Genomic DNA, 56,857 nt, shown 5'->3' with positions numbered 1-56,857 from the left:
GCACGATCGCTGCGGGGGCGAGCAGCGCGAGCGTCAACCTCGGCACCTGGACCGCGGCGAACGGCAGCTACGACGTGAAGGTCGTGGCGGCGCCGGACTCGACCGAGGTCTCCGCCAAGCAGGCGAACAACACAGGGACGCGGCCGCTGTTCGTGGGCCGCGGCGCGAACATGCCGTTCGACACGTACGAGGCCGAGGACGGCGTCACGGGCGGGGGCGCGACCGTGCTCGCCCCGAACCGCGTCGTCGGCGACCTCGCGGGCGAGGCGTCCGGCCGCAAGGCCGTCACGCTGAACACCACGGGCGCGTACGTCGAGTGGACCACCAAGGCCCCGACGAACACGCTCGTGACCCGCTTCTCCATCCCCGACTCCCCGGGCGGCGGCGGGACGAACGCCACGCTCGCGATCTACGTCGACGGCCAGTTCCTCAAGAACATCGACCTCACCTCGCGCTACGCGTGGCTCTACGGCAACGAGACCAACCCCGGCAACCAGCCCGGGGCGGGCGGCCCGCGCCACGTCTACGACGAGGCGAGCACCCTGCTGGGCACCACGGTCCCCGCGGGCTCGAAGATCCGCCTCCAGAAGACCGCGAGCAGCACGAGCCAGTACGCGATCGACTTCGTCGACCTCGAGCTGGCGACGCCCAGGGCCAACCCGAACCCCGCGCAGTACACCCAGCCCGCCGGGTTCACCCACCAGGACGTCCAGGCCGCGCTCGACCGGGTCCGCATGGACTCGACCGGCACGCTCGAGGGCGTCTACCTCCCCGCCGGCGACTACCAGACCTCGAACAAGTTCCAGGTCTACGGCAAGGCCGTCGACGTCGTCGGCGCAGGCCCGTGGTTCACGCGGTTCTTCGCGCCGCCGAGCCAGGAGAACACCGACGTCGGCTTCCGGGGCGAGGCGAGCGCGAACGGCTCGTCGTTCCGCGACTTCGCGTACTTCGGCAACTACACGTCGCGCATCGACGGGCCCGGCAAGGTCTTCGACTTCACCAACGTCAAGGACATGACGATCGACAACATCTGGGTCGAGCACATGATCTGCATGTTCTGGGCGTCCAACATGGACGACTCCGAGGTCAAGAACTCGCGCATCCGCAACACGTTCGCGGACGCGATCAACATGACCAACGGCAGCTCGAACAACCACGTGCACAACAACCAGGCACGCGGCACCGGCGACGACTCGTTCGCGCTCTTCGCGGCGACCGACAACGGCGGCAGCGGGCAGAGCGGCAACGTTTTCGAGAACCTCACCTCGACCAACACGTGGCGCGCGGCCGGTCTCGCGGTCTACGGCGGCCAGAACAACACCTTCCGGAACATCTACATCGCGGACACCCTCGTCTACTCGGGCGTCACCATCAGCTCGCTGGACTTCGGCATCGCGATGGAGGGCTTCGGCCCCGGGCCCACGACGTTCGACGGGCTCACCGTCGTGCGCTCCGGCGGCCACTTCTGGGGATCGCAGGTGTTCCCGGCGGTGTGGATGTTCTCCGCGTCGAAGACGTTCACGAACATCCGCGTGAACAACCTCGACATCATCGACCCGACCTATTCCGGGATCATGTTCCAGACGAACTACGTCGGGTCCCAGCCGCAGAACACGTTCCAGGACACCGTCTTCACCAACGTGTCCATCACGGGAGCGAAGAAGAGCGGCGACCAGTACGACGCGCGGTCCGGCTACGGCATCTGGGTCAACCCCATGCCGGAGCAGGGTCAGGGCCCCGCGGTCGGCTCGGCGACGTTCACCAACCTCACGTTCTCGGGCAACTTCCGGGACATCGAGAACCCGACGTCGACCTTCACCATCACGCGCAACTGACGATGCCCGACGCCGGACCGGGGCTCCTCGGTCCGGCGTCGGCCGTGCGGTCCGTGCGCGAGCACGTGCTCGACCCGCTGACGGTCACCGACCAGCGGGCGCTCGCCCGGATCGCGGACAGCTGCGGACTTGACCGGAGGACTTCGCGGCCTCGTGAAGGGCTCCGTCGACCGGGACACTGGGGACATGAACACCTCGATGCGCACCGTGCCGACCGAGGTGGCCGACCTCGCCACGCTCACGGCGAGGGTGCGGTCGCTCCAGGACCGCGCGGACGGCGGACGGGTCTTCGTGGGGATCACCGGCAGCCCTGGTGCGGGCAAGACGACGCTCGCCGCCCGGCTCGTGGAGGCGCTCGGACCCGAGGCGGTCCACCTGCCGATGGACGGCTTCCACCTCGCGAACGCGACGCTCGACGCGCTCGGGCGGCACGACCGCAAGGGCGCGCCGGACACGTTCGACGGCTGGGGCTTCGTCGCCCTCCTGCGCCGCGTGCGCGACGAGACCGACCACACCGTGTACGCGCCGTCGTTCCACCGCGAGGTCGACGAGCCCGTGGCCGGCGCGATCGCCGTCGAGCTGGAGCACCGGGTCGTCGTCGTGGAGGGCAACTACCTTCTCGTGGCCGACGAGCCGTGGGGGCGCGTGCGCGACCTGCTCGACGAGACGTGGTTCTGCTCCACCACCGGCGAGGAGCGGGAGCGACGGCTCGTCGACCGCCACACGCGGCACGGCCGCACGGTCGAGGCGGCCACGGCCTGGGCGGCCGAGGTCGACGGTCGCAACGCGCGCGTGGTCGAGGCGACGCGGTCCCGCGCCGACCTCGTGGTCTCCGGCGCGATCCGGGCCTAGGAGCTGTTGGCGCGCGACCGGGGCTGGACTACACGAGACCGAGCTCTCGCGCGCGGACGCCGGCCTGGAACCGCGACTCAGCGCCGAGAGCCCCCATGAGCTCGGCCACCCGGCGGCGGTAGGTGCGTACGCCCAGACCGAGCGTCCTGGCCGCGGTCTCGTCCTTGACGCCCTGGCCGAGCAGGTCCAGGACCTGAGGCGCGAGCTGGCGGATCTCGGCGATCCGCGAGTCGTAGACGGCGAGCTCGGTGGCGGATCGCCAGGCTGCCTCGAACAGCGAAGTGACCGCCTGGACCGCCTCGGGCTGCGTGAGGATGCTGAAGCTACGCCGGCCGGCGCGCGGATCCCCGGCCAGGATCACGAGCCGGCGGTCCAGCACGATGGTCTCGTTGATCTCCTCGCTCGTGATCCGGATCTGCACGCCGTGCTGGTCCCGGGCGCGCGCCACCGTCTGTGCGGCCACCGGGTCGAGCAGCATCCCGGACCGGTAGACCTTGCGGACCCGGGCGTCGCCCGGTCGCCGCTGACGGTACTTCTCGGTGGCCTCGTCCGTCATCCGTGCACCCGCCCACGTGAAGAGGTCGTTGGCGGCGCACGCGACGTCGGAGGCGGAGGCGAACAGATGCATGGTCCGTTCCATCAGCTCCTGCTCGCCGTGCACGATCGTGACAGCCTCGCCCGTCTGCATGCCCCCGAGCCTGCCCGGCGCCGCACCGGTGCGCCAGGCTCGGCAACAAGCTGCCATCGGCGTGGCTTCGCCCCCGCGCACCGTGATGCTCGTCGTATGACACCCACCGCGAACACCACGACGACCACCCTCGACGCCGCAGCGGCCGGCACCTGGCAGCTCGGCGACCGCACGGTCAACCGGGTCGGCCTGGGGGCGATGCGGCTCGTGGGCATGCCCTGGGACGCCACGCCCCGCGACCGTGCTCGTTCGGTCACCGTGCTGCGGCGCGCCGTCGAGCTCGGCGTGAACCACATCGACACCGCCGCCTTCTACTTCACGCCCGTCCGCTCGGCCAACGAGCTGATCAGCACGGCCCTGCAGCCCTACGCGGACGACCTGACGATCTCCACCAAGGTCGGACCGGCGCGGACGCGCAGCGGCGAGTTCGAGGTGATGGCTCGGCCCGACCAGCTCCGCGGCCAGGTCGAGGAGAACATCCGCCAGCTCGGCCGGGACCACCTCGACGTCGTGAACCTGCGCTGGGGCACGCGGATGGCCGGCGAGGGGCGCGAGCGCGAGTCGGTGGCAGAGCACTTCGGTGCGCTGGCCGAGCTGCGCGAGGCCGGCCTGATCCGCAACCTCGGCATCTCCAACATCCTTCCGGAGCAGCTGACGGAGGCCATGACCATCGCTCCGGTGGTGTGCGTCCAGAACCAGTACGGTCTGACCAGCCGAGAGGACGACGCTCTCGTCACGCTGTGCGCGGAGCACGGGATCGCGTTCGTGCCCTTCTTCTCCGTCGGCGCGGCCGTGCCGGGTGTCGCACCGCAGGGCAGCGCCGACGAGACCGGTCAGGCGGAGGTCGCCGCCGTCGCCGCCGTCGCCGCCGTCGCCGCCGCGCACGGTGCGAGCCCTGCTCAGGTCCGGCTGGCCTGGACCCTGCACCGAGGGCCGCACGTCCTCGCGATCCCCGGCACCGGCAGCCCGGTGCACCTGGAGGAGAACATCGCCGCCGGCGCCCTCCACCTGACCGACGAGGACCTCGCGCTGCTCGACGGTCTCGTCCCGGCCGTGGGCTAGGTTGCGGCCGACCCTCCCGTCGCTGCCCGGTTGTGCTCCAGGGCGACGCCGAGCCAGGACGACAGCCCGTCGTCGCCGACGACGGCCGCGGCGTCGACCGTGACCCATCCCGGGCCCATGTCCCGACCCGCGCCCATCTCCGCCTGCGCGGCGCCCGGACGCGCGACCAGCTCGTCGTGGCGCCGGGCGTCGACACGGACGAGGAGGTCTCCGCCCCGGAGCGCGCTGACGACCATCGTGTCCCGGACCATGAACGACCGACCGCCGAACATCGACACCTCGCGCACCGACGGCTCGTCCGCGAGCAGCGTCCGGAGCCGTTCGACCAGCTCGTCCCGGGCGGTCCCCGCAGCGTCCCTCGTCATGAGGCACCGACGGTGCGTGCCTCACGACCGTCGTCGCCGAACCGCCAGCGCATCGCGGCGTGCTCCGCCGTGCGCTCGTACGCGAACACGACCTCGGGCCGGACGGCGAAGACGAGCGACTCACCGGTGTCGCCGTGCCGGAAGGACCCGTCGTGCACGGAGAACACCCAGTCGTCGCCGTACTTGCACCGCCACCGCTCGGCGAGGCGGTGCAGCGCGGCGTCGTCCGTCACGCGCTGCGCCTCGCCCTCGACCACGACGTCGAGCGCGTCGACGTACGCGTTCGTGCCGGTGGTGAGCACGACCCGGGCGTTCTCCACGAGGTTCCGCGCCTTGCGCTCGTCGGGGCCGGTCGTGACGTGCAGGCAGCCGTCGGCGACGACGGTCATGAGGGGCGTGACGTGCGGGCGCCCGTCGGGGCGCACGGTCGAGATCCACGAAATCTCGGCGCGCTCGAGCACACCGCGCACGGTCTCCCACGGCACCGGCCGTGCACCAGGCGAGCTGTAGCTGGGGATCAGCGTCCCATCGGGGTAGTCGTCAAGGATGGTGGTCACGTCGGGTCCTCTCGTCGGTCTTCCCTCCGACCGGCGCGCGTGCGCAGACTCATCGGCCTGCGGTCCCACGAAGGAGAAGAGCCGCAACCGCGGGGCGCACGAGGAGTCGTCGCCCCCGGCGTTCTGACCGGACTCCGATCAGGCCGGGGCCACCGGCCCTGCTTCATGACCTCCGCGCCCGGCCGACCGGCGCTCCTGCTTCATCCGTGCCTCGTACATGTGCCGGACGCCGCCCGCGAGCTCGGCGCGCGCCCGGCGCTCGTGCTCGCGGAAGGCGGACCAGTAGCCGTCGTCGTAGTCCTCGACGAGCTGGAACGTCCACCGGCCCGACACCACGTTGCGCCCCACGAGCTCCGCCGCGATCCGGTCGGCAACCTCGTCGTGACCTGCCGCGCGCAGCTTCTCCACCGCGTCGCCCAGGGCGAGGTCCGCCTCCCCGGTGAGCTGGTGGAACGTGTAGAGGTGGCCCCGCGCTCGCTCCGTCGTCTCGAGCGCCTCGCTCAGGGCACCCAGGGCCTCGACCGTCGCGTCGCTCACGCCCTCGGGCGTCGCCCGCCCTGGCAGGTCCCCCGACTCGTCCCGTCCTCGGTCCGTCGCGTCGTCGGTCACGTCGTCTGTCACCTGGCCACGCTAGGACCGGCGCGACGCGCCCGCACGCGAGCGGCGCCCGGCCCGCCGCCGCCCGGCCGCGTGCGTCGGCCCCCTGTGACAGGGTTGACCCGGCCGCCCCCCGACCGGAGAACCCACCGCTCATGCCGCAGAACGCATCCGCACCGCCCGTCACGACCCAGACGACCTCGAGCCAGCGACCGCACCGCGCGGCGCGCCTCGAGGACCGGTGGCGCGCCGTCGTCTCCCGGTTCCAGAAGGCCCGCGGGTGGCGCCCGCGCGTCGAGCCGTTCACGGGGTACGGGAGCACGCGCCGCGTGCGCGTGCTGGGCCGCGTCCTGCTCGCGAGCCCCGCGTACGACCCGGCGACCACGGCGGACCGGCGCGGCTGGCGCTACTTCTTCACCGCCCCCGCGTCGCGCGAGGAGGTGCGGGTGCAGGTCGGCGAGACGGTCCTCGACGTCAGCTCGGACCGTTCCGGCTACCTCGACGTCACGGTGGACGTCGACCTCGAGCCCGGCTGGCACGACGTGACGTTCCGGCCCGCGTCGGGCGAGCTCGTGAGGGGCCGCGTGCTGGTCGTCGCGGACGGCCGACGGCTCGGGGTCGTCTCCGACATCGACGACACCACGATGGTGACCGCGGTCCCGCGACCGCTGCTCGCCGCGTGGAACACGTTCGTCCGGCACTCGAGCGCGCGCGTGCCGGTGCCCGGCATGGCGGTGCTCTACCAGGGCATCGCGTCCGCGAACCCCGGTACCCCGTTCGTGTACGTGTCGACGGGGGCCTGGAACACCGCGGCGAACCTGCGCCGCTTCCTCCAGCGCAACGCGTACCCGCCCGGCCCGCTCCTGCTCACCGACTGGGGGCCGACCAACACCGGGTGGTTCCGCAGCGGCCGCGAGCACAAGAACACCTCGATCGACCGGCTCGTGCGCGAGCTCCCCGACGTCGACTGGCTGCTGATCGGCGACGACGGCCAGCACGACCCCGAGATCTACACGCGCGCCGCGCGCCTGCACCCGCAGCACGTCGCGGCCATCGCGATCCGCCAGCTCACGGCGACGCAGCAGGTGCTGTCCCACGGGTCGCCGCTGCCCGCGCCCGGCGACGACGCCTACCGGCCCGACCGCGAGGCTCCCGTCCCGACGGCGCAGGGACCGGACGGCGCCGCGCTCGCCCGCTCGCTCGCGTCGGCCCTGGCGACGTACCGCCGCTGAGTGATGCACCCGCGAGGGCGTGGTGGGACGCTGGGCTCATGAGCACCGGAGGCGTCCGCCGACACACCGAGGCCCTGGGCGACGACGCCGTCGCCACCGCGACGGGCCAACCCCGCGCGACGTGGTTCGCGCTGCTCGACGCCCAGGACGCGACGACGTGGACCCACCGGGACATCGCCGCCTGGCTCGTCGAGGAGCAGGGCGTCGACGGCTGGTGGGCACAGTCGCTCACGGTCGCGTACGAGCAGGAGCGCGGGATGCGCGCGCCCGGCCAGCGGTCCGACGGCACCTACGAGGTCTCGCCCAGCCGGTCCGTCGTCGGGACGCTCGACGAGGTGTACGCCCTCGTCGCGGACGACGACGCCCGCGGGCAGTGGCTCGACGGCGCCCTGGCCGAGGTCGGTGCGGGCGAACGGCTCGAGGTGCTCGGGGCCACGCCGACGTCGTCCGTGCGGCTCGCGTGGCCCGTCGGCGCGCTGGGCGCACCGCCGGACCGGCCCGGGCGCGTGACGATCGGGCTGTATCAGCCGCGCGCGGCCGACGGCACTCCCGCGGGGAAGGTCCGCGTCGGCGTCCAGCACGGTGGGCTGCGCTCGGCCGACGACGTCGCGCCGCTCAAGGCGTTCTGGTCCGCGCGGCTCACCGCGCTCGCCGAGCTCGCCGAGCAGGCGCGCTCGGCGGAGTAGACGACCGGGACAGGCACCCGGCAGGCCGGCCCGTCTGCCGGACACCACGGCTGCCCGGATGCCGCGGCGCCACCCCGGTGGTTGCCTGAGGACATGACGACGCCGCGCCCCGCCCCACCACCAGCTGGCCGTGACCCGTCGGAGACCGACGAGCAGACCCGACGGACCTGGCCCTGGATCGTGCTGACCGTCGTCGCGGTGCTGGTCATCGGGCTCGTCGTGTGGCTCGCGAACCGTCCCACGGCGAGCGCACCGAACGCCTCGCCGTCACCGACGGCGACCGCGAGCGAGACGGACTCCCCGAGCGAGACGTCCTCCCCGGAGGCGAGCCCGACGACGTCGGACCCCGCCGCGGAAGGCTGCCCGGCGGAGGGCGACGGGCCGCCCGCGGGCGCGGGCACGCACGGGGCCGTCGACGTGGACGGCGACGGCCGTCCCGACACCGCCTGGCTCACCGGCGGCGCCGACCGGGCGTTCGGCATCACGACGGCGTCGGGCGCGACGTTCTCCGCACTGATCGAGTCGGCGAGCCCGCAGCCCGCGAGCGCCGTCGTGCAGCGCGTCGCGGCGGGTGACGGGACCGCACCGATAGCGCTCGTCGACACGGGCCGCGAGGTGCTGCTGTTCTCCGTCGCGGGTTGCGCCGTCACGCCGACGCAGAACGTCCAGGGCGAGGCCTACACGTTCGACAAGGGCTTCACCGGGTTCGGTACGGGCGTCGGCTGCACGGAGGAGGGCGGGGAGCTGCGGCTCGCCGGCCTGAACGCCGTGTCCGACGACGGCACCTCCTTCACCGTCGACCGCACCTTCGTGGACCTCGACACCGACGCCCGGACCGCGACGAACGGCGAGGAGCAGACCGTCGCGACGGACGCCGGCCCGGACGACCCCGTCGTCACGACGGCCCAGGAGACCAGCTGCGGCGACCTCGTCGCCGGCGAGGACGGTCCCGTCGAGCCGCGATAGCGCCACGCACCCGCACGCGCCGAGAACGTCACCACGCGCCGTCGAACACGACCTGAGGGTCGTTCTGGCGTCCAGAACGACCCTCAGATCGTGTTCGGCGTGCGGGTCTCAGCCGCGCCCGCAGTCCGAGCAGGTGCCGCGGCGGCGGAGCCAGTAGGCGTAGGTCGCGGCGCCGAGGGCGACCGACCACAGCGGCCACAGGAGTGCGGGGCCGACGGCGCCCCACGAGTCGGCCGTGAGCGCGAGCTTCTCGTCGCCCAGGCCCAGGGCGACGAGCGACAGCCCGGCCGGGAGGACCGCGACGGCCACGATCGTCGCGGGGATCACCGCGAGGTTGACGGGGACGCGACGGCCCGCCAGACCCAGCATCCAGCGCGGGAAGACCTCGCCCCAGTGCTGGAACAGACCCAGCGTGAGCACCGCCCCGACGAGCGCGAAGCCGCCCAGGCCGAGCGCCGCGATCCAACCGTCGTCCCCGGCGAGGGCCGCGACGTCGTCGGGCGAGAAGCCGAGCGGGATGCCGAGCACCCAGGCGATCCGGGTCACGGCGTAGAACAGCGGGATCGCGGCGGCGACGAGCGCGGCGACCCGGCCCCAGCGCGCTGCGGACGCGGGCGTGGTCCAGGCGAGGTCGGCGCCGTCGTGCCGGCGACCGCACGACTCGCACGCGCCGACCGCTCGGCGCGCGAACCGGGTGGTCGACGCCGCGAGGAGACCCGCGCCGACGAGCACCGCGAGCTGCAGCAGCACGCCGGGAGTGAGGAACTCGGCGAACGCGGCCCGCAGGTCCGCGTCGAACGGCGCCATGATCGCGGTGACCGGGAGGTAGCCGAGCCGGGCGAGGATCGAGGCGTCGACGAGGGCGACGGACCCCGCGAGGACGACGCCCGCCGCGGCGTAGGTCGCGATCCGCACGCCCCGCGGCGTGGGCCCGGTCCGGCCACCGCGCCAGGTCCACGCGGCGAGCGCCGCGCCCGCCAGCGCGAGGACGGCGACCCACGGGGTGAGGGCGTCGCCGCGGACGGCGCTCAGCGCGCTGAACCCGGTGGCGTCGGCGTCACCGACCGGCAGGGTGCCGCCCGCGAGCGTGACGACGAGCGCGACGACGGCGCCCACTGCCCACCACAGCGCGGCGGTCGGTCCGATCCACGTACCGCGCGCTCGATGGGCGTGGTCGGTCGGCGCGGCACGGCGCGGCCGCGAGGGGTTCGGTGTCGGCGGACGATCGGGAGCGGCCGGGGCAGGCTCGTCGTGGACGGGGCGGGTGTCGGGGTGTCGTGTGCTCATGACTCGAGCCTCGTCCGGCACGGGACCGCACGGATCACCCGCCGCGGTGACACCCCTCCCCCGGCCGGGGGACCGTCAGTCGCGGGCCCGACGCAGGGCTCGCAGCGCCCCCGTCGACCACAGCGCCCACGCGACGAGCACGGGCTGGAAGAACAGCCGGCCGAAGCGCTTGGCGTCGGTGTCGAGCCCGAACCCGTCCTTGCCCTCCAGCCACTGCGCGACGTTCCCGGGGAAGATCACGACGAAGAACGCGGCCGCGATCAGCCCGACGGCCACCTTCCACCGCGAGAGCACGACGAGCGAGCCGCCGAGCACGATCTCCACCACCCCCGACGCGAGGACGGTCACGTCCTCGTCGACCGGGAACCAGTCGGGCACCTGCGCCTGGAACTCCTCGCGCGCGACGGTGAGGTGGCTGACGCCCGCCCCGACGAGAGCGACACCGAGCGCGATACGCGCGACCGTGGCGGGGACGGACGTGCGGGTCGGCTGCGCAAGCACGGAGAGGTCCATCCGTCGATCGTCGCACCGGAAGAGACCTCGCGCGTCCGGCGAGTCGAGCGTCGTCCGACCGGGAGCCTCCGAGGTCACCAGCGCCATCGCCAGGCGACCTACGCTGTGCGACGTGACCCGCCCCGCATCGCTCGGACCCGACTTCCGCGCGCTGTGGGGTTCGAGTATGGCGTCGAACCTGTCCGACGGGCTCGCGTTCGTCTCGATGCCGCTGCTCGCCGCCTCCCTCACGGACGACCCTCGTCTCGTCGCAGGGCTGGCCACGATCTACGCGGTGGTGCGCCTGGTCGTCGTTCTTCCGATCGGGGTGCTTGTCGACCGCCTCGACCGGAGGATCCTGCTCGCAGGAGCGAACCTCCTCCGCGGTGCCGCGGTGGTCGGGCTCGCCGTCGCGGTGCAGCTCGATGTCGCGTCGTTGTGGCTTCTGTACGCCGTGATGGCGGTCGTCGGTGCGCTCGAAAGCGCGGCCGACAACGCCGCGATCTCGGTCCTTCCCTCGATCGTGCCGCACACGAGCCTCGACCGCGCCAACGGGCGGATCGCGGCGGCGCAGCTGGTCGCCGACGAGTTCGCCGGGCCTCCGCTCGGCGGACTGCTCTTCTCGGTCGCCATGGCCGCGCCGGTCTACGCGATGGGCGGGTTCTGGGGTCTCGCGGGTCTGGTCGCACTGGCACTTCCGGCCCTGAGCAGGCAGTCGGTCGCCGTCGGCGACGCCCCCCTGCGCCGCTCCGTCGTCGCGGAAGCGCGTGACGGCGTGGTGTGGCTCGGGGGCGACCGCACTGTCGGCGGTCTCGCGCTCGTGGGCGCACTCGCCAGCGTGGGCTACATGCTCACGTTCTCGATCCTCGTCCTCGTCGCCACGGACCGCCTCGGGCTGGACGGTCTCGGATACGGGCTCCTCCTCGCGTTCTCCGCGTCCGGGGGCCTGCTCGGGGCGTTCGTCACGGCGCACGTCCGGGCGCGCGTCGGGTACCGGTGGACGATCGTCGCGAGCCTGCTCACAGGCGCGGCCTCGCTCGGTGTCCTCGCCGCGACCACGAGCCCGGTGGTCGCCTCGATCGCGCTCGCGGTCTACGTCCTGCACGCCGTCGTGTGGGGGATCTGCTCGACGTCGCTCCGGCAGGCGCTCGTGCCCGACCCCCTGCGCGGGCGCGTCAACGCGGCGTCGAAGGTGCTCTCGCTGCTCGGCCTCACGGTCGGCTCCGCGCTCGGCGGCGCCCTCGCAAGCGTCGATCTCGTCCTGCCGGTCGCCGCCGGGAGCGCCGTCTTCGTGACGTGCGCCGTCGTCGCGGCGTGGCTCGTCCGCGCGGACTGCGGTACTACGTCGGCAGGTGCAGATCAGCCGGCGCGGACGAACCCCGACTCGTAGGCGCGCACCACGGCCTGGGTGCGGTCCCGCACGCCCAGCTTCGCGAGCACGTTGCCCACGTGCGTGCGCACGGTCTCGACACCGAGGTAGAGCTCGCCCGCGATCTCGGCGTTCGACAGACCGGCCGCCATGAGCCGCAGCACCTCACCCTCGCGCTCGGTGAGCCGTGCACCGCGCAGCTCGTCGCCGGCAGGGGGTCGCGCGGTCGCGAGCCGACGTACGGCGTCCGGGAACAGCAGCGACTCGCCGCGCGCGACGACCCGCACCGCCTGCACGACCTCCTCGGGCCGGGCGCGCTTGAGCAGGAACCCGTGCGCCCCGGCACGCAGGGCGTCGAGCACGTGGTCGTCGTTCTCGAACGTCGTGACGACGAGCACGCGCGGGGCGGGCTCGCGCGCGAGGAGCGCCGTCGTCGCCGCGATGCCGTCGACGCGCGGCATGCGCACGTCCATGAGCACGACGTCGGGCCGGGTGGTGGCGACGACGTGCGGCACGTCGACGCCGTCGGCGGCCTCGCCCACGACCTCGAGGTCCGGCTCCGCGTCGAGGATGACGCGCAGCCCCGCGCGCACGAGCGGCTCGTCGTCGACCAGGACGACGCGGATGGTCCCGTCGCGTGCCGTGCCCGTCATGCGCTCGATCCTCTCAGCGGGAACGACGCACGCACGACCCACGCGGCGCCGTCGGGCGCGGGACCGGCGACGACCTCCCCGCGCAGCAGCAAGGCACGCTCGCGCATGCCCGCGACGCCGCGACCTCCGGAGTGCGCGAGGGGCGAACCGTCGGACGACGGCGCGTGGTCCCGCGGGAGCGGGTTGCGCACCTCGACGCGTAGCTCCGGTCCGTCGATCCCGACGTCGATCGTCACCGGCGCTCCCGGCGCGTGCCGCAGGGCGTTGGTGAGCGCCTCCTGCACGACGCGGTAGGACTCCTGCGACGTCGCGCGCGGCACGTCGGCGAGACCGGCATCGACGAGCACGACGTCGGCCCCCGTGCGCCGGGCGTCGTCGAGCAGCGCGGGCAGGTCCGTGAGGGTGCGGGCGGGCGACCGCGCGGCGCCGGCGCCGTCGGCGCGCAGCAGACCGAGGACGTGGTCGAGGTCGGCCATCGCGGTGCGGCCCGTCTCCTCGATCGCGGCGAGCGCGCGGCGTGCCGCCTCGGGATCCGTGGCGAGCAGCCGCGAGGCCGCCGCGGCCTGGAGCGTCGTGACGGTGAGCGCGTGGCCCACGGAGTCGTGCAGCTCGCGCGCGAGCCGGCCCCGCTCGGCGTCGCGGTCGGCCGCGGCCTCGAGCTCCGCGATGCGCTCGAGCTGGTCCGGGCCGAGCAGCGGCCACGCCGCCTGGCGCAGCAGCGCCCGCGCGGCGGCGATCACGTACGGGAGGACGAGCAGCAGGACGAGCGCGACCAGAGCGAGCGCCCACGTGTCGGCCCAGGACGGCACGAGCTCCCAGGGTCGCCAGTCGGTGAGCAGCACCGGCTCGATCCCGAGCGCCGACAGGACGAGCTGCGTCGCGACGGGGATCGCCAGCAGCACCACGACGAGCACGGCGGCCCCGAGCACGAGGTGCAGCGCATACCAGGCCGCGGCCCGCCACCGGGTGGCGGCGCTCGGGTTCGCGGCGTCGGCCGGCGTCGGCAGGTCGACGTCGAGGAACGTCCGCACCGCCGCGATCTCCAGCGCCCGCACCGGTGCGAGGAACGGCGGCGTCGCCGCGATCACCGCCGCGAGGGCGGCCAGGACCCCCGCGGCGACGCGCGGCGTCTGCGTGGACGCGAACATCTGCACGAAGCCCGTCACGAGGACGAGATAGGCGCCCGCGACGACCCCGCCGATCACGAGGTACACGCCCGCCCGCACGGTCGACGCGCTGCGCAGCGGCGCGGTCAGGCGCCGTGCCGTGTCGCGGCCGCCCCGGCGCGTCCCCTGCGTCATGCGCCCCATCCTCCCCCGGGCCTTGCACGGCCCGCTTCCCCCGCCCGGGTGAGCGATGCGGTCGGGGTGAGCGCCGCCGTCGGGCACCCGCCGCGCGGTCCGCGCTCCCCGCTGGTCCACTGGTGCCATGGAGGGCTTCTGGTGGGGGCTGCTCGCGAGCTCGTCACTGCTGATCGGCGCGGCGGTGGTCCTGTGGCGCCCGCCCGGGCAGCGCGCGGTCGGTCTCGTCATGGCGTTCGGCGCGGGCGTGCTCATCAGCGCCGTCGCGTACGACCTCGTGGAGGACGCGTCGCGCAACGCGAGCGGGTGGGTGATGCTCGCGGGGCTCGCGGGCGGTGCGCTGACGTTCTTCGTGGGCGACCGGGTGATCGACAACCTCGGCGGCGAGGGCCGCAAGCGCTCGACCGGCGTGCAGGGCCGCACCGTCCAGGCCGCGGGCGGCACGGGTGGCGCCGCGATCGCGCTCGGCACCGTGCTCGACGGGATCCCCGAGTCGGTCGTCCTCGGTGCGACGCTCATCGGTGGCGGCGGCGTGAGCGTCGCGATGCTCGCCGCCGTCTTCCTGTCCAACCTGCCGGAGGCGATGGCGGCGACGTCGGGCCTGCTCAAGGCGGGCACACGGCCGTCGCAGCTGTGGATGCTGTGGGGTTCGACGACGGTCGTGTCCGCGCTCGCCGCCGGGTTCGGCTACCTCGCGCTCGACGGCGCGTCACCGGCCGTCGTGGCGGTCACCCAGGCGTTCGCCGCGGGTGCGCTGCTCACGATGCTCGTCGACACGATGATCCCGGAGGCCACGGAGTTCGGCGGGCCGGTGACCGGCTTGGTCACCGTGCTGGGCTTCGCGACGGCGTTCGGGCTCAGCTCGATCGGCTGACGAGCACGGGCTCAGCGACCCACGAACACGGGACTACCGACCGGATCGCGACCGAAACGGTGGCTGATCCCGTGTTCGGCGGGGACTTTCTCAGGCCGCGAGCTCCTGGCCGCTCATGCGGTGGATCGACGCCATGACCTCGTCGGTCAGCTCGCGACGCGCCTGCGCCGGCTTCGTCCCGGCCGTGAGCTGGCGCTGCGGGTCGATGGGCTTGCCGAAGTGCACCTGCACGCGGTGGATGCGCGGCAGGCGCGCCCCGATCGGCTGGACCTTGTCGGTGCCGCGCACCGCGACGGGGATGACGGGGGCGTGCCCGGCGAGCGCGAGCCACGCGACGCCGGTCCGGCCCTGGTGCAGCTTGCCGTCGCGCGAGCGCGTGCCCTCCGGGTAGATGCCGAAGGCGCCGCCGCGCTGCAGCACCTCGAGCGCGTCCTCGAGCGAGCGCTGGCCGGCACGCGGGTCGTCGCGCTGGACCGGGATCATGCCGATCGTCGTGAAGAACCACCGCGACAGCCGCCCCTTGAGCCCGCGGCCCTCGAAGTACTCGGCCTTGGCGAGGAACGTCACGTGCCGCGGCGCGACGATCGGGATGAGCAGCGAGTCGATGAACGACAGGTGGTTGCTCGCGAGGATGACCGCACCGTTGCGCGGGATGTTGTTGCGTCCGGTCACCTGGGGCCGCAGCAGCACGTACGCGAGCAGCGACAGGATGAGCCTGAGGACGCGGTAGGTCATCCGCTCATTGTGCACCGTCGTCCGCGCACGCCCGTGCACGCGGGGCGTGACCTGCTGCAACGCGGTGCACACCGGTGCACGACGACGACTCCGGGCTCAGTCGGTGGCCTCGGGCTGGTCGCGGGCCGGCGCGGGCGCCGCGGCCAGCCGTCGCGCGCGACCTCCGCGCGTGAGCGCGTAGAGGACGAGGAGTATCACGACGAGGCCCGCCGTCGACGCGAGCTGGGCCCGGGCGGTGTCGTCCGTGAGCATGAGCACGGCGAGCGCCGCGAGACCGACGAGGACCGCCCACGTGAGCCACGGGTAGCCCCACATGCGCAGCGTCAGGGGCTCGCCGGCGGCCCGCGCCTCGGCCTCGAGCCGGCGTCGCAGGCGCAGCTGAGACACCGCGACGAGCACCCACACGACGAGCAGCGCCGCACCGACGGCGTTGAGCAGCACGCCGAGGAGCGCGTCGGGGGCGAGCCAGTTGAGGCCCACGGCCACGAGCGAGAAGAACACCGACACGAGCACCGAGACCCACGGGACGTCGCGGCGCGAGACGCGACGCAGCGCCGTCGGGCCGTCACCCCGCCCGGCGAGCGAGTACGCCATGCGCGACGTGCCGTAGACGTTCGCGTTGAACGCCGACAGCAGCGCCACGACCACGACGACCTCCATGAGCCGCGCGGCGCCCGGGAGGCCCGCCAGGTCCAGCACCGCGACGAACGGGCTCTCGGCGAGGAGCGGCGAGTCCCACGGCAGCACGAGCACCATGATGGCGACCGAGCCCAGGTAGAACAGGAGGATGCGCCACACGATGGACCGCGTGGCACGCGCGACGGCCGTGCGCGGGTCGCGGGCCTCGGCGGCCGCGATGGTGACGATCTCGATCCCGCCGAACGCGAAGACCACGACGAGCAGCCCCGCTGCGACGCCCGCCCAGCCCTGGGGCGCGAACCCGCCGTTCCCGAGGAGGTTGCTCGTGCCCACGGGATCGGTGCCGGGCAGCAGGCCGAGGACGAGCAGCACGCCGACCACGAGGAACCCGACGATCGCCGCGACCTTGACGAACGCGAACCAGAACTCGAACTCCCCGAACTGCCGCACGCCCCACAGGTTCACGACGGCGAACACCGTCACGACGGCGAGCGCCACTCCCCACTGCGGCACGCCGGGGAACCAGCCGGTGACGATCACGGCGGCCCCGGTGATCTCCGCGCCGAGGACCATGACGAGCATGAACCAGTAGAGCCACCCGAGGACGAACCCGGCCCAGGGCCCCAGCGCCTCTTCCGCGTACACGGAGAACGACCCGCTCGCGGGCCGCGCGCTCGCCATCTCGGCGAGCATCCGCATGACGAGGATGACGAGGACGCCGGCGATCGCGTACGACACGAGCACCGCGGGCCCGGCCGTCGCGATCCCGACGCCCGAGCCGAGGAACAGCCCGGCACCGATCGCGGAGCCGAGGCCCATCATCGTCAGGTGCCGGGCACGCAGGCCGTGGCCGAGCCGGTCGGGGGACGTCGGACCGGCGGTGGCGGCGCCGGCGGCGCGATCGCCGTCGGCGGCCGGGCCGGGGCGGGGCGTCCGGTCGGACGGGGGCGTGGAGGTGCTCATGAGGTCCTGCGGTGGGCGGGGTTCGGCCGGTCGGCCGACGTCCGACGCTACCCGACGCACCTGCGAGGACCACCGGCCGGTTGGCCGCCATCCGTCGCTCCCGGCGTGATGTGGGGCTCAGCGGTGCAGCCGGATCGGCATCACCAGGTGCACGTCGTGCGGGCGGTCTGCCGGGGAGACGCTGAGCGCGGACCGCTCGTCGAGCGTCAGGGCGACGTGCTCGGCACGCGCCGCGCGCACGCTGTCGAGCAGGAAGCTGCGGGAGAAGGCGAGCCCGTCCGGCCCAGCAGGTGGGGCGAGCTCGAGCCGACCCTCGTCGAGCCGCAGCACGACGACGTCGTCCGCCCTCTCGACGGCCTCGACCAGTTCGTCGGACGGGACGGTCACGCTCCCCGACACGCCCGAGCGCAGGAGCGTCTCGTAGTCCGGGTACGCGGCGTCGAGCGGCGCGCCGTGCGATCCCAGGATCTCGAGGACGTCGACGCCCAGGACGACCTCTCCGACGTCCGACAGCTCCGCCCTCGCCAGCCCGTCCAGCAACGCGAGGGGGGCGACGACGCGCGACGGCGGTCCCGAGGGCTGCCGCACGGGCACCGTCGCGACGGCCAGGCGAAACCTGTCGCACCCGACCAGGCGCAGCGTCGACCCGTCGAGGTGGAGCAACACCCCTGCCAGACCGGGCCACTCGGGGTGCCCGCCGACCGCGTGCCGGACGGCGGCGACCGCGGCGAGGAGGTCGTCGGCCGCGACCGTGCAGCGCCCGGGCCGGCTCAGGAGGTCCTCTGCCACGTCGAGATGTGCGCGGGCCGCAGCCAGGTCGTCCTCGAGCCGGCGCCGGTGGCGGTCCAGGATCGTGCGCGCCTCGTGCGGAGCCGCCAGAGCGGCGACCAGGTCCGCCACCGGCAGCCCGGCCTGGCGCAGGCTCGCCACCAGGCGAGCCGTGTGGACCTGCGCGGACGTGTACCAGCGGTACCCCGTCGCGGGGTCGACGTGCGCCGGACGGAGCACCCCGGCGGCGTCGTAGAACCGGAGCGCGGTGACGGGCAGGCCTCCCGCCCGGGAGAGGGCACCGATGCTGAGCAGGTCGTCGTCCACGGGCCTACTGTGAGCCCTCGACCTGCGCGAGGGTCAAGCGCACCGGGAGGCCGACCGTGAGGTGCGAGTTCCGCCTACCGCCGCCGGACCCAGAACGTGCACGCGGCCAGGCCGGCCGCCGTCGCCGCGAGCGCCCAGTGCGGCGACGCGTGCTCGGCCAGCGCACCGAGCACCGTGTTCGTCACCATCACCGGCACGAGCTGCACGAGCCCCACCAGCGCCTGCACGCGGGCCAGGTGGGTGCGCGGGGCGCTGCCCAGGACCAGCGGGGCGATCCGCGCGACGAACAACCCGTTCCCGAGACCGAAGACCAGCGCCCCGACGACGGCGGCCACGGCGGCTACGGCGGTCGCGGAGCCGTCGACCACCGGCCCGGCGGCGAGAAGGAGCGCCCCGGTCGCGCTCAGGGCCAGCCCGGCCGCAGCGGGAGCCACGCCGGCCTCGGGTGGGGCCGCCGAGCGGCCGCGTGCCGCGAGGAGCGACGCACCCACCACCCCGACACCCACGGCGCCCGCCACGGCTCCCGTCAGGCCCGCGCCCCAGCTCGCCGCTCGACCGAGAAGGGGCACGAGAAGGGAGGGGACAGGCAGGATCAGGGCCGCACCGGCACCGGCGACGAGGAGCGCCGTGCGGAGGCCAGGCGTCCGCGCGACGACGCGGAAGCCGTCGACCAGGTCGAACCGCGGGGTGCGCGCACCGTCTGCGGGCGCCCGGCCCGACGCCGGTCCGGACAGCTCACGGACCGTGACGAGGACGAGCAGAGAGATGCCGAACGTCACCGTGGCGAACCACGCGACAGCGGGGAGACCGACGTGACCGACCAGCAGCCCGCCCAGCGGCGCGGCGACCATGAGCACCGCCTGGCTCACACCCTGCCGCAGCGCGAGGGCGTGCGAGAGCTGGTCGTCCGGGACCAGGCGCCGCGGCATGGAGCCCGTGGCGGGCAGGGTGAACGCGCTGACCGTGCCCAGGGCCAGTGACGAGGCGACGAGCAGCCAGGTCGGGGTCCCGAGCCTCGCGAGCGCCAGAGCCAGGAGGACGGTCAGCGCGAGCAGCGCCGCCTCACCCGCGATCAGGATCCGCCGCGCCCCGACACGGTCTGCGACCGCACCTCCGACGAGCAGCAGGACGAGTCGAGGCGCCCCGCTGAAAGTGAGGACGAGGGCCGCGGTCGTGCCGCCCAGACCGGAGGCCGCCCAACCGAGCGCGAAGGCGAGGACGGCATCGCCGAGCCGGGAGACGGTGACGCCCGCGAGCCAGGCGAGATAGGGACGGGGCAGCGCACGCACCGGTGCGTCGATCACGGTCATGGCGGCACGTTCGTGCCTCGACCGGGTCGAGGGTCAAGCGCGCACCGGGCGGGCGGAGGGCGAGGCGGCAGGCCTCGCGGACGCTCCAGTCCGGGGACGACGACGCCCCGCACCCGGGCGCGTGTCGTCGCGCAGGTGCGGGGCGTCGTCGGGCACGCCGTCGTGCCGCGGTCCTCAGGGCGTCGCCGTGCGCGGCGCCGGGGCCACGTGCTTCGCCTCCCGGCGCGGTTCCGTGGCCGGACGCGCAGCGGGGTCCGCCTCGTGAGCCGGGCCGACGGCCGGGGTGGTGCCGTCCGTGGTGCTGCCTGCCGGGGTGGCGCCTTCCGGGGTGGCGCCTGCCGGGGCCGACGACGTCGGTGCGGCCGCGGTCGAGGTGGCGTCGGCGCCCGTCGGGAGGGTGGCGCCCGTCGGGCGGGTGGCGCCCGTCGACGACGTCGACGCAGGGCGTCCGGTCGAGCCGTTGAGCACGCCGTCGTCCTCGAGGTCCTCGAGATCGTCGTCGTCCACCGAGCTCGCGCCGCGCTCGGCGCCCTCCGCGAACACCGACGGGTCCGGCGGCGTCCCGGCCTTGATGTGGTTGAACAGGATGTTCAGCAGGATCGCCATGATCGCGGCCGAGCTGATCCCCGAGTGGAAGATGATGCCGAACCACGTGGGGAACTGGTCGTAGAAGTCGGGCTTCGCGATGGGGATCATGCCGAACGAGATCGAGGCGGCGACGATGATGAGGTTCACCGAGTTCGAGTAGTCGACCTTGGCGAGCGTGCGGATGCCGGACGCGGCCACCGAGCCGAACAGCACGACACCCGCGCCGCCCAGGACCGGCGTCGGGACGGCGGCGACGACACGCCCCAGGATCGGCAGCAGACCCAGGACCACGAGGATCGCGCCGCCCGCCGAGACGACGAACCGCGACTTGATCCCCGTGATCGCCACGAGGCCGACGTTCTGCGCGAACGCGGACTGCGTGAACGACCCGAAGAAGGGCGAGACCACCGACGACGCCATGTCGGCGCGCAGGCCGTTCGCGATGCGCTTGCGGTCGACCTTCGTCTCGACGATCTCGCCGACGGCGATGATGTCGGCCGTCGTCTCGGTGAGCGTCACGAGGATCACGATGAGCATGGAGACGATCGCGGCGATCTCGAACGTCGGGGCGCCGAAGCCCAGGAACGCGGGGAACGCCGCGACGGGGCCGTCGCCCACGCCCGAGAAGTCGGCCTGGCCCGTGAGGAGCGCGACGACCGTGCCCAGGACGATCGCGAGGAGGATCGACAGGCGTGAGACGGTCCCGCTGCCGACCTTGGAGAGCAGGATGACGATGGCGAAGGTCAGCGCCGCGAGCCCGATGTTGCTCACCGAGCCGTAGTCCGGCGAGTCCGCGTTGCCGCCCATCGCCCAGTTCGCGGCGACGGGCATGAGCGTGAGGCCGATCGTCGTGATGACGACGCCCGTGACCACCGGTGGGAAGAACCGGATGATCTGCGCGAAGAACGGCGTGATGAGGAAGCCGACCGCCGACGCGACGAGCACGGCGCCCAGCACGGCCTGCATCCCTCCCCCGCCGCCGACGATCGCGACCATCGTCGACACGCCCGCGAACGACACGCCCTGCACCAGCGGCAGCTGCGAGCCGAAGAACGGGATGCCGATCGTCTGCAGGATCGTCGCCAGGCCGCCCATGAAGAGCGACGCGGCGACGAGCGTGCCGATCTCGGCGGGCGTGAGGCCCGCGGCGGAGCCGACGATCAGCGGAGGCGCGATGATCCCGCCGTACATCGTCAACACGTGCTGGAAGCCGTAACCGAACGTCGCCCCGAGGGGCAGACGCTGGTCCTCGGGGCGTACCGGACGACGTTCGGCGTCGTCCGCGACCTTCTGGGCTCGCGCGTTCATAGCGGACCTCCTCGTCAGCTATCGTTCCGCTCAGCGGAAAAGTACTTCCACCATTCGAACCCCAACTGTGACGTGTGTCAAGTCCCGCTCGCCAACTCGTCCGTGGCCTGCGGCGACGCGACCCCGATCCGCCCGACCTTCGGGGCGTCGATCCGTCGAGTCGCCCGGATCGGGTCCGTCGGCGCGCCGACGGGCTGCGCCGAACCCGGGGTTATGTGGCGATCGAGCCGCCGAAGCGCGCATAGCCCCGGGTTCGGCACACGACGACCCGTAACCCCGGTTCGGCAGGCGGCGGTGGCGAACCCCGGGTTGTGCAGCGATCAAACCCCCGAACGGCCCGTAACCCCGGGTTCGGCAGACGCGGTGACGCACAACCCGGGGTTCGGCGTCAGCCCGCGACGAGACGGCGCGCCGCGGCGGAGTGCTCGGCGATCAGCGAGCCCAGGTCCAGCCCGGGGATCGCGCCGTCGACGACGCGCCACTCGCCGCCCACCATGACCCGGTCCGCGCGGTCGGCGCCGCACAGCAGCAGTGCGGCGACGGGGTCGTGCGTCCCGGAGAAGCGCAGCTCGTCGAGCCGCCACAGCGCGAGATCGGCCTGCTTGCCCACGGCGAGGACGCCGAGGTCGTCCCGGCCCAGCACCCGGGCGGACCCGCGGGTCCCCCAGCCGAGCGCGCGCGTCACGGGGATGTCCGCGCCGTACTTGAGCCGCTGCAGGTACAGCGCCTGCCGTGCCTCGAGGATCATCGTCGACGCGTCGTTCGACGCCGAGCCGTCCACCCCCAGCCCGACGGGCGCACCGGCGTCCTCCAGCTCCACGGCTCGGGCGATGCCGGACGCGAGGCGCATGTTCGACGTCGGGCAGTGCGCTACGCCCGTCCCCGCCGCACCGAGCCGGCGGACCTCGTCGTCGTCGAAGTGGATGCCGTGACCGAGCCACGCGCGGTCGGTGAGCCAGCCGACGGACTCGAGGTAGTCGACGGTGCGCAGGCCGAAGCGCTCGCGGCAGAAGTCCTCCTCGTCGATCGTCTCGGCCAGGTGGGTGTGCAGGCGCACGTCGAGCGCCTCGGCGAGCGCCGCGCTCTCCCGCATCGCCTCGGTGGTCACGGAGAACGGCGAGCACGGCGCGAGCGCGATCTGGACCTGGGCGCCGGCCCCGCGCTCGTGGTACGTCTCGACGAGGCGGCGCGAGTCCTCGAGGATCACGTCGAGGGTCTGCACGACCGACTGCGGCGGCAGGCCGCCGTCTTCCTCGCCGAGCGTCATCGACCCGCGCGTGAGGGTCGCGCGCATCCCGAGCTGCTTCACGACGCCGACCTGGATGTCGATCGCGTCGTCCAGACCGGCGGGGAACACGTAGTGGTGGTCGGCCGCCGTCGTGCAGCCGGACACGAGCAGCTCGGCGAGCGCGACGGTCGTGGCGAGCTCGTGGTCGCGCGGCGTGAGGCGCGCCCACACCGGGTAGAGGCGCTGGAGCCAGGGGAACAGCGGGGCGTCGGCGACCGGCCCCCAGGCTCGGGTGAGCGTCTGGTAGAAGTGGTGGTGCGTGTTGATCAGGCCGGGCGTGAGCACGTGCTGCGACGCGTCGAACGTCTCGTCGACAGGGGTCGCCGGCGTCCCGTCGGAGGGCACGACCTCGGCGACCACGCCGTCCTCGACGACGACCCCTCCGCGGGCGTCGGTGCCGGAGTCGTCGGCGGTGAAGACGCCGAGGGGGTTGCGGATCCAGAGGCGGGTCATGGGCTCTCCTGGTGGCTGGTCGGTGCGTCCACGGACGGCACCGCAGACACGACGCGGCGCCTCGGGGCGCCGGCTCAGTGGTCCTGTCTGCCGATCCAGGGGCCGACGGCGGAGCCACCGGCTGGTCATCGACCGTAGGCCGAAGCTGCCGGCCTGGTCAATCACCGGTCAATCACCCGCCGCGTGCCGCGCGCTGCGGCACGGCCTGCGGGATGCTGTTCCGGCACCGTGATCGCCAGTGGCGGCACGGCCACCCGTGACCACCCGTGACCGCAGGAGCAGCGTGAATCCTTACGCCGACCTCGTCCCCGTGTTCGTCGTCGCTTTCCTCGCGCCGCTCCTCGTCGGTCTGAGCCCGTTGCGCGGCCGGGTCCCGCAGGTCGTCCTGCTGCTCCTCGGCGGGGTGGTCATCGGACCGGAGCTCCTCGCCCTCTCGAGCCCGGGCTCGGTCACGCTGCTCTCCGACCTCGGCATGGGCTTCCTCTTCCTGCTCGCCGGGTACGAGCTCGAGCCGGAGCTCCTGCGGCGACCGGTCGGGCGCAGGGCGGGCGGCGCCTGGGTCACGTCGTTCGCGCTCGGCGCGGCCGCGATGCTCCTGCTCCCCGGCCACCAGCCGCCCGAGCTGCTCGCCGCGGGGGCGATCGCCCTGACGACGACGGCCCTCGGCATCGTGCTCCCGATCCTGCGGGACGCCGGCACGCTCGGCACGCACCTCGGCCGGTCGGTGCTCGTTCTCGGGGCGATCGGCGAGCTCGGCCCGATCGTCGCGATGGCCGTGCTCCTCGGCACCCGCAACTCGGGTGCCGCCACGCTCCTCCTCGTGCTCTTCGCGGTGCTGTCGGTCGCTCTGGCGACGCTGCCGGGCCGGTTCACGAACGGGTTCGGCGGGCGCCTCATGTCCCTGACGGAGCACGGGACCGGCCAGAGCACCCTGCGCCTCACGGTGCTGCTCCTCGTCGGGCTCCTCGCGATCGCGCAGTCGCTCGGGTTCGACGCCGTCCTGGGGGCCTTCGTCGGCGGCATGGTCCTGCGCCGCTGGGCCCCGGGGAACGTCGTCGCGCTGGAGAAGAAGCTCGACGCCGTCGCGTGGGGCGTCTTCATCCCGGTCTTCTTCGTGAGCTCCGGGATGGGGCTGGACGTGGTGTCGATCGTCGCGAACCCGCTCCTGCCGATCCTCTTCCTCGCGGCGATGCTGCTCGTGCGAGGCGGGCCGGTGCTCCTGTGGTTCCGCGGCGAGCTGCCCCGGACCCCGCGCGTGCAGGCCGCGCTCTACTCGACGACGACGCTCCCCCTCCTCGTCGCGCTCACCGAGATCGCGGTCGACGACGGGGCGATGCCGAGCGACATCGGGGCGGCGCTCGTCGGCGCGGGCGTGCTCTCGGTCATCGCGCTGCCGCTGATCGCGAGCCGCCTCGGACGACGGGCGAGCGACGACCCGGCGGCCGGCGGGACCGTCGACGACGACGGTCCCGCCGACGAGGTCGTCGAGACGGTCTAGCCGTACCGACCTGTCAGGTCAGCACGTCTCGTCCGCCGGTCGGGTCACAGCCTCCACTGCTGCGGCGAGCCGCCGTGGCACGGCCAGATCTGGAGCCGCTGCCCTGCCCGCAACGGCTCTCCCCCGGTGGCGTCGAGGCACTTGCCGGACTGCGGGTTCCGCAGCGCGCTGCTCCCGGCGTCGTACACCCACCGCTGGGCACCGGAGCCGTTGCACGTCCACACCTGCACGGCCGTCCCCTGCGCGGTGCCGCCGCCACGCACGTCGAGGCACTTGCCGAGGGCGCGCACCGACCCGTCCGACCCACGGGTCCACGACTGCGCCGCGTTGCCGTTGCACCCGACGATCTGGACCTGGTTGCCGTCGCTCGCATCGGCCCACGGCACGTCGACGCACATCCCGTTGGCGGCCCGGATCGTGCCGGTCCCGGTCGGGAGCCCGGTACCGCCACCGCCACCCCCGCCACCGGCACCCGAGCCGTTGTCGTACACCCGCACGTAGTCGACCTTCATCTGCTGCGGGAACTGGGTCGAGCCGTCGGGGTAGCCGGGCCAGTTCCCGCCCACGGCCACGTTGAGGATCATGAAGAAGTCGTGGTCGAACGCCCACGGGTTGCCGCGCGTGTCGGCCGACGTGATGGTCTGGTAGGGCTGCCCGTCGACGAGCCAGGTGATGGACCCCGGCTTCCAGTCGACGGCGAACGTGTGGAAGTCGTCCGCGAACGACCACCCCTGCGGGTGCTGGAAGCTGCCCGTGAGCGGGTTCCCGCCCGAGTAGCCCGGGCCGTGCAACGTCCCGTGCACGCGGTGCGGCTCGTACCCGACGTTCTCCATGATGTCGATCTCGCCCGAGGCCGGCCAGCCCACGTTGCCGATGTTCCCGCCGAGCATCCAGAACGCGGGCCAGATCCCCTGTCCGCGCGGGATCTGGATGCGCGCCTCGACGCGGCCGTACTGCGGCTGGTGCTTCCCGGCGGTCGTCATGCGCGCGGACGTGTACGACCCGTTCGCCTCGCGTCGGGCGGTGATCACGAGGTTGCCCTGGCCGTCGAGCGCCGAGTTGGCGCGCGACGTCGTGTAGTTCTGCAGCTCGTTGTTGCCCCAGCCGCTCGCGCCGGTCTCATGGTTCCAGCGGGCTGGGTCGGGGGCCGAGCCGGCGGCGCCGTCGAACTCGTCCGACCAGAGCACGTCGCCCGGAGCGGCCGCGAGCGACACGGCGGGCACGCTCGCGGGGACGGGGCCCGGCGATGCCGCGGCCGGGACCGCGAGCGCCGTGACCGAGGCCGTCAGCATGGCGAGGCCCAGGACCGCGGCCCGCGAGGCGGTGGTACGGGACAGGGAACTGCTTCGTGCGTGGTGCATCGAACCTCCGTGTCCGGCGGCTGCTCCGTCACAAGCCGCCTGCGTCGCCCTCGGCGCAGATCACGCTCGGTGCGACTCTGCACCGGGGCCGGTGGGCCGCTCGTCGGCCCTCCGGCCCCGACCCTACGAGGCGCGCCGAGGTTCGTGCAAGCGCTCCCACACCGTGGATCCGGGAGCGATCGTCCGCCGGCGACGGCGGGGCCGTCGAGGCGGTCGAGGCCCGTCAGGCCGCGGTGACGAGGTAGTCGTCGGCGTCGTCGTCCCACGCGAGCGACACGGCGCCCGCCGCCTGCGCGGCCTTGCAGAACTGCAGGAAGCCGCGGTAGCCCAGCGCCTTCTCGCTGAAGTCGGGGCGCTTCTTGCGGATGGCGTTCTTCAGCCCGGACAGCGCCGCCGACCCGCCCTCCTCCTGCACGACCGAGCGCAGGAGCTCGAACGTCGTGCCCGAGTCACCCTGCGCGGGCAACGACACCTCGGGGTCGCCCGTGGCCGGGCCGGGCGCGAGCTCGACGAACCCACGATCCGCGAGGAACCGCAGGAACTCGCCGAAGGTGCGGAAGCCGTAGTCCGCCTCGCTGAACGTCGGGTCCTTGCGCAGCAGGGTCCGCTTGAGCACGGACGCCGTGACCGCACCGCTCGTGGACGCCTCGAGGTCGGCGAGCGTCTGCGCGACGCGCACCTCCATCGGGACGTCCTCGCCGGCCGGGGCGTCGTCGTCGGTCTGCGTGACGCGTGCGGCCTCCCCGGACGACGACGGCGCCGCCTCCGCGAGAGGCGTCGCCTCGCCGTCGACCTCGCCGGAGCGCGTCGTCGTGGGCTCGCCCCGGCGCGCGGCGCGGCCGACGGCCTCGCCGAGCTCCGCGAGCTCGGTGATCGCCGCCGCGGGGGTCTCGGCGGCGGGCTCGGCGATCTCGGTCGCCGCCCCGGCCGCCGCCCCTGCCGTCGCCCCGGTCTCGTCCGCGGCCTTCTTCCGCGTGGCCGTGCGGCCGCCGCGGCGCGCCTTGGCCCCGCTCCCGGCCGCGGCGGGCTTGTCGGCGCCCGCCCGTGACCGCACGCTGCGGGGTGCCGGCTCGTCGGGGACGTCGACGCCCTCGAGACGGTCGTAGAACAGGAACTCGTCGCACGCGGGCGGCAGGAGGCGCGACGTCGACTTCTCCACCCCGACGCCGATGACGCGCTTGTTCAGCTCGCGCAGCTTGTGGACGAGCGGGGAGAAGTCGGAGTCCCCGGTGCACATGACGAACGTCGAGATGTAGTCGCGCTCGAACGACATCTCGATCGCGTCGACCACCATCTTGATGTCGGCCGCGTTCTTGCGCGACGCGCCCATGCGCTGCGGCATCTCGATGAGCTCGACCTGGTGGCGGGTCAGCGAGCGCCGGTCCTCGTCGAAGTACGACCAGTCCGCGTAGGCGCGCCGCACGACGACGCGGCCGCGCACGGCGAGCGCGTCGGCGATCGGCCCGAAGTCGAACGTCATGCCGCCCAGGTGCTCGCGCGCGCCGAGCGCGAGGTTCTCGTAGTCGATGAAGACGGCCAGGCGTTCCTCGGTGTCCATCCCCTGAGCCTAGGGGGCCGCGACGGCCCCCGCCGCGCCGGCCCCGTCCCCGCGCTCCCGCGCGTCCCCCGCCGCGTCGGGACCCGCGCCCGACCGCCCGACGTGCCGGACGGCGTCGCGCACGATGACCGTGAGCGGCGCCGAGAGCATCGCGCCGAGCAGACCGGCGAGCGCCGCGCCGACGATCGTCGAGGCGAGGTTGACGATCGGGTGCAGCCGCAGGCGGTCGCTCGTGAGCTTGGTGAGCACGAGCGTCTGCAGGACGCTCTGCACGAGGAGGATCACCAGGAGGAGCCAGAGCGCCGTCCCGGGCCCGTGCGCCCCGAGCGCGATGAGCACGGCGAAGGCACCCGAGAAGATCGCGCCGATGTAGGGGATGTACGACGTCACGAACGTCACGAGCGCGATCGACGCCGCGAGCGGGACGTCGAGCACGAGCGCCGCGGCGCCGATGAGCACCGCGGTGAGCGCGCTCGACGCGGTGATCGCGCCGAAGTAGCGGCCGAGCGTCGTCGTGGCCTCGGCGAGCACCACGTGGCCCGACGTGCGCCCGACCCGGGTGTACCGCGCGACGCCGTCCTCGATGCGCGCCCAGTCGGCGAGCATGTAGTAGAGGAAGAAGACGGCCACGAGCGTCCCCGCGACGAACGCCGCGAGGCTCGAGAACACGCTCCCGAACAGCCCGGCGATTCCGCCGAGCGCGTCGGAGGTGCCGCCCGCGAGCTGCTCGGGCGACAGGTTGAGAGCGGACAGGTCGAGGTCGACGCGCGCGTCGACCTCGGCGAGCCCGGTGGAGACGCGCTCGGCGATCTCCTCCGACTGGTCCAGCACCCCGACGACGGTGACCCAGACCGCGACGACGAGGAGCGCCGCGAGCCCGACGAGCACGGCTGCCGCACCGATGCCCCGCGGGACGCCGGCCCGGTGCGCCCGGTCGACCACCGGGTGCATCAGCACGCCGAGCACCGCCGCGACCACGAGCGGCACGACGAGACCCGAGAGCGCGGCGAAGGCGGCGTACGCGATCGCGGCCGCGACCACCAGGCCCACGACCGCCCAGGCGCGACGGCCCGCGCGGACGAGACGGTCGTCGTCGGGTGCGTGCACGGGGCGCTCCTCGTCGGCAGGGTGCCAGGGCCGCCCCGGCTGGTCGTCCTCGCATCATCGCGCCTGGTCGCGCGGGGCGCGCGCCGACCCGTGCGCCGCCCGCCGAACCCGGGGTTACGGGCGGTTCGGGCGCTGGAACGACGCACGATCCGGGGTTCGGCACCGCGCGGGCGGCGATGAGTCCCGCACGCGCCGACGGTCCACCCCTGCGGCGGCCCGTCCGTCGCGCCCGACACACCCGCACCCGAGGGAGCAGCCATGACCGAGCACGTCACCACCAGCCGCGGCGACACCGTCGCCTACGACCGCCGCGGCCAGGGGCCGGCCCTCGTGTTCGTCGTGGGGGCCGGGCCGTTCCGCGCGATCGACCCGTGGACCACGGAGACGGCCGAGCTGGTCTCGGCGCAGGGTGTCACGACCGTCGTCCTCGACCGGCTCGGGCGCGGGGAGAGCCCTGCCGAGGGGACGCTCGACCTCGAGCGCGAGCTGGCGGCGGTCGCGGCGACGATCGCGGTCGCCGACGGCGGATCGGGTCGCGGCGCGGTGCTGTGCGGGCACTCGTCTGGGTGCACGATCTCGCTCGCGGCGGCGCACGCCGGCCTGCCGGTCACCGGTCTCGTGCTGTGGGAGGCGCCGCTCGGGGACGACGCCGCGGCGACGAAGGCATGGATCGACGAGTTCGAGCGGCGGCTCGACGCCGAAGACCACGTCGGCGCGCTCGAGCAGTACATGAAGGACATGCCGCCGGAGTGGCTGGACGGCATGCGGCAGTCCCCCGACTTCGAGCAGCTCGCGCGGGGGTCGCGGAGCCAGCGCGCGGACGGGGAGTCGCTCGTGTGGGCGACGGCCGCGATCGAGGACGGCACGCTCGCGAGCGTCGACGTCCCGGTGCTCGCGGTGTACGGGACGTCGACGTTCCCGGAGATGGTCTCGTCCGCCCAGAAGGTCGTCGCCGTCGTGCCGGACGGCACTGCGCGCGCCGTCGCGGGCGCGGACCACACGTGGGAGCCCGCGGCGATGGCCGACGAGCTGGTCCGCTTCGTCCGGGCGACGTCCGCGGACTGAGCTCGACCTCGACACCCGCTCGGTGCCGAACCCGGGGTCGTGGGCCGATCAGACGCTGAATCGGCCGGTATCCCCGGGTTCGGCGGCGTGCGGGCTGCGACCGGCCGGTCTGCGCACCGGCAGATGCGGACCACCGCGGCTGCTATGTGTACGATCGTACGCATGACTTCCGTGCCCGCGACGCGACCCGCGCTCGTCGACCGCCGCGCCCGCACCGCGGTCGCGCTCCTGTTCCTCACGAACGGCGCGCTGTTCGCCAACCTCATCCCGCGCTACCCCGAGATCAAGGACGCCCTGGAGCTCTCCAACGCGACCTACGGGCTCGCCGTCGCCGCCTTCCCGGCCGGCGCGATCACCGCAGGCCTCGCGGCGGCGCCGCTGCTGCGGCGGTTCGGCTCGGCGCAGGTCGCCGTGGCAGGCACGATCCTCACGGGCCTCGGCGTGCTGCTCGCCGGGGTCTCGCCGTCGCTCGCGGTGCTCGTCGCCGCGCTGTTCCTCGCGGGGGCGATGGACTCGTTCACCGACGTCGCGCAGAACGCGCACGGCCTGCGCGTCCAGCGCCGCTACGGGCGCTCGATCATCAACTCGTTCCACGCCGTCTGGTCGATCGGCGCCGTCCTCGGCGGGCTGATGGCCGCGGCCGCGATCGCCCTGGACCTGCCGCTCGGCGTGCACCTCGCGATCACCGCGGTGCTGTTCTCCGCCGTCGCGCTGTTCGCCCGGCGCTGGTGCCTGCCCGGCGCGGACCTCGCCGACGACGAGCTCGCGGGCGCCGAGGGGACCGCCACATCCGGCGTCGGGCAGGCCGCCGCGCGCGTCACCGGCCGCACCGTGCTGCTGCTCGGCGCGCTCGTGCTCATCGCGATCGCCGGCACCCTGGTCGAGGACGCCGGGAACACGTGGGCCGCGATCTACCTGTCCGAGTCGCTCGGAGCGGTCGCGGAGGTCGCGGCGTTCGGGTTCGTCGCGCTCGTCGGGGCGCAGTTCGTGGGGCGCCTGGTCGGGGACCGCATGGTCGACCGCTTCGGCCAGCGTGCCGTCGCGCGGGCCGGCGGCCTGCTCATCGCCGTCGGCGTCGGCCTGGCTCTCGCCCTGCCGAGCGTCCCCGGCACGATCGCCGGCTTCGCGGCCGCCGGGTTCGGCACCGCAACCCTCGTGCCCGCCGCGATGCAGCAGGCGGACGAGATCCCCGGCCTGCGGCCCGGGACGGGCCTCACGCTCGTGTCGTGGCTCATGCGGCTCGGGTTCCTCGCGTCGCCGCCGCTCGTCGGCCTCGTCGCGGACGCGTCCAGCCTCCGCACGGGCCTGCTCGTCCTGCCGCTCGCCGGCATCCTCGTCGTGGTCCTCGCCGGCGTGCTCGCCCCGCGCCGCGCCTCCGCGGCCGGCACTCCCGCGGACGCCGGTACGGTCGGTCCCGCACCCGACGCGCACCGCGCGTCCCAGCCCGAGGAGGCCTCCGCATGACGACCGACTACTTCGCCGGGGACGACCGCACGAGCTACGAGCGCATGGCCGCGGGCGACCTGTACATCGCCGACGACCCGGCCATCACGGCCGGGGTCCAGCGCGGGCTGCGCCTCGTCGACGCGTTCCACCGCGCCGTGCTCGACGGCGACGGCGACACCACGCGCGCGCACGAGATCCTCACCGAGCTGCTCGGCTCGCTCGGCGAGGACGCGTGGGTCAAGCCACCGCTAGCCGTCGACTTCGGCAGCAACGTGCACCTCGGCGCCCGCACGTTCGTCAACTCCGGGCTCATCGCGCTCGACGTCGCGGCGATCACGATCGGCGACGACTGCCTGATCGGACCGAACGTCCAGCTCCTCACCCCGACCCACCCCGTCGACCCGCAGCCCCGGCGCGACAAGCTCGAGGCCGCCGAGCCCATCACCCTTGGCGACAACGTGTGGCTCGGCGGCGGCGTGATCGTGTGCCCCGGCGTGACCATCGGCGACAACACCGTGGTGGGCGCGGGCGCCGTCGTGACGCGCGACCTGCCCGCGAACGTCGTGGCCGTCGGGAACCCGGCGCGCGTCATCCGCGAGAACATCTGAGCCGTGACCGCACCTGCCTCCCCGCAGGCGCCGCGGCCCCGGCGCCCCAGGCGCCACGACCCCGACCGGCACGACCGCATCGTCGACGCGTGCCTCGACGTCGTCGCCGAGCACGGCGTCGCGGGCACGTCGCACCGGCGCGTCGCCGCCGCGGCGGACGTGCCGCTCGGCTCGATGACGTACCACTTCGCCGGGATGGACGAGCTGCTGCGCGAGGCGTTCGGTCGCTTCGCGCGCGAGTCCGCCGGGCAGTTCGAGCGTCGTCTGGCCGAGGCCCGGACCCCTGAGGAGGCCGTCCAGGCCGTCACGACGCTCATCACGCACGACGTGTTCGCGACCGAGCGCGACCTCGTGCTCTCCCACGAGCTCTACACGCTCGCGGCGCGCGACCCCGCCTACCGCACGCTGACGAACGACTGGATGCGCCGCAGCCGCGAGGCCCTCGGGCGGCACTTCGACCCCGCGACGTGCCGCGTGCTCGACGCGTTCATCGAAGGCATGACCATCCACCTCGCCCTCGACACCGAGCCGCACGACGACGTCGACGTCCTCGGCGCCGTCCGTCGCCTCACCGCCGTCCCCGCCCCGGACGCGGGCGACCCCGTGCGGCGTCGCCCGCGCTCGGGCTAGGACCGCGCGCCAGTCCCGAGCCCACGCCGCCGCGAGCGCCGGAGCAGACCGGCGCCCAGGCCGAGGAGGACCACGGCCGCGGCGAGCAGAGCGGTGAGGTCGCTCCCCGTCCTCGGGAGCTGGTCGTCGGGAGTCGGCGGCACCGGAGTCGGCGGCACGGGCGTCGGCGGCGCGGGGTGGACGGTACAGGTCGGGTCGTCCGCCGCGCACTCGTCCGGCGGGTCCTGACCCGGTGCGAGGACGAAGTTCGCGAGCGAGTCGTCGCCCCGCTCGCCGTCCGGCAGCACCGTCACCGAGTAGCTCACCGTGACCGTCGCCCCCGGGTCGACGGACCCGGTGATCGCGATCGTCGTGCCCTGGACCGTGGCGGTCAGTGCGCCCGGGGGGTCGACGACGACGCTCGCCTCGTCGAGCGTCGCGTCGTCCAGGACGCCGGACAGGTCGTCCACCTGGTCCACCGTCGCCGGCGCCGTCCCCTCGTTCGCGAACGACAGCGTGTAGGTCACCGTCTCGCCCGCCGAGACCTCCGTGCCCGACGGCGGGTCGGCCGACTTGGTGACGACGAGGTCCGCCGCGGGCACCTGGGAGTCGGAGCACGTCGCGTCGACGGCGTCGTCGGCGGGGACGCACGCCGCGTTCCGGAGGACCGTGTCCCCGCCGCCCGTGTAGGTCACCGAGTAGGTGATCGTCACGGACGCGCCCGGCTCGAGCGGACCCGTCCACGACAGGTCCGGCTCGGTGTACGTGAGCTCGCCGACGTCGGGCTCCACGGTCGCCGAGTCGTCCCACGTCGCGTCGTCGAGCACGTCCGTCAGGTCGTCCGACACGCTCGCCGGCGCGGCGTCCGTGAAGACCCCGGGCCCGACGTTCGTGACGACGACCGTGTAGGTCACCACGCCGCCCACGGCCGGGAGGTCCGTCTGGTCGGCGGTCTTCGTGACGGTCAGCCCCGGGAGGTCGAAGTCCACGACGGCGCACGGCTCACCGGTCGTGGGGTCGACGTCGAGCAGCACGACCTCGGGCGGGACGCACTCCGGCGGGACCGGCGTGTCCGGGTCCTGCGGCTGCCAGGCGACGTTGCGCACGGCGCGGTCGCCGCCCGACGTCAGCGTCACCGAGTACGTCACCGTCACCGACTCACCCGCCGCGAGGGCACCCGTCCACGACAGCAGCGGCTCCGCGTACGAGAGCTCACCGGAGTCCGGGTCCGCCACCGCGTCGTCGTCGTACGTGCCGTCGTCCAGCACACCGCTGAGGTCGTCCAGCACGACGGCCGGGTCGGCGTCGGTGTAGTCGCCGGTGCCCGTGTTCGTCGCCGTGACCGTGTAGGTGACCGTGTCACCCACGCGCGTGTCCGGCGTCGCGTCGGAGGTCTTGGCGATCTCCAGCGCCTTCACCGGGTGCACCGTGCACGTCGGGTCGTCCGTCACGCACTCGGTCGGCGGGTCCTCACCCGTCGCCACGACGACGTTCCCCAACGAGTCGTCCCCGCGCTCGCCGTCGGGCAGGACAGCGACCGCGTACGAGACCGTGACCGTCGCGCCCGGGTCGACCGCGCCGGTCACGACGATCGACTCCCCGTCGACGGTCGCGTCGAGCGCACCCTCCGGGTCGACGACGAGCGAGTCGGGGTCGAGCGTCGCGTCGTCCAGGACTCCGGACAGGTCGTCCGTGTGGTCGACCGCCGCGGGCGCCTGGCCGACGTTCTCGAACGTCAGCGTGTAGGTCACCGTGTCGCCCGCCGCGACGGACGTGCCGTCCGCCGGGTCCGCGGACTTCACGACCTGGAGCTCGGGGATGGGCGTGACCGTGCACGCGGGGTCGCCCGTCGCGCACTCGTCCGGCGGGTCCTCACCCGGGACGACGAGGAAGTTCGCCGCGAGGTCGTCGCCGCGCTCGCCGTCGGGCAGGACCGTGACGGTGTACGTGACCGTCGCGGTCGCGCCCGCCGCGAGCGTGCCGCCGATCTCGAGCTGCTCGTCGGTCGGACCGGTCGCCGTGACCGAGGCGGTGTCCGACGTCGGCCCGGAGGTGAGCTCCGCGTCGTCGAGGACGCCGGACAGGTCGTCGACCCGTGCGACGTCGGCTGTCGCCGCCCCCGTGCTCGTGATCGTCACGGTGTAGGTGAGCACCGTCCCGGCCGCGACCGGGTCCGTGGACGCCTCGACCGACTTCGCGTACTCGACCGCCGCCACGGGCGTCACCGTGCAGTCGGGTGCCGCCGGGTCCGTCGGCACGCACTCGGGGCCCGGGGGCGGGTCGTCGTCCGGGCCGAGGAGGAAGTTCGCGGCCAGGTCGTCGCCGCGCTCGCCGTCGGGCAGGACCGTGACCTCGTAGGTGACGGTGTACTCCTCCCCCGCCGGAACCGTGCCCGTGACCGCGATCTGCGTCCCGTCCAGGGTCGCGTCGAGGTCACCGACGCCCGGCGCGGGGTCGGTCGTGACCTCCGCGTCGTCGAGGACCTGCGAGAGGTCGTCGACGGCGTCGACCGTCGCGCCCGCCTCACCGTCGTTGCGGAAGTGCAGCGTGTACGTCAGCGTCGACCCGGCGACCACCGGGTCGTCCGACGCCGACACCTCCTTCCACGCCGTCAGGTCCGCCGCCGGCACCTGCGACTCCGCACAGGCGTCTGCCGCGTCGACCGCCTCGTCCTCCGGGACGCACGCGGTGTTCGTCAGGCTCGCGTCGCCGTCGCCCGTGTACGTCACGGAGTACGTGATCGTCACCGACGCGCCCGCCGCGAGCGGCCCCGACCATGCCAGTGTCGGGTCCGTGAAGGTCACGGCCCCGACGTCCGGGGTCACCGTCGCGTCGTCGTCCCACGTCGCGTCGTCGAGCACGTCCGTCAGGTCGTCCGACACGCTCGCCGGCGCCGTCTCCGTGTAGTCCACGTCGCTCGTGTTCGTCACGACGACCGTGTACGTCACCGCCGTCCCCACCGCAGGGATCTCGGTCGGGTCCGACACCTTGGTCACGGCGAGCGACGGCAGCTCGAGATCGGCGGGCGCGCAGGGTTCACCCGTCACCGGGTCCAGTCCCGCCTCGGTCGGCGGGTCGCACGCGGGCGTCACGGGAGTGTCCGGATCGGAGGGCTGCCACGCGACGTTCCGCACGTCGCGGTCGCCGCCGGACGTCAGCGTCACCGAGTACGTGAGCGTCACGGACTCGCCGGCGGGCAGCGGCCCGGACCAGGTGAGCAGCGGCTCGGCGTACGACGGCGGGATCGCGCGGTCCGACGTCGCGTCGTCGTTGTACGTGCCGTCGTCGAGGACGCCGCCGAGGTCGTCCACCACGACGGCCGGGTCCGCCACCGTGTAGTCGCCGGTCCCCGTGTTCGTCGCGGTGACCGTGTACGTGACCGTGTCACCCACGCGGGTGTCCGCGGTCGCGTCGGACGTCTTCTCGATCGCCAACGCGGTCACGGGGTGGACCGTGCACGTCGGATCGTCCGTCGCGCACTCGTCCGGCGGGTCCGTACCCGTCGCCACGACGAAGTTCCCGAGGGAGTCGTCCTCGCGCTCACCGTCCGGGAGGACCGTCACGGTGTACGCCACCGTCGCCGTCGCGCCCGGGTCCACCGTGCCCGTGATCGTGAACTCGTCGCCCGTCACCGCACCCACGACGACCGACGCCGTGTCCGACGCCGGCCCCTCCGTGAGCGACGCGTCGTCGAGCACGCCAGACAGGTCGTCCGTCTGGTCCACCGTCGCAGGGGCAGTGCCCTGGTTGGCGAAGGTCAGGGTGTAGGTGATCGTGTCGCCCGCCGCGACCGTCGTGCCCGACGCGGGGTCCGCCGACTTCGACACCACCAGCTGCGGCACCGGGTGCACCGTGCACTCCGTCGACTCGTCCGCGCAGTTCGGGTCCGGGTCGTCGCTCGGTGCGAGCACGTTCCCGAGCGAGTTGTTGCCGCGCTCGCCGTCGGGCAGCACCGTCACCGTGTACGTCACCGTCGCCGTCACGCCCGGATCGACGGTCCCGGTGACGGTGAACGCGTCGTCGATCACGCCGTTCGCCACGAGCGAGGGCGTGTCCGACGTCGGCCCCGCGGTGAGCGAGGCATCGTCCAGCACGTCCGCCAGGTCGTCCGTGTAGTCCACCGTCGCCGCGGCGGTGCCGCTGTTCGTGAACGTCACCGAGTACGTCACGGTGTCGCCGGGCTCCACCGCCGTCCCCGCCGCGGGGTCCGCCGTCTTCGCCACGACCAGCTCCGGCACCGGGTGCACCGTGCAGGTCGGGTCCTCCGCCACACACTCGGCCGGCGGGTCCGTGCCCGACGGAATGACGAAGTTCCCCAACGAGTCGTCGCCGCGCTGGCCGTCCGGCAGCACCGTCACCGCGTAGGAGACGGTCACCGACTCACCAGGACCGACCGTGCCGGTCACCGCGACCGACTCGCCGTCCACCACGGCGTCCAGCGCGCCCTCCGGGTCGACGACCACCGAGTCCGCGTCCAGCGTCGCGTCGTCCAGCACGCCGGACAGGTCGTCCACCTGGTCCACCGTCGCCGGCGCTGCGCCGTCGTTGGCGAACGTCACGCTGTAGGTCACCGTGTCACCCGCGACCACCGTCGTCCCCGACGCGGGGTCTGCCGCCTTCGTCACGACGAGCTCCGGGACCGGGTGGACCGTGCAGCGGACGTCGAGGTCGGTGCAGGACGGGTTCACGGAGCCCGACGGCGCGAGCAGGTTCTCGAGCGAGTCGTCGCCGCGCTCGCCGTCGGGCAGCACCGTCACGGAGTAGGAGACCGTCACCGTCTCGCCCGGGTCGACGGACCCCGTCACCACGACGGACTCCCCGTCCACCGCGGCGTCGAGCGCGCCGTCGGGGTCGACCACCAGGGATCCCTCGTCGAACGTCGCGTCGTCGAGCACCTCGGACAGGTCGTCCGTGTAGTCGACCGTCGAGGCCGCCGCGCCGTCGTTGCCGAACGTGAGCGTGTACGTCACGGTGTCGCCCGCGAGGACGGTCTCGCCGTCGGCCGGGTCGGACGTCTTGTCGACGAGCAGATCGGGGGTCGGGACGATCGTGCCCGCGCACTGGTCCGCCGGCGTCGTGGTGTCCTCGACCGGGACGCACGCCTCGTTCACGAGCGTGAAGTCCCCGCCGCCCGTGTACGTGACCGAGTACGTCAGCGTGACCGAGGCGCCCGCCTCGATCGGGCCGGACCACGACAAGGTCGGTTCGGAGTACGTGAACGCGCCGACGGCGGGGTCCGCGGTCGCGTCGTCGTTCCACGTCGCGTCGTCGAGCACCTGCGTGAGGTCGTCCGACACGGTCGCGGGCGCGGTCTCCGTGTAGCCGACGTCGCTCGTGTTGGTCACGACGACCGTGTACGTCACCGTGTCGCCCACGGCGGGCTGATCGGTCGTGTCGGCGGACTTCGTCACCGTCAGCGACGGCAGCTCGAGCTCGGCCGGGGCACAGGGCTCGCCCGTCGTTGGGTCGGTGCCCTCAGGGGTCGGCGGGTCGCAGGCCGGGGTCACCGGCGCGTCCGGGTCGGCGGGCTCCCACGCGACGTTGCGCACCTCCCGGTCCCCGCCGTCCGTCAGCGTCACCGAGTACGTGAGAGTCACCGACTCCCCCACCGGCAGCGGGCCGGTCCAGGACAGCAGCGGTTCGGCGTATGACGGCGGCTCACCCGTGCTCGCGGTGGCGTCGCCGTTGTACGTGGCGTCGTCGAGGACGCCGGAGAGGTCGTCCAGGAGAACCGCGGGGTCGGCCTCGGTGAAGTCGCCCGTCCCCGTGTTCGTCGCCGTCACGGAGTAGGTCACCGTGTCGCCGACGCGCGTGTCCGCGGTGGCGTCCGAGGACTTCTCGATCGACAGCTCCGGCTCGCTGAAGAACTCGACCTCGGCGCACGCCGGCGCGAGGAGGCCGACGAGGTCGACGACGTTGACGTCCGGGCAGTTGGTGTACGTCACCGGCGACGTCTCGGCGCCCTGCGGCGAGTCCGACGTGACGTCGACGGTGACGGTGCACGAGACCTCGCCGGTCGCAAGCACGCCGTCGGACACCGTGATGGTCGATCCGCCCGCGGCGACCACCGTGGTCGCGTCGCACGTGCCGCCGACGCCGCTCGGGTCCGCGACGACGAGGCCCTCGGGCAGGTCGTCGGTGAACCCCCATCCGACCTTCTGGGACAGCTCGGACGAGTTGGTCACCGTGAACGTCAGGGTCGACGTCCCGCCGACCGGCACCGAGGCCGGGGAGAAGCTCTTGTCGAGCTGGGGCGTCACGTCGACCAGGCGGATGTTGTCGATCGCGTGGTCGTTGCCCTGGCTGCTCCCCGTCGCGTTGCGCAGCACGAGGCCGACCTCCGCGCCGGCGGGCACGATCTGGGACCCGTTGGAGTAGAACGTCCCCGCCCGGACGTAGGTGCCGCCGTCGCCCCAGGAGTTGTCGGGCGGCAGGGTCGGCGAGGTGTACGACGTCGTGCTCGGGTCCGTGCACGCCGTGATCGGCGCGTCCTGCACCGGGTGCTCGACCCCGCCGTACGTGAGGAAGAAGTTGAGGCGGGAGTTGTTCTGCCCGCCCAGGTACTCGCACGAGACCTCGGCGATGTCGACCGAGAACGTGAGGAACCGGTTGGACGGCACGCCCTGCACCAGCGCGCTGCTCACCGTCTGCAGCTCGACCGAGTTCGGCGCGGGGTCGAGGAGGTGGGTGTACGCGGTGAGTGCGCGGTTCGCCTGGGTCTGGGCGTCCGACGCGTTCACCGGGGCCTCGTCGGTCCCGCCCGGTACGCCGGCGGCGACCTGGCCGAGCACGTCGGCGAGGCGGCGCGTGTTCTGCTGCGCGTACGAGGCGGTGACGTCGTCGGGGCACGGTGAGCCCGCCACGGAGTAGCTGATGATCGTGCCGTTGCAGTCGACCTGGTCGAGCCACGGGTCCTCGGCGGTGTAGGTGACGCCGTCGGTGCCGGGGTAGCTCGGGAGCCACTCCGCCGTCCCGACCGCGCCGTTCTCGAAGTCCTCGAGGAAGACCTCCACCGGATCGCTCGGCACCCCCGGGTTGCCCGGCGCCGCGAGCGCCGGCTCCGCGGTCGCGAGCATCCCCGCACCGATCGCGGGTGCGACGACCAGCGCCCCCGCCAGCACCGTCGCCGTCCATCTCGTCGTCCGCACGCGCAGCTCCTCGTCACCCGCCCCCCGGCCGTCCGGCCGCCGCATCTCCCGATGGGCGGCACCTCGTGGTGTCCTCTCTACCACCAGCGGACGTGCGTGGCCCGCCGAGAGCGCGACGCCCGCCGCTGCACCTACGGCAGCTCGAAGGGCAGGTCGAGACCGTCGAGCACCTGCCGGCAGGAGCACTCGTCGTCAGCAGGCAGCGCCGCCACGACGTCGTGCAGCACGTCGGTGAGAGCGACGACGTTGCGCGCGAACGCCTCGAGCACCGCCGCGTGCGTCACGGACGTCCCGACGTCGACGCCCGCGTCGGCGTCGGTCACGAGCGCGAGTGTCGTGTAGCAGAGCGCGAGCTCCCGCGCGATCGCCGCCTCGGGCATGCCCGTCATGCCGACGACGCTGCCCCCCTCGGCGGCGTTGCGCCGGGACTCGGCGCGGCTGGAGAAGCGCGGACCCTGGATGACGACGAGCGTGCCGCCGTCGACGGCGGGTAGCGCGCCGGCCCGGGCGGCACGCACCGCGGCGACGCGCCCGCGCGGGCAGTACGGGTCGGCGAACGGGACGTGCACGACCGCGCCGACGTCGTCGTACACGGTGTGCGCGCGGCCCCACGTGCGGTCGACCACCTGGTCCGGCACGACGACCGTCCCCGCCGTGAGCTCCGGCCGGAGCCCGCCCACGGCGGACGCCGACACGACCTGCCGGACGCCCAGGGACCGCAGCGCCCACAGGTTCGCCCGGTAGTTCACGCGGTGCGGCGGGACCCGGTGGTCCGCCCCGTGCCGCGGGAGGAAGACGACGGGTCGCCCCGCGAACGTGCCGCGGCTCGGCGGGTCGGACGGGTCGCCGAACGGCGTCGTCACGGGGACGGGCTCGGGGTCGTCGAGCAGGCGGTAGAGGCCGGAGCCGCCGAGGATGCCTACGGGTGCGGTCGTCGCGTCGGTCACCCGCGCCACGCTAACCGGCCCCTGCCCGACGCCGCCCGGTGGCGCCGTCGTTCGACCACACCGTCAGCAGATCGTCAGCCGCCTGACCGATACCCGCCGTGCGGACGCAACGCCTCAGCGAGTGACGGCAGATAGGTCTGGACGACGTCGCGTACGACGGCGACGTCAACTCCGAAGTACTGGTGCACGAGAATGTTTCGGAACCCTCGGATCTGCGGCCAAGCGATCTCGGGATGGGCATCGGTGAGCTCTGCGGGTAGGTGGTTCGCCGCCTCGCCGATGATCTGAAGGTTCCGCTCGATGGCGTCCTCTGCCATGTCGACAACACCGTCGTCGCTGTCGTCGAGAGCGCGGACGTAGCGCTGGCACCGGTCTACAGCGTGCAGGATGTCGGCTATCCGCTGGTCGGTCCCGCGACTCACAGCGCGACCGCGTCCTCGAGCGCCGTCTGCGAGACCGGCTGCTTGAGCAGCTGCACCGGGAACACGTCGATGTCGTCGCGCCCGAACAAGGCCCGCGTCTCGTCCATGAGGCCGGACGCACGCATCAGGAGGTTCCCGTCTGCAGGATCCATGTCGACGAGGATGTCGATGTCACTGCCCTCCTGCGCGGTGCCGCGAGCGACGGAGCCGAACAGCCTCGGACGCGTCGCTGCGTACCTGGCCAGGAGCTCCTCGAACTCGTCGCGGCGCACCGTGATGACCTCGCGCAGGGCGAGCGTCTCGGGAGACACAGCGATCTTCGGCATGTCTCCAGCGTACCGAGGCAGCAAGCCGGCAGGTAGAGCGGTATCTACGGCGCAGCGCTGACCCGCGCGCTCGTGCTGGGCGGTGGCGAGGGGGTCACGCTGCGGTCCCGTGGAGCGAGGACAAAGCGATCCGCCTCGATCCGACCAACGGCATGTGCCTGGCACCCTTCGTCGATCGTGCCTTCGACGCCGGTTACCTGACGATCACGGTGGAGGGGAACACTGCGGTCCGTCGGGACAAGATCGTCGAGGACCCGATCCTCAGAGCAGAACTAGCGAGAGTCGACGGAGCGGAGCTCGCGAAGCCGACGGCAGCACCGCCTGACCCCGCGACGTTGGGCCGTCGACTCGAGCTCGGTAACTGACGCTATGTAACGTTGCGCAGTCGTTCACGAATCGTTCCCGGTGAAGCCGTCAGACGACCGTCAGCCTCTCTGGCCCGGTCAGGGCGGCGCCGGGCGGTGCGGGCGGTGATGCTTGAGGCATGCGCATCCTCGTCACGGGCGGGGCGGGCTTCATCGGCACCGCCACGACCCGCACCCTCGTCGCGGCCGGCCACGACGTCCTCGTGCTCGACTCGCTGCGTCCCGACGTCCACGGCGACCGGCCCGACCCCGCGCTTCCCGACGGCGTCCCGCTCGTCCGCGCCGACGTCCGGGACGCCGACGCGGTGGGCGCCGCGCTCGAGGGGCGGGACGTCGTCGTGCACCTGGCCGCGAAGGTGGGGCTGGGGGTCGGGATCGACGACGTCGACGACTACGTCTCGTCGAACGACCTCGGGACCGCGGTGCTGCTGCGGGCCGCGGCCGCGCAGGTGCGGGTGCCGCACGTGGTGTTCGCGAGCTCGATGGTCGTCTACGGCGAGGGCGCGTACGCGTGCGACGAGCACGGCGCGGTGCACCCGCCCCCGCGCGCGGAGGCGGACCTCGCGGCCGGGGTGTTCGACCCGCGCTGCCCGGCGTGCGGGCGCGTCCTGGTGCCCGGCCTGGTCGCAGAGGACGCGCCGTTCGACCCGCGCAACGTCTACGCCGCGACGAAGGTGCACGGCGAGCACGTGCTGGCCGCGTGGGCCCGCGCGACGGGGGCGAGCGCGACCGCGCTGCGCTTCCACAACGTCTACGGACCGGGCATGCCGCGCGACACCCCGTACGCCGGAGTCGTGTCGATCTTCCGGTCCGTGGCCGCGCACGGCCGCGCGCCCCGGGTCTTCGAGGACGGTCGCCAGCGCCGCGACCTGGTGCACGTCGACGACGTCGCGCGCGCGGTCCTCGCGGCGGTCGAGCAGCCGCAGGCGAAAGGGCTCGTCGAGGCGTTCAACGTCGGGTCCGGCGTGGTGACGACGGTCGGGGACGTCGCGCGCCGCGTCGCCGCGCTGCTCGGAGCGCCGGAGCCGGTCGTCACGGGCGAGTGGCGCGCGGGCGACGTCCGGCACGTCACCGCGTCGAGCGAGAAGGCCGCGCGCGTCCTCGGCTGGCGCGCGCAGATCCCGGCCACTGAGGGCCTGGCGCAGCTCGTCGCCGCGCCGAGCACGACCTGAAGGTCGCGAGGAGCGCCAGAACGACCTTCAGGTCGTGCTCGGCGAGGCGGGCTGCAGCGCGTGCACGAAGGCCGTGACCTCCGCCGCGACCAGGTCCGGGCGCTCCCACAGGACGAGGTGGCCGACGTCGTCGAGCACGACACCGCGCGCCCGGGGTATCGCGGCGACGAGGCGGGCGTGCGCGTCGGGGAGGAGGTCGTCGCGGCCGCCGCTGAGCACGAGCGTCGGCACCGTGACGGTCCCCGTCTCCAGCGGCGGGACGGACCGGTACAGCCCTTCGAGGGAGTCCTGCCACACCCTCGCCGGGATCGCGGCCCCGTCGCGGACGCGGGCCTCCAGGTAGTCCTGGGGCACCGGGTGGTGCAGCGGGAACCACGCGAGCGACTCGCGGACCCAGCGTTCCCCGACCGGGTCGGCGAGTCGCTCGACCTCGTCGGCGAACGGAGGGCGGCCCCGCAGGTCCGCCGGCGAGCCGACGAGCACGAGACCGTCGAGCAGCCGGGGGTGGTCGACGGCAAGCTGTTGCGCCACGTACCCGCCGCTGGACGTGCCGAGCACGACCGTGCGCGTGCCGTCGTCGAGCCGTCTCAGGACGTCGGCGCAGTGGTGCGCGAGGTCCCGGACGGACCAGCCCGAGCTCGTGCCGCGGGCCGTGCCGTGCCCCGGGAGGTCGACCGCGACCGACGGCAGCGTCGCGGGCAGCGCCGCGACGAGGCGGTCGAAGACCCCGGCGGCCTCGCCCCAGGCGTGGACGAGCAGCAGGCGACGGCCACGGGGTCCGCCGGCGTCGTCAGGCACGGCCGACCGCCGGCAGCCGCACCTCGACCCGGCAGCCCGCGTCGGACGACTCCACGTCGAGGCTCCCGCCGTGCCGGTCCACGACCTGGTCGACGAACGCCAGCCCGAGCCCGTCGGCCCCGTCCGCGCCCTCGCCGACTTGGAAGCCCGGCCTCGTGAGGTGCGGCAGCGCCTCGGCGGGGATGCCGCCGCACGTGTCGTGCACGACGACGCGGACCGCTCCGTCGACGAGTCCCGCCTCCATCGTCACGAGCCCGATCGGCGAGCCCGCCCGCGCGAGACCCGCGGTGCGCTCGTCCGACCGGCCGCTCGCACGGACCGCGTTGGTCACGAGGTTGTCGAGGACCCGCTCGAGCTCGTCCGGGTCGCCCGCGACCAGCACGCCGTCCTGGACGTCCACGCGCAGCTCGACACCGACCGATCGCGCGACCGGCCGGGCGTGGGCGGCGACGCGGCCGAGGACGTCCGCGAGGTCGACGTCGAGCGATGCCGGCCGGGGCCGGGGGCGGTCGTGGCGCGCGAGCTCGGCGAGGTCGTCGATCATCCGCGCCATGCGCTCCGTCGCGGCGACGATCCCGTCGAGCGCGGGCGCCGGGTCCGGGAACACGCCGTCGCGCAGCCCTTCGGCCGCCGCACGGACGCCCGCGAGCGGCGAGCGCAGGTCGTGGCTCACGAACGCGACGACCTCGCGGCGCGCCGCCTGCGCCGCGCGCTCGCCCTCGCGTGCCGCCTCGAGCCGTCGGCGCGTCTCCTCGAGGTCCGCGACGACGCTCGCCAGCTCGGCGGTCGCCGGACGAACTGCCGGGGCCTGCGCGTCCTCGGCCCCCGCGCCCACGGCGACCCGACCGGCCGGTTCCGCCTCGTCGCCGAGCCGGCGGGCGAGGACGCGGACCTGCCGAGCGTCGTCGGCGACGGTCCGGCCGAGGACGAGCGCGATCACCACCGCCAGGACCGACGACGCGCCCAGCACCAGCCGGACCACGCCGGCGTCGTGCTCGGACAGGAACATCGCCGACACGTTGACGGACAGCGCCACCACGACGGCCGCGAACGGCACGAGCGCCGCCACGACCAGGGCGAGGACCAGCGAGACCCTCCGTGCCGAGCGGACCGCCCACGCGCCGAGCAGGCCGACGACCACGGAGCACCCCGCCGTCACGGCGAGCATGAAGCCGACGTCGGTCACGGCGCCACCCCCTCCCCCGCGCGTCCCGCGCCGACCGGCACGGCCAGGGTGTAGCCGGCGCCGCGGAGATTGACGATCAGCTCCGGCTCCGCCGGGTCGTCCTCGAGCTTGGCGCGCAGCCGGCGCACGTGGACCATGACGGTCGAGTCGTCGCCGAAGCTCCACCCCCACACGCGGCGCAGCAGCTCGGCCCGCCCGAACGACCGCCCGGGCTGCCGCGCGAGGAAGTGCAGGAGCGCGAATTCGCGCGGCGTGAGCGGCACGGTCCGCCCCCGGTACGTCGCGGTGCGGTCCGCGCCGTCGACGACGAGGTCGCCCACGACCACCCGCGTCGGCGCGTTCTCCACGAGCACCGGCCCGCGCCGCAGGAGCGCCTCGACCCGCAGGACCAGCTCGCGCGCGTCGAACGGCTTGACGACGTAGTCGTCCGCCCCGACCTCGAGCCCGCCGACCCGGTCGTCCACCGACCCCAGCCCCGACAGGAGGAGGACGGGCGTGCCGTCCCCGTCCGCGCGCCGGCGCGCGAGCAGCTCGAGACCCGACCGCCCGGGCAGGCGCACGTCGAGCACCACCGCGTCGGGCTGCCACGTCCGCCACGTGCGCTCGCCCTCGACCGCGTCGGTCGCCGTCCGGGCGGCGTACCCGGACGCGGTGACGTGCGCGGCGACGCTCGCCGACGTGAGGGCGTCGTCGTCGACGACGAGGACACGCGGCACCGGGCCCGACAGGGCGACCGGAGAGGCGTCCCCGGGGGCGTCGTCCGCGGCTGTGCTCATGCCTGCACAGTAGCCCGGAGCCCGTCGCCGCCCCGCCGGGACGGCCGTCCCACGGCCCGACGCCGCCGACCGTCAGCCGATCGTCAGGTCGTCCGGGGCCGCGGACCAGAGGAGTCGCTCGTACGGTCGAGACGTGACCACCGTCCCCCCGGACAGGCCTCGCGTCGTCGACGCCGTGCCCGCCGCACCGACCGTCGACGTCGTGCTGCCGTGCCTCGACGAGGCAGCGGGCCTCGCCTGGCTCCTGCCGCGGCTGCCCGCCGGGATGCGCGCGGTCGTCGTCGACAACGGCTCGACCGACGGGTCCGCGGACGTCGCCCGCGCGCACGGCGCACTCGTCGTGGAGGCGGCCGTGCGCGGCTTCGGGTCCGCGTGCGACGCCGGCCTGCGTGCCGCGAGCGCCGACGTCGTCGCGTTCTGCGACGCCGACGCGAGCCTCGACCCGGTCGACCTGCCGCGCGTCGTCGGACCGGTCGCCCGAGGTGAGGCCGACCTCGTCCTCGGTCGCCGCGTGCCCGCGGCGGGAGCGTGGCCGTGGCACCTGCGGCTCGCCAACCGCGAGGTGGCGCGTCGGGCCCGGCGCCGCACGGGCGTCGTCGTGCACGACCTGGGCCCGATGCGCGCCGCCCGCCGCGAGGCGCTCCTCGCGCTCGGCCTCACCGACCGGCGGTCCGGGTACCCGCTCGAGATGCTCGTCGCCGCCGCCGACGCCGGGTGGCGCGTCCGGGAGGTCGACGTGCCGTACCGCGCGCGCCTCGGCCGCTCGAAGGTGACGGGCACCCCGCTCGGCGCGTGGCGCGCCGTGCGGGACATGTCGAAGGTGCTCGCGTCGTGACCGACCGGCTGATGAGGACGAGGTCTCAGGTCGACGGGCCGCTCGACCCGCCGCGCACGGTCGTCGTGCTCGCGAAGGCCCCCGTGCCCGGCCGCGTGAAGACCCGCCTGACGAGCCTCCTCTCCCCCGCCGCGGCCGCCGACGTCGCCGCCGCGGCGCTCGCCGACACGCTCGAGGCGGTCGCCGCGCTGCCCGGCGACCACGTGCTCGTCCTCGACGGCGAGCCGGGTCCGTGGCTGCCGCCCGGCTTCGCCGTGCTCCCCCAGGGCGAGGGCGGGCTGGACCGCCGCCTCGCGGCCGCGTTCGACGCCGTGTGCGCGCGGTACCCCGGACCGGTCCTCCTCGTCGGGATGGACACGCCGCAGCTCGCGCCCGAGCTCGCGGCGGTCGACCTGCACGGGCACGACGCCGTGCTGGGGCTCGCGGAGGACGGCGGCTTCTGGGCGGTCGGCCTGCGGGCCCCCGACGCCGCGCTGTTCCTCGGCGTCCCCATGTCCGAGCCCACGACGGGGGCGGGGCAGCTCGACCGGCTGCGCGCGCACGGCCTCGACGTCGGGCTGCTGCCCACGCTGCGCGACGTCGACGAGCCCGACGACGCGGAGGCCGTCGCCCGGGAAGCACCCGGCACGCGGTTCGCGCGCTGCTGGAACACCGTGCGCGGGAGCGGTTCGTGACGGCGACGCCCGTGCGTCGTCTCAGCCCGGTCGTCCTCTACGAGGCCGCGCTCGGGGGCGTGCCCGTGGTCGTGGTGCACGACGACGGCGCCCGGCCGCTCGACGTCGGCACGTGGGCGGCACCCGCGACCGTGTCGGACGAGGTGCTGCTCGCGCGCTGCGTGGCGCCCGTGCTGGACGTCGGCTGCGGCCCGGGCCGCCTCGCGGCCGAGCTCGCGCGCCGCGGGGTGGCGTGCCTCGGGATCGACGTGTCGCGCGGCGCCGTCCGGCTGGCCCGGGACCGGGGCGCCGTGGCGTTGCGCCGCGCGGTCGAGGCGGCGCTGCCGGGCGAGGGACGGTGGGGCACGGTGCTGCTCGCCGACGGGAACATCGGGATCGGGGGCGACCCGCTCGCGCTGCTCGTCCGCTGCGCGGAGCTCGTACGCCCGGGCGGTGCCGTGCTCGTGGAGACGGACGCCGACCGGGCCGCGGACGACCTCACCCCCGTCGTGCTGCACGCCGCCGACGGTCGGCAGAGCCGGCCGATGCCCTGGGCACGGCTCGGCGCGGACGCGCTGCGCGGCGTCGCGGCGCGCGCGGGGCTCAGGGCGACGGAGGAGTGGACCGCCGGCGGCCGGACCGTCGTCGTGCTCCGCCGGTCCCGCGACCGGCGCTGAGGAAGGCGCCGACCACGACGCCGGTGCCGATCACGAGCACGGCGGTCGCGATGGCCGGGAGCGGGTCGTGCGGCACGACGGACCAGTGACGCCGGTCCGCCGCGCCCGCGACCAGCGCCACGGCGAACAGCGCGAGCGTCCCCGCGGCGAGCAGCCCACCGCGCAACGGCCCCCTCCACACCCGCGGCACCCGCGGGAGGACGAGCACGCCGAGCCCGACCGCGAGCGGCGCGAGGACGACGTCGTGCACGACGACGCCGCCCGCGAGCCACGCGAGCACCGACGTCCACTGGCCGCGCGGGACCGTCGACCACGCGGTCCACGCCCCGAAGGCCAGGAGCGCGACGCCGCCGCCGACCAGGACACGCCGCCACCGGCGGACGCCGCGGGAGACGGGAGGGGCGTCGTCGGGCCGCGGGGCCCGCGGACGGGGGCCCGGAGCGGCGCTCACGCGACGCCGTCCGCGGCGATCACCGAGACGCGCGAGACCCACTTGGTCTGCAGGACACCCGGCCGGTTCGGCGCGACGACGCGCGCGGGGTACCCGTGATCCAGGTCGAGGTCCTCGCCCCCGAGGCGCAGCGCCAGGAGGGTGTCGTCGGCCGCGACATAGGCGGACGGCAGGACCGACTCTCGGTACGACCCGCCTTCCTGGAGGCTCTCGACGCGCACGTCGTCGCGGTCCGACCCGCCGACGAGCCGGACGAGGTCGCGGATGCGCACCCCCTCCCAGGTCGCGGTCGCGCTCCAGCCCTCGACGCACGCGATCGGCACGACAGCGGTGACGAGGCCCAGCGCCAGCAGCCCGTCGCGGGACAGCGACCGCTCGCCGTCCGGGCCCGTGAGCACGAGGCGCCAGGCCGGGTCCGTCGCGCTCTCCTCGACCCCCGCGGACCGTGCGGTCTTGTTGACGGGCAGCCCTTGCGGACCGACGCGCGGGTCGCGCGGGGCGAGCACCGCGATCGGCGCGAGCGGCCGGACGGTCTGGCCGACCGTGAGCGCCACGACCCCGAGCGTCGCCGCCGCGACGGCGGCGAGGAAGCCGCGACGCGTCGCGCCGGCCCCGACGGCGTCACCGGGGTCCGCGGGCGCCTCGGGGGCGGCCCCGCGCGCGGGCGTGCCCGGGGCGAGACCCGTCCGCTCGACGCCGGTCCCGGTGCGCAGGTCGTCCACCGACGCCCGCAGCGCGGTGACGATCGTGGGCAGCTTCACGCCGACGTGCACGAGGACCGATCCGAGCACGACCCACGCCGTCGCGTAGTGCACCGCGACGAAGCTGAACCGCCACGGGTACACCTGGAACACGTTGAGGACGCCGGTGACGACCTGGAACGTGGTGGCCGCGACCAGGACCGCGACGGACCCGCGCTCGAGCGCGTGGAGCGCGCCGCGCAGCGCCGGGCGCTCGAAGAGGCGCGGGTAGGCGGCGTAGAGCTTCGCGAGCAGGAGCGGCACGCACGCGATCCCGACGGCGACGTGCACGCCCTGCGTGAGCCGGTAGCCCCACGACGGCGACGGCCCGAACGGCAGCCACGGCACCGGGTGCTGGTGCAGGTGGGACAGCAGCCCGGTGACGAAGAGGACGACGACCGCCGACCCCAGCAGCGCCCCGACGCGCGCGACGACGCGCGCGTCGTGCACGGACGAGCGGAAGTCCGCGGTCCGCGGAACCGTCGGCCTCATCTCTCGACCCTAGGCCGCGCGCCCACGGCCCGGACCTGACGGTCGGCTGACGGAGGCGAGCGTCGGATCGGCGGGCGAGCGACGAACGGTGAGCCGAACGTCCGTCGGGGGTGCACCATGGAGAGGCCGACCCCGGGAGGACGCTGATGAAGAGGAGCGGAGACGGATCTCCGGTCGTCCAGGTGGTCCTGGCCACGCGGCACCTGGAGGAGTCCGTCGATTTCTACTCCGCGCTGTTCGGCTGGGAGTTCCTTGCCGACATCTCGTCGTTCCAGATCGGGACCGTCGACACCGGGTCGTTCTTCCTGGTCACGATCGAGAACTGGCACGACGGGCTGGTGCCCTCGTCCTTCGGTGTGCTCGTGGAGGACGTCGACGCGTGCCACGCACGTGCTCTCGAGCTCGGCGCCGTCGAGATCCGCGGTCCTGAGGACTATGCGTGGAAGCCCCGGAGCTCGGTGATCGACGACCGGTCCGGCAACCGGATCCAGCTCGCCCAGGCATGAGGACGCTCGGTCCGGCGGCCAGGTCGGTCACCATGGCGAGCGCAGCACCGTCGCCAGGACGAGCGTCGCGGCGCCCTGGGCGGCCAGCCACCACCGCCACGCCACGACGCGCCCCGGGTCGACGAGCGCCGCGGCGGCGGGCGCGACCCAGCACGCGAGGGGCAGCCAGATCCGCTCGACCTCGCCGCGCTCGAACCCCGTGACCGCGCCCAGCAGCGCGGACCCGACGGCGACGAGCACGAGCGCGCGCGTCGCGCGGTCGAGGCGCCCGACGCGCGTGAGCCCGCCGACCCCGGCCGGGCCCACGAGCACGCCCAGCAGGACGACGTCGAGCGCGAGGAAGTACAGGTACGGGCGACCGGTACCCGACCCCGCGGCCCACTCGCCGCGCGTCGCCTCGATGCCGTCCCACAGCCAGAACCCCGCGGCGCCCCACGCGAGCACCGCCGCGACCACGACCGCGCCCGCGACCGCCGTCGGCGCCCACCGTCGTGTCGCCCACGGGACGACGAGCGCGACGACGCCCATGTGCAGGAGGCCGTAGGACAGGAACGGGCACGCGCCGAGCAGGACGCCCGCTCCGACCGCCGCGGTCCAGCGCACCCCGGCACGCGGCGTCGTGGACGCCACCGCGAGCGCCGCGACCCCCCACGCGAGCACCGCGGCGAAGAAGGCGTCGGCGCTCGTCGCGACCCACAGGGCGGCGGGCGCCAGGACGACGGCGGGAAGGGCATGCCGGGCCGTGCGCTCCCCCGCCTCTCCGCCGAGCCGGCGCAGGGTGATCGCGACCGCGACGACGGCGCTCGCCCCCGCGACGATCACGAGCGCGCTCGCCCACCCCGCACCGTCGAGCCCGAGCCGGTCGAGCCCGGCGAGGACCAGCACGAATCCCGGCGGGTGGCCCCGGACGTGGATCGGGTAGTCGCCGATGGTCTCCGTGAACCCCGCGACGAACCCCGCCGGGTCGGCCGCGGCGTCGGGCACGACGGGCAGGTAGTCGTGCCGGCTGCGCATCGGCTCCGTGAGGTGGTCCCACGAGATCAGCGCGCCGACGGCGACGGTGAACGCGAGCGCCGTGACGCCGGAGACGGCGAGCAGAGCCGGCCAGCGCAGGGTCGTCGCGAGCCGGGGCCCGAGCGCGACGGCGACCGCGACGACCCCCGCCGCAACGACCGTGCCGACGCCGACCCGCGCGTCCCAGTGCCCGACGAACGGCTCGGCGCCGGTGAGCAGCACGACGCCCTCCTGCCCGCGCAGGACGGTCGCCCCGTGCACGAGCAGGAGGACGCCGAGGCCGACGAGCACGACCGCGGCGACGGGAACGGCCCACTGCTGCCAGGGGCGGGCGCGCGTCGGTCGCGGCACGGGACCTCCTGCGGACGGGTGCTCCCGACGCTACCCGCACGCCGTCTCCGCACGACCCAGCGAGCGGGTGCAGGCGCCTTACGGTGCGCTGACCGTCCGGCGGCCCGCCCGGCGAGGCCCTGCGCCGTCAGATGATCTTGGGGAACGAGATCAGCAGACCGATGCCGACGAGGAAGAGGACGCCGCCCGCGCCGACCATGCCCCACGACGCGCGCTCCGAGCGGAACCGCCCGGCGAACGCGCCGAAGAAGAGGACGAGGGCGAAGAGGACGGTCACGAGCGTGTAGTCGTCGCCGCGCTGGTTGTTCCGGAGCGCCTGGTCGAAGAACTCGTCGGCGCGGGCGTCCGCCTCCGCGGCCTCGACCTCGCCGGGCGGCACGTAGGTCTCGAGCGCGAACGGGCTCGGGGCGGCCTCGGGGTTCTGCAACGGGCGCGACGCCAGCCACTCCTCGAAGGCCGGCTCGAAGTGCGGCGTGAAGCGCTCTCGCGCGAAGTCCTCGAGCTCGGTGTCCTCGGTCGCGTACGCCTCGAGCCACAGGCTGAAGACCTGGAGGTCGACCGCGCGCGCGGCCTCCGCCTTCGTCGCCTCGGTCGACGCCTCGATGCGCTGGGAGGACGCGCGCGAGAAGGCGATCGACATCTCGCCGCCCCACTTGCTCGCCTCGAAGCCGCTCCAGGCCGTGAGGACGGCCGTGACGGAGAGAAGGATCACCGTCACGGTCTCCCGGAGAGACCTCCCGCTCTTGCCCACCTCGTCGTCGACCACGGCAGGACAGTAGCCCGGGCCGCCGGGCCGCGCGCGGCGGACGGCTCAGCAGCACGACGACGCGCGAGCTGGCGCGCAGGGATCAGCCGACGCGGCGTCGCAGCCCGAGCAGGACGCCGCCGACGAGCAGCGCCGCGAGCGCCACCGCGAGCAGGGCGCCCACGTCGGAGCCCGTCGCCGCCATCTCGCCGCCGCCGTCCGCGTCGGCGCTCGGTGTGTCGTCGGTGCCGCCCGTGGGGTCGTCCGTGGGCGGGACGGTCGGCGTCGGCGTGGGGGTCGGGGTGGGGGTGGGCGTCGGTGTGGGGGTGGGCGTCGGAGGGACCTCGACCGTGTTCACGGCGGTGCACTCGACGTCCGCGCCGTCGTCGACCTGAACGGTGTCGGCGTCGACCAGCTCGCCGCCGTCGCAGACCCATTCCTCCTGGGTGTAGTCCCAGTCGCTGCCGGACTCCGAGAGGTCGTACGTGCCCTGCGCGACGGGCACGGCGGTGACGTCCTCGTTGCCGTCGAACCCGGAGATCGCCGTCGGGCCCGCCGCGGTGAGCTCCCAGTCGTCGACGGGCACGACGTCGTCGACGACCTGCTTGTGCAGCGTCAGCGTGCCCGCGAGCCAGTGGTTCGTCACCGTGCAGGTCACGTCGTCGCCCGGCTCGACGACGACCGTCGACACGAGCGAGCCGCCGCTCTGGGGCGTCTGCACCACGCGCGCGTCGTCGCAGACCCAGCGCAGCGCCGTCCACCCGTCCGGGCCGCCGGACTCGGTGAGCAGGTAGCGCCCGGCCGGGACGGCGACGTGCGAGACGTCGGGCGAGCCGGTCGCGCCCGAGAGCGTCGAGTCCGCGCCGACGGCCGTCAGGGTCCAGTCCGTCGCGACGGCGTCGCCCGTGTACCCGCGGTCGTCGAGCTCCTTGACGAGCGTGAGGTGCGGCAGCTCGGCGCGGTTCGTGGCCACGCACGTGACGTCGTCGCCGGGGCCGAGCGTCACGGTGGACCCCTCGACGGGCGTCGGCCCGCAGGTCCACCCCTCCGACACGTAGCCGCCGTACCCGCCCGACTCCGCGAGCGTGTACGTCCCCGGCGGCAGCGGGACGCTCGTGACCTCCGCGCTGCCCGCGGCACCCTGCGCCACCGTCTCTCCGGCCGCATCGGCGGCGCTGAGCGTCCACGCCGCCGGGTCCGCCGACCCGCCGGCGACGACCTTGACGAGCGTGAGCGTCGACTCGACGTAGGTGTTCGTCACCGTGCACACGACGTCCTCGTCCGCGCCGATCACGACGCTCGAACCCTCCTGCAACAGACCGCCCTCGCACACCCAGCCCTCGGACTCGTACCCCGGCGGTCCGCCCGTCTCGGCGAGCTGGTGCACGCCCTCGCCCACGTCCACCTGCGTCACCGCGACGCTGCCCGACGGTCCCGAGATCGTCCCGGGCTCGCCGTCGGCCTGGGGACCCGTCGCGGAGAGGGTCCAGTCCCCGGGGGCCGCCGGGCCGCCGTCGACCACCTTGACGAGCGTGAGGAGCGACGGCAGCGGGGTGTTCGTGATCGTGCACTCGACGTCGGCGCCCGCGCCGATCGTCACGACGTCGCCGGCCACCGGGGCGCCCGTGCACACCCACGGTCCGGCCTCGAAGCCGCTCCACCCGTCCTCGCTCAGGGTGTAGGCGCCGGCGGGGACGAAGACGTCCGTCACGGCGTCGGACCCGGACGGGCCGCTCACCGTCACCGAATCGTCGGGGTCGGGACCCCCGGTCGCGGTGAGCGTCCAGTGCTCGGGCTGGGCGAAGAGCTCGCCCTCGAGGAGCTTGGTGAGCGTGAGCGTCGCGCCGACCCACGTGTTCGTGGCCGTGCACACCACGTCCTCGCCGTCCTGGACCGTCACGGCGCCGCCGGACCCGTCACCCGACGCCGCGCCGGTGCAGGACCACGCGCCGTCGTACCCTGCGGGCCCGTCCTCGGTGAGCGTGTACGACCCCGGCTCCACCTCGACCGCCGTGACCGTCGGCTCGCCCGTCGCGCCCGTGAGCGTCGACGGACCCGTCGCCGTGAGGTCCCAGTCCGCGGCCGTCGCCGGCCCGCCGACGACCTCCTTGACGAGGGTCAGCGTCGGGACCGTGGGGGTCACCGGACCGACGTTCGTCACGGTGCACGTCACCGAGTCGGCGAGGTCGATCGTCACGGTCGACCCGTCGACCTCCGCGCCCTCGCACGCCCACCCGTCGTTGCGGTAGCCGTCCGGTCCGCCCTCCTCGGACAGCGTGTACTGCCCGATCCGGACCTCCTGGTTCGTCACCTCGTCGGAGCCGGACGGCCCGCCGATCGACGACGGACCCTGCGCGCGCAGGGTCCAGTCCTCGGGCGAGGCCGTGCCGCCGACGACGTCCTTGACGAGCGTCAGCGTGGGAGAGACGGCCTCGTTGTCGACCGTGCACGTGAGCGTGCCACCCGGGGGGACGACGACCTCGGGGGTCGGGTCGAGGATGTCGTCACCCCCGCAGTTCCAGCTGAAGAACCGGAATCCCGAGACGCCGCCGCTCTCCCAGATCCGGTAGGTCCCGGCAGGCACCTGGAGCGACTGCACGCCGTTGAGCCCGTCGCCCTCGATGAGCTCGCCCGTGGCGACGTTCTGCGCGTGCATCGTCCACAGCTCGCGCCGGCCTTCGGACGAGCCCGTGTCGCGGTTCTCGATGCGCTTGAAGAGGGAGAGGGTACCCGTGCCGGTCTGCGCCGCCGCCGTGAGCGCCGCGGGGATCGCGAGCACCAGGACGAGGGCGAGCGCGAGGAGCGCGGCACCGGCCGTGGCGAGGGGGTGGACGGCGCGGACCGCCGGGGACGAGCGATGGTGCACGGGTCGAGACCTCCGTCACAGGGAACGGCACGAACCTATCCCCCGCCCTGCGCGCCCGCCCGGCGACGAGCCGAGACGCGATCAGTCGATCAACCGCCCGTAGACGAACATGTCGCGACGCTCCCCGCCGACCCGCTGCCACCCCCGCAGCAGCCCTTCCCGGACGAAGCCGGCGCCCTCTGCGGCGCGCCACGAGCCCTCGTTCCACGGCTCGACGAAGAGGTCCGCGCGTTCGATGCCCGGCAGTCCCAGCGCCCAGTCCGCGGCAGCGCGCAGAGCCGCGCCCGCGTAGCCGCGACGTCGACGGCTCGCCGCCACCCAGTACCCGAGGCTGACGCGTCCGTGGTCGGCGTCGCGCAGGAGGACGGAGAGCTGCCCGACGGCGCGGTCGTCGTCGGCCGTCGCGACGACGAACGAGTAGCCGACCCCCTCGGCCAGCCGCCGGCGCTGCCGCGCGACGTACGCGTCCACGGCCGCGGCGTCCGGCGTGCGCGGGACCGTGGTCACGAGCGGGATCAGCGGGTCCTGCGACGCCTCGACCACGACGTGCGCGTCCTCGGGGCGCCAGGCGCGGAGCCGGACGGGTGGCGCGTCGAGGGTCGGGGTCCGGTCGTCGTCCACGGCGGTGTCGTCGTCCACGGCGGCATCATCGCGCATCCGTGCGCGAGGCATCTCATCAGACGAGCGCACTCGACCGCATGGCGGATACCGCTTAGGATCGGGTGAACCATCCAGAGCGGTCGAGAGTCCTGGCTCGACGACACCGCAGCAACCCGCCGACGGAAGCCTCCCGAGGACAAAGGTGCTAACGCCAGGGTCGATGGAGTGACTATGGTCAACGAGGCATCTTTCGCGCACCGTCCGGGCAGCCCGTGCCCGACGGCGAGCGCTCCCGTCCGCACGTCGACACACCCGGGCGCGCAGCACCCGGGCGAGGTCGCGCCGTGAGCGTCGCGGACGCCGTCCGGCGCGCCCACGCCGAGACGGCGAGGCCCACGGTCTCGTTCGAGCTCATGCCGCCTCGCCGCCCGGACGCCGCGCCGAAGTTCTGGGAGACCGCGCGGCGGCTCGTCGCGACGCAGCCGGACTTCCTCTCCGTGACGTACGGCGCGGCGGGCAACGACCGGCAGACCTCGCTCGACGTCATCGGCCGGCTCCTGCAGGGCACGCCCGTGCACGCGATCGCGCACCTCACGTGCGTGGGTGCGTCGCGCGAGCACGTGCAGGACGTCATCACCGACTTCCTCGACGCGGGCGTCCGCAGCTTCCTCGCGCTGCGCGGCGACCCGCCCACGGACCAGCCGGACTGGCGTCCCGCGCCCGACGGCGTGGGGTCGAGCATCGAGCTCGTCGCGCTCCTGCGCGAGGTCGAGGCCTCGCGCTGCGCGGCGAACCCGTCGCTCGCGCTCCGCAGCGCGGCCCGACCGCTGACGATCGCCGTCGCGACGTTCGTGGACGGGAACCGGGCCGCCGGCACCACGCGGTCGCAGGAGGTGCAGCGCCTCCTGCAGAAGCAGCAGGCAGGCGCGAGCTTCGCGATCACGCAGCTGTTCTACGACGCGTCGTCGTACACCGACTTCGTCGCGGAGGCCCGCGCGGCCGGCGTGACGATCCCCATCCTCGCCGGGCTGCTGCCCACGACGGAGCCACGCAGGCTCCGTCGCGTCGAGGAGCTCACGGGTGTCCCCGCCCCCCAGCACCTGCTGGACGCGCTCGACGCCCTGCCCGATCCCGAGGCGCAGCACGCCTACGGGACCGCGTACTCGTCCGACCTCGCGCAGCGCGTCCTCGACGCCGGTGCGCCGGGCCTGCACGTGTACACGTTCAACAAGTACCGCGCCGCTCTTGACCTGCTCGAGGGTGTTCACCTCGGCGGCGGCACGTCCGGGACCGACGGCAGCACCTCGAACGGCGCCGTCGACCCGAACGTCCCGGACCTG

General features: G+C 74.2%; 49 protein-coding genes, 1 pseudogene and 1 riboswitch (2 of these 51 running past the window's edge). Of the genes and pseudogenes, 20 read left to right on the top strand and 30 right to left on the bottom strand.

The genetic code is table 11. The features are described 5' to 3' along the window. Window positions 1-1,835 carry the 3' portion of a discoidin domain-containing protein gene (locus AC4H2G_RS05910; protein WP_494364825.1) on the top strand. 1,576 nt of this gene lie to the left of the window's left edge, so the window shows 1,835 of its 3,411 coding nt (coding positions 1,577-3,411); the start codon falls outside the window, past its left edge; the stop codon is at window positions 1,833-1,835. A gap of 186 nt (window positions 1,836-2,021) precedes the next feature. Further along, entirely contained in the window at window positions 2,022-2,687 is a 666-nt protein-coding gene (locus AC4H2G_RS05905) for a nucleoside/nucleotide kinase family protein (RefSeq protein ID WP_494364824.1), read from the top strand. A 28-nt stretch (window positions 2,688-2,715) separates the two neighbouring features. Here AC4H2G_RS05905 and AC4H2G_RS05900 read toward each other — a convergent pair whose 3' ends face one another. Beyond that, window positions 2,716-3,375: a DNA-binding response regulator gene (locus tag AC4H2G_RS05900; RefSeq protein ID WP_494364823.1), complete on the bottom strand. Its 660-nt coding sequence runs from the start codon at window positions 3,373-3,375 to the stop codon at window positions 2,716-2,718. A gap of 96 nt (window positions 3,376-3,471) precedes the next feature. Between AC4H2G_RS05900 and AC4H2G_RS05895 the strand changes: the two genes are divergently transcribed. After that, window positions 3,472-4,437 carry an oxidoreductase gene (locus tag AC4H2G_RS05895; protein ID WP_494364822.1) on the top strand — a complete coding sequence of 322 codons (966 nt, stop codon included), beginning with the start codon at window positions 3,472-3,474 and terminating at the stop codon, window positions 4,435-4,437. On the opposite strand, the gene AC4H2G_RS05890 is transcribed toward AC4H2G_RS05895, so the two are convergent. The 3 genes from AC4H2G_RS05890 to AC4H2G_RS05880 all read right to left on the bottom strand — a co-directional run bounded on the left by AC4H2G_RS05890 (window position 4,434) and on the right by AC4H2G_RS05880 (window position 5,923). Then, window positions 4,434-4,802 carry a TfoX/Sxy family protein gene (locus AC4H2G_RS05890; protein WP_494364821.1) on the bottom strand — a complete coding sequence of 123 codons (369 nt, stop codon included), beginning with the start codon at window positions 4,800-4,802 and terminating at the stop codon, window positions 4,434-4,436. The genes AC4H2G_RS05895 and AC4H2G_RS05890 overlap by 4 nt on opposite strands. After that, window positions 4,799-5,359 (bottom strand): pyridoxamine 5'-phosphate oxidase family protein, encoded by a 561-nt coding sequence (locus tag AC4H2G_RS05885; RefSeq protein WP_494364820.1) that lies wholly within the window; start codon window positions 5,357-5,359, stop codon window positions 4,799-4,801. Before AC4H2G_RS05885 ends, AC4H2G_RS05890 begins: the two co-directional genes overlap by 4 nt. 138 nt (window positions 5,360-5,497) lie before the next feature. Next, window positions 5,498-5,923, bottom strand: coding sequence for a hypothetical protein (locus AC4H2G_RS05880; RefSeq protein WP_494364968.1), 426 nt, complete (start codon window positions 5,921-5,923; stop codon window positions 5,498-5,500). Between the two features lie 188 nt (window positions 5,924-6,111). On the opposite strand from AC4H2G_RS05880, the gene AC4H2G_RS05875 reads away from it, so the two are divergent. The 3 genes from AC4H2G_RS05875 (at window position 6,112) to AC4H2G_RS05865 (ending at window position 8,840) form a co-directional block, all read left to right on the top strand. After that, a complete protein-coding gene (locus AC4H2G_RS05875; protein ID WP_494364819.1) occupies window positions 6,112-7,188 on the top strand; it encodes an App1 family protein phosphatidate phosphatase in 1,077 nt (358 codons plus the stop codon). A 38-nt stretch (window positions 7,189-7,226) separates the two neighbouring features. Beyond that, on the top strand, window positions 7,227-7,874 hold the full coding sequence (locus AC4H2G_RS05870; protein WP_494364818.1) for a hypothetical protein: 648 nt from the start codon (window positions 7,227-7,229) through the stop codon (window positions 7,872-7,874). Window positions 7,875-7,967: 93 nt separating this feature from the next. Then, on the top strand, window positions 7,968-8,840 hold the full coding sequence (locus tag AC4H2G_RS05865; RefSeq protein WP_494364817.1) for a hypothetical protein: 873 nt from the start codon (window positions 7,968-7,970) through the stop codon (window positions 8,838-8,840). A gap of 108 nt (window positions 8,841-8,948) precedes the next feature. On the opposite strand, the gene AC4H2G_RS05860 is transcribed toward AC4H2G_RS05865, so the two are convergent. Both AC4H2G_RS05860 and AC4H2G_RS05855 read right to left on the bottom strand, forming a co-directional pair. After that, window positions 8,949-10,127 (bottom strand): hypothetical protein, encoded by a 1,179-nt coding sequence (locus AC4H2G_RS05860; protein ID WP_494364816.1) that lies wholly within the window; start codon window positions 10,125-10,127, stop codon window positions 8,949-8,951. A 75-nt stretch (window positions 10,128-10,202) separates the two neighbouring features. After that, window positions 10,203-10,640 (bottom strand): DoxX family protein, encoded by a 438-nt coding sequence (locus AC4H2G_RS05855; RefSeq protein ID WP_494364815.1) that lies wholly within the window; start codon window positions 10,638-10,640, stop codon window positions 10,203-10,205. Window positions 10,641-10,752: 112 nt separating this feature from the next. Here AC4H2G_RS05855 and AC4H2G_RS05850 point away from each other — a divergent pair, with 112 nt between their 5' ends. Beyond that, window positions 10,753-12,009: an MFS transporter gene (locus AC4H2G_RS05850; RefSeq protein WP_494364814.1), complete on the top strand. Its 1,257-nt coding sequence runs from the start codon at window positions 10,753-10,755 to the stop codon at window positions 12,007-12,009. Here the strand turns inward: AC4H2G_RS05850 and AC4H2G_RS05845 are convergent. Both AC4H2G_RS05845 and AC4H2G_RS05840 read right to left on the bottom strand, forming a co-directional pair. Further along, window positions 11,979-12,641, bottom strand: a complete 663-nt coding sequence (locus AC4H2G_RS05845; protein ID WP_494364813.1) for a response regulator — start codon at window positions 12,639-12,641, stop codon at window positions 11,979-11,981. The genes AC4H2G_RS05850 and AC4H2G_RS05845 overlap by 31 nt on opposite strands. Beyond that, window positions 12,638-13,942, bottom strand: coding sequence for a sensor histidine kinase (locus tag AC4H2G_RS05840; protein WP_494364812.1), 1,305 nt, complete (start codon window positions 13,940-13,942; stop codon window positions 12,638-12,640). Before AC4H2G_RS05840 ends, AC4H2G_RS05845 begins: the two co-directional genes overlap by 4 nt. 127 nt (window positions 13,943-14,069) lie before the next feature. Between AC4H2G_RS05840 and AC4H2G_RS05835 the strand changes: the two genes are divergently transcribed. Next, window positions 14,070-14,816 carry a ZIP family metal transporter gene (locus AC4H2G_RS05835; RefSeq protein WP_494364811.1) on the top strand — a complete coding sequence of 249 codons (747 nt, stop codon included), beginning with the start codon at window positions 14,070-14,072 and terminating at the stop codon, window positions 14,814-14,816. A gap of 90 nt (window positions 14,817-14,906) precedes the next feature. Here AC4H2G_RS05835 and AC4H2G_RS05830 read toward each other — a convergent pair whose 3' ends face one another. The 6 genes from AC4H2G_RS05830 to AC4H2G_RS05805 form a co-directional block, all read right to left on the bottom strand. Beyond that, window positions 14,907-15,551, bottom strand: coding sequence for a lysophospholipid acyltransferase family protein (locus AC4H2G_RS05830; RefSeq protein ID WP_494364810.1), 645 nt, complete (start codon window positions 15,549-15,551; stop codon window positions 14,907-14,909). A 96-nt stretch (window positions 15,552-15,647) separates the two neighbouring features. Then, entirely contained in the window at window positions 15,648-17,153 is a 1,506-nt protein-coding gene (locus tag AC4H2G_RS05825) for an amino acid permease (protein ID WP_494364809.1), read from the bottom strand. A gap of 117 nt (window positions 17,154-17,270) precedes the next feature. Further along, complete coding sequence (locus AC4H2G_RS05820; RefSeq protein ID WP_494364808.1) at window positions 17,271-18,248, bottom strand: DNA polymerase III subunit beta family protein; 978 nt, start codon at window positions 18,246-18,248, stop codon at window positions 17,271-17,273. Between the two features lie 74 nt (window positions 18,249-18,322). Further along, window positions 18,323-19,558 carry an MFS transporter gene (locus tag AC4H2G_RS05815; RefSeq protein WP_494364807.1) on the bottom strand — a complete coding sequence of 412 codons (1,236 nt, stop codon included), beginning with the start codon at window positions 19,556-19,558 and terminating at the stop codon, window positions 18,323-18,325. Window positions 19,559-19,732: 174 nt separating this feature from the next. Further along, window positions 19,733-21,454 (bottom strand): nucleobase:cation symporter-2 family protein, encoded by a 1,722-nt coding sequence (locus tag AC4H2G_RS05810; RefSeq protein ID WP_494364806.1) that lies wholly within the window; start codon window positions 21,452-21,454, stop codon window positions 19,733-19,735. 388 nt (window positions 21,455-21,842) lie between these two features. Next, the gene (locus tag AC4H2G_RS05805; RefSeq protein ID WP_494364805.1) at window positions 21,843-23,195 is read right to left on the bottom strand and encodes an 8-oxoguanine deaminase; all 1,353 of its coding nucleotides are present in this window, start codon (window positions 23,193-23,195) and stop codon (window positions 21,843-21,845) included. 283 nt (window positions 23,196-23,478) lie between these two features. Here AC4H2G_RS05805 and AC4H2G_RS05800 point away from each other — a divergent pair, with 283 nt between their 5' ends. Continuing rightward, a complete protein-coding gene (locus AC4H2G_RS05800; RefSeq protein WP_494364804.1) occupies window positions 23,479-24,693 on the top strand; it encodes a cation:proton antiporter in 1,215 nt (404 codons plus the stop codon). Between the two features lie 44 nt (window positions 24,694-24,737). Here the strand turns inward: AC4H2G_RS05800 and AC4H2G_RS05795 are convergent, their stop codons facing one another. The 3 genes from AC4H2G_RS05795 to AC4H2G_RS05785 form a co-directional block, all read right to left on the bottom strand. After that, window positions 24,738-26,054, bottom strand: coding sequence for a family 16 glycosylhydrolase (locus tag AC4H2G_RS05795; RefSeq protein ID WP_494364803.1), 1,317 nt, complete (start codon window positions 26,052-26,054; stop codon window positions 24,738-24,740). A 223-nt stretch (window positions 26,055-26,277) separates the two neighbouring features. Next, complete coding sequence (locus tag AC4H2G_RS05790; RefSeq protein ID WP_494364802.1) at window positions 26,278-27,612, bottom strand: NYN domain-containing protein; 1,335 nt, start codon at window positions 27,610-27,612, stop codon at window positions 26,278-26,280. A gap of 9 nt (window positions 27,613-27,621) precedes the next feature. After that, complete coding sequence (locus tag AC4H2G_RS05785; RefSeq protein ID WP_494364801.1) at window positions 27,622-28,719, bottom strand: AI-2E family transporter; 1,098 nt, start codon at window positions 28,717-28,719, stop codon at window positions 27,622-27,624. Window positions 28,720-28,977: 258 nt separating this feature from the next. Between AC4H2G_RS05785 and AC4H2G_RS05780 the strand changes: the two genes are divergently transcribed. The 4 genes from AC4H2G_RS05780 (at window position 28,978) to AC4H2G_RS05765 (ending at window position 32,468) form a co-directional block, all read left to right on the top strand. After that, the gene (locus AC4H2G_RS05780; RefSeq protein ID WP_494364800.1) at window positions 28,978-29,784 is read left to right on the top strand and encodes an alpha/beta fold hydrolase; all 807 of its coding nucleotides are present in this window, start codon (window positions 28,978-28,980) and stop codon (window positions 29,782-29,784) included. A gap of 162 nt (window positions 29,785-29,946) precedes the next feature. Then, complete coding sequence (locus tag AC4H2G_RS05775; protein ID WP_494364799.1) at window positions 29,947-31,248, top strand: MFS transporter; 1,302 nt, start codon at window positions 29,947-29,949, stop codon at window positions 31,246-31,248. Next, window positions 31,245-31,838, top strand: a complete 594-nt coding sequence (locus AC4H2G_RS05770) for a sugar O-acetyltransferase (protein WP_494364798.1) — start codon at window positions 31,245-31,247, stop codon at window positions 31,836-31,838. The genes AC4H2G_RS05775 and AC4H2G_RS05770 overlap by 4 nt, the downstream gene beginning before the upstream one ends. A gap of 3 nt (window positions 31,839-31,841) precedes the next feature. Continuing rightward, on the top strand, window positions 31,842-32,468 hold the full coding sequence (locus AC4H2G_RS05765) for a TetR/AcrR family transcriptional regulator (RefSeq protein ID WP_494364797.1): 627 nt from the start codon (window positions 31,842-31,844) through the stop codon (window positions 32,466-32,468). Here the strand turns inward: AC4H2G_RS05765 and AC4H2G_RS05760 are convergent. From AC4H2G_RS05760 to AC4H2G_RS05745, 4 genes are all read right to left on the bottom strand, one after another. Next, window positions 32,465-39,595 (bottom strand): DUF7927 domain-containing protein, encoded by a 7,131-nt coding sequence (locus AC4H2G_RS05760; protein ID WP_494364796.1) that lies wholly within the window; start codon window positions 39,593-39,595, stop codon window positions 32,465-32,467. The two genes, AC4H2G_RS05765 and AC4H2G_RS05760, sit on opposite strands and share 4 nt — an antisense overlap. A gap of 131 nt (window positions 39,596-39,726) precedes the next feature. Then, window positions 39,727-40,542, bottom strand: a complete 816-nt coding sequence (locus tag AC4H2G_RS05755) for an S-methyl-5'-thioadenosine phosphorylase (protein ID WP_494364795.1) — start codon at window positions 40,540-40,542, stop codon at window positions 39,727-39,729. Window positions 40,543-40,616: 74 nt separating this feature from the next. Beyond that, window positions 40,617-40,964 carry a HepT-like ribonuclease domain-containing protein gene (locus tag AC4H2G_RS05750; protein WP_494364794.1) on the bottom strand — a complete coding sequence of 116 codons (348 nt, stop codon included), beginning with the start codon at window positions 40,962-40,964 and terminating at the stop codon, window positions 40,617-40,619. Continuing rightward, window positions 40,961-41,290, bottom strand: a complete 330-nt coding sequence (locus tag AC4H2G_RS05745) for a nucleotidyltransferase family protein (protein ID WP_494364793.1) — start codon at window positions 41,288-41,290, stop codon at window positions 40,961-40,963. The genes AC4H2G_RS05750 and AC4H2G_RS05745 overlap by 4 nt, the downstream gene beginning before the upstream one ends. A 107-nt stretch (window positions 41,291-41,397) precedes the next feature. On the opposite strand from AC4H2G_RS05745, the pseudogene AC4H2G_RS05740 reads away from it, so the two are divergent. Continuing rightward, window positions 41,398-41,655, top strand: a pseudogene (locus AC4H2G_RS05740) (HNH endonuclease); the annotation flags it as partial. 119 nt (window positions 41,656-41,774) lie between these two features. Continuing rightward, the gene (locus AC4H2G_RS05735) at window positions 41,775-42,827 is read left to right on the top strand and encodes an NAD-dependent epimerase/dehydratase family protein (protein WP_494364792.1); all 1,053 of its coding nucleotides are present in this window, start codon (window positions 41,775-41,777) and stop codon (window positions 42,825-42,827) included. A gap of 27 nt (window positions 42,828-42,854) precedes the next feature. Here the strand turns inward: AC4H2G_RS05735 and AC4H2G_RS05730 are convergent, their stop codons facing one another. Genes AC4H2G_RS05730 through AC4H2G_RS05720 form a run of 3 tightly spaced genes read right to left on the bottom strand, consistent with a single transcriptional unit; the run spans window position 42,855 to window position 45,587 of the window. Further along, the gene (locus AC4H2G_RS05730) at window positions 42,855-43,625 is read right to left on the bottom strand and encodes an alpha/beta fold hydrolase (RefSeq protein ID WP_494364791.1); all 771 of its coding nucleotides are present in this window, start codon (window positions 43,623-43,625) and stop codon (window positions 42,855-42,857) included. Next, complete coding sequence (locus AC4H2G_RS05725) at window positions 43,618-44,811, bottom strand: sensor histidine kinase (protein WP_494364790.1); 1,194 nt, start codon at window positions 44,809-44,811, stop codon at window positions 43,618-43,620. The genes AC4H2G_RS05730 and AC4H2G_RS05725 overlap by 8 nt, the downstream gene beginning before the upstream one ends. Beyond that, window positions 44,808-45,587: a response regulator transcription factor gene (locus tag AC4H2G_RS05720; protein WP_494364789.1), complete on the bottom strand. Its 780-nt coding sequence runs from the start codon at window positions 45,585-45,587 to the stop codon at window positions 44,808-44,810. Before AC4H2G_RS05720 ends, AC4H2G_RS05725 begins: the two co-directional genes overlap by 4 nt. 133 nt (window positions 45,588-45,720) lie before the next feature. Here AC4H2G_RS05720 and AC4H2G_RS05715 point away from each other — a divergent pair, with 133 nt between their 5' ends. The 3 genes from AC4H2G_RS05715 to AC4H2G_RS05705 are packed head-to-tail and all read left to right on the top strand — an operon-like array spanning window position 45,721 to window position 47,752. Next, window positions 45,721-46,422, top strand: a complete 702-nt coding sequence (locus AC4H2G_RS05715; protein ID WP_494364788.1) for a glycosyltransferase family 2 protein — start codon at window positions 45,721-45,723, stop codon at window positions 46,420-46,422. An 11-nt stretch (window positions 46,423-46,433) separates the two neighbouring features. Beyond that, on the top strand, window positions 46,434-47,096 hold the full coding sequence (locus AC4H2G_RS05710; protein ID WP_494364787.1) for a TIGR04282 family arsenosugar biosynthesis glycosyltransferase: 663 nt from the start codon (window positions 46,434-46,436) through the stop codon (window positions 47,094-47,096). Beyond that, window positions 47,093-47,752: a class I SAM-dependent methyltransferase gene (locus AC4H2G_RS05705; RefSeq protein ID WP_494364786.1), complete on the top strand. Its 660-nt coding sequence runs from the start codon at window positions 47,093-47,095 to the stop codon at window positions 47,750-47,752. The genes AC4H2G_RS05710 and AC4H2G_RS05705 overlap by 4 nt, the downstream gene beginning before the upstream one ends. Here AC4H2G_RS05705 and AC4H2G_RS05700 read toward each other — a convergent pair. Beyond that, window positions 47,679-48,203, bottom strand: coding sequence for a hypothetical protein (locus tag AC4H2G_RS05700; RefSeq protein ID WP_494364785.1), 525 nt, complete (start codon window positions 48,201-48,203; stop codon window positions 47,679-47,681). The genes AC4H2G_RS05705 and AC4H2G_RS05700 overlap by 74 nt on opposite strands. Continuing rightward, window positions 48,200-49,435 (bottom strand): molybdopterin-dependent oxidoreductase, encoded by a 1,236-nt coding sequence (locus AC4H2G_RS05695; protein ID WP_494364784.1) that lies wholly within the window; start codon window positions 49,433-49,435, stop codon window positions 48,200-48,202. Before AC4H2G_RS05695 ends, AC4H2G_RS05700 begins: the two co-directional genes overlap by 4 nt. A 146-nt stretch (window positions 49,436-49,581) precedes the next feature. Between AC4H2G_RS05695 and AC4H2G_RS05690 the strand changes: the two genes are divergently transcribed. After that, on the top strand, window positions 49,582-49,941 hold the full coding sequence (locus AC4H2G_RS05690; RefSeq protein WP_494364783.1) for a VOC family protein: 360 nt from the start codon (window positions 49,582-49,584) through the stop codon (window positions 49,939-49,941). A 27-nt stretch (window positions 49,942-49,968) separates the two neighbouring features. Here AC4H2G_RS05690 and AC4H2G_RS05685 read toward each other — a convergent pair whose 3' ends face one another. The 4 genes from AC4H2G_RS05685 to AC4H2G_RS05670 all read right to left on the bottom strand — a co-directional run bounded on the left by AC4H2G_RS05685 (window position 49,969) and on the right by AC4H2G_RS05670 (window position 55,556). Continuing rightward, the gene (locus AC4H2G_RS05685) at window positions 49,969-51,306 is read right to left on the bottom strand and encodes a hypothetical protein (protein WP_494364782.1); all 1,338 of its coding nucleotides are present in this window, start codon (window positions 51,304-51,306) and stop codon (window positions 49,969-49,971) included. 127 nt (window positions 51,307-51,433) lie between these two features. After that, window positions 51,434-52,072: a hypothetical protein gene (locus tag AC4H2G_RS05680; RefSeq protein WP_494364781.1), complete on the bottom strand. Its 639-nt coding sequence runs from the start codon at window positions 52,070-52,072 to the stop codon at window positions 51,434-51,436. A gap of 82 nt (window positions 52,073-52,154) precedes the next feature. Continuing rightward, on the bottom strand, window positions 52,155-54,917 hold the full coding sequence (locus AC4H2G_RS05675; protein ID WP_494364780.1) for a prealbumin-like fold domain-containing protein: 2,763 nt from the start codon (window positions 54,915-54,917) through the stop codon (window positions 52,155-52,157). Window positions 54,918-54,998: 81 nt separating this feature from the next. Further along, the gene (locus AC4H2G_RS05670) at window positions 54,999-55,556 is read right to left on the bottom strand and encodes a GNAT family N-acetyltransferase (RefSeq protein WP_494364779.1); all 558 of its coding nucleotides are present in this window, start codon (window positions 55,554-55,556) and stop codon (window positions 54,999-55,001) included. Window positions 55,557-55,641: 85 nt separating this feature from the next. Continuing rightward, a riboswitch (SAM riboswitch) is annotated at window positions 55,642-55,744 on the top strand. A 117-nt stretch (window positions 55,745-55,861) separates the two neighbouring features. Between AC4H2G_RS05670 and AC4H2G_RS05665 the strand changes: the two genes are divergently transcribed. Next, on the top strand, window positions 55,862-56,857 hold the 5' portion of the coding sequence (locus AC4H2G_RS05665; protein ID WP_494364778.1) for a methylenetetrahydrofolate reductase. The gene runs 72 nt beyond the window's last position; the window shows 996 of its 1,068 coding nt (coding positions 1-996); the start codon lies at window positions 55,862-55,864; its stop codon lies off the right edge, out of view.

This window comes from Cellulosimicrobium sp. BMG9.23, from assembly GCF_059159985.1.
This window is presented reverse-complemented; position numbering and strand designations above follow the sequence as displayed.

Excerpts from the sequence above, each read along its gene's own strand:
- AC4H2G_RS05840 (WP_494364812.1), bottom strand. The coding sequence starts at position 13,942 with ATGACGCAGGGGACGCGCCGGGGCGGCCGCGACACGGCACGGCGCCTG.
- AC4H2G_RS05805 (WP_494364805.1), bottom strand. The coding sequence starts at position 23,195 with ATGACCCGCCTCTGGATCCGCAACCCCCTCGGCGTCTTCACCGCCGAC.
- AC4H2G_RS05905 (WP_494364824.1), top strand. The coding sequence starts at position 2,022 with ATGAACACCTCGATGCGCACCGTGCCGACCGAGGTGGCCGACCTCGCC.
- AC4H2G_RS05775 (WP_494364799.1), top strand. The coding sequence starts at position 29,947 with ATGACTTCCGTGCCCGCGACGCGACCCGCGCTCGTCGACCGCCGCGCC.
- AC4H2G_RS05735 (WP_494364792.1), top strand. The coding sequence starts at position 41,775 with ATGCGCATCCTCGTCACGGGCGGGGCGGGCTTCATCGGCACCGCCACG.
- AC4H2G_RS05875 (WP_494364819.1), top strand. The coding sequence starts at position 6,112 with ATGCCGCAGAACGCATCCGCACCGCCCGTCACGACCCAGACGACCTCG.
- AC4H2G_RS05815 (WP_494364807.1), bottom strand. The coding sequence starts at position 19,558 with ATGACCGTGATCGACGCACCGGTGCGTGCGCTGCCCCGTCCCTATCTC.
- AC4H2G_RS05895 (WP_494364822.1), top strand. The coding sequence starts at position 3,472 with ATGACACCCACCGCGAACACCACGACGACCACCCTCGACGCCGCAGCG.
- AC4H2G_RS05810 (WP_494364806.1), bottom strand. The coding sequence starts at position 21,454 with ATGAACGCGCGAGCCCAGAAGGTCGCGGACGACGCCGAACGTCGTCCG.
- AC4H2G_RS05790 (WP_494364802.1), bottom strand. The coding sequence starts at position 27,612 with ATGGACACCGAGGAACGCCTGGCCGTCTTCATCGACTACGAGAACCTC.
- AC4H2G_RS05900 (WP_494364823.1), bottom strand. The coding sequence starts at position 3,375 with ATGCAGACGGGCGAGGCTGTCACGATCGTGCACGGCGAGCAGGAGCTG.
- AC4H2G_RS05690 (WP_494364783.1), top strand. The coding sequence starts at position 49,582 with ATGAAGAGGAGCGGAGACGGATCTCCGGTCGTCCAGGTGGTCCTGGCC.
- AC4H2G_RS05710 (WP_494364787.1), top strand. The coding sequence starts at position 46,434 with ATGAGGACGAGGTCTCAGGTCGACGGGCCGCTCGACCCGCCGCGCACG.
- AC4H2G_RS05865 (WP_494364817.1), top strand. The coding sequence starts at position 7,968 with ATGACGACGCCGCGCCCCGCCCCACCACCAGCTGGCCGTGACCCGTCG.
- AC4H2G_RS05695 (WP_494364784.1), bottom strand. The coding sequence starts at position 49,435 with ATGAGGCCGACGGTTCCGCGGACCGCGGACTTCCGCTCGTCCGTGCAC.
- AC4H2G_RS05745 (WP_494364793.1), bottom strand. The coding sequence starts at position 41,290 with ATGCCGAAGATCGCTGTGTCTCCCGAGACGCTCGCCCTGCGCGAGGTC.
- AC4H2G_RS05870 (WP_494364818.1), top strand. The coding sequence starts at position 7,227 with ATGAGCACCGGAGGCGTCCGCCGACACACCGAGGCCCTGGGCGACGAC.
- AC4H2G_RS05780 (WP_494364800.1), top strand. The coding sequence starts at position 28,978 with ATGACCGAGCACGTCACCACCAGCCGCGGCGACACCGTCGCCTACGAC.
- AC4H2G_RS05845 (WP_494364813.1), bottom strand. The coding sequence starts at position 12,641 with ATGACGGGCACGGCACGCGACGGGACCATCCGCGTCGTCCTGGTCGAC.
- AC4H2G_RS05835 (WP_494364811.1), top strand. The coding sequence starts at position 14,070 with ATGGAGGGCTTCTGGTGGGGGCTGCTCGCGAGCTCGTCACTGCTGATC.
- AC4H2G_RS05825 (WP_494364809.1), bottom strand. The coding sequence starts at position 17,153 with ATGAGCACCTCCACGCCCCCGTCCGACCGGACGCCCCGCCCCGGCCCG.
- AC4H2G_RS05855 (WP_494364815.1), bottom strand. The coding sequence starts at position 10,640 with ATGGACCTCTCCGTGCTTGCGCAGCCGACCCGCACGTCCGTCCCCGCC.
- AC4H2G_RS05830 (WP_494364810.1), bottom strand. The coding sequence starts at position 15,551 with ATGACCTACCGCGTCCTCAGGCTCATCCTGTCGCTGCTCGCGTACGTG.
- AC4H2G_RS05860 (WP_494364816.1), bottom strand. The coding sequence starts at position 10,127 with ATGAGCACACGACACCCCGACACCCGCCCCGTCCACGACGAGCCTGCC.
- AC4H2G_RS05720 (WP_494364789.1), bottom strand. The coding sequence starts at position 45,587 with ATGAGCACAGCCGCGGACGACGCCCCCGGGGACGCCTCTCCGGTCGCC.
- AC4H2G_RS05890 (WP_494364821.1), bottom strand. The coding sequence starts at position 4,802 with ATGACGAGGGACGCTGCGGGGACCGCCCGGGACGAGCTGGTCGAACGG.
- AC4H2G_RS05795 (WP_494364803.1), bottom strand. The coding sequence starts at position 26,054 with ATGCACCACGCACGAAGCAGTTCCCTGTCCCGTACCACCGCCTCGCGG.
- AC4H2G_RS05770 (WP_494364798.1), top strand. The coding sequence starts at position 31,245 with ATGACGACCGACTACTTCGCCGGGGACGACCGCACGAGCTACGAGCGC.